The 57671-nt window shown below is 71.0% G+C and carries 49 protein-coding genes (1 of these 49 running past the window's edge); 26 read left to right on the forward strand and 23 right to left on the reverse strand.

All coding sequences use genetic code 11. From position 1 onward, the window contains the following. Positions 1-151: 151 nt before the first annotated feature. Entirely contained in the window at positions 152-1714 is a 1563-nt protein-coding gene (locus Q4A22_RS00145; RefSeq protein WP_303176490.1) for an AbgT family transporter, read from the forward strand. A 96-nt stretch (positions 1715-1810) separates the two neighbouring features. Here the strand turns inward: Q4A22_RS00145 and Q4A22_RS00150 are convergent, their stop codons facing one another. The 3 genes from Q4A22_RS00150 to Q4A22_RS00160 form a co-directional block, all read right to left on the reverse strand. Continuing rightward, the gene (locus tag Q4A22_RS00150; protein ID WP_303176492.1) at positions 1811-4684 is read right to left on the reverse strand and encodes a hypothetical protein; all 2874 of its coding nucleotides are present in this window, start codon (positions 4682-4684) and stop codon (positions 1811-1813) included. 154 nt (positions 4685-4838) lie between these two features. Next, positions 4839-6335, reverse strand: a complete 1497-nt coding sequence (locus Q4A22_RS00155; RefSeq protein WP_303176494.1) for a SulP family inorganic anion transporter — start codon at positions 6333-6335, stop codon at positions 4839-4841. A gap of 91 nt (positions 6336-6426) precedes the next feature. Then, positions 6427-7842 (reverse strand): glucose-6-phosphate dehydrogenase, encoded by a 1416-nt coding sequence (locus tag Q4A22_RS00160; protein WP_303176495.1) that lies wholly within the window; start codon positions 7840-7842, stop codon positions 6427-6429. A gap of 839 nt (positions 7843-8681) precedes the next feature. Here Q4A22_RS00160 and Q4A22_RS00165 point away from each other — a divergent pair. Next, the gene (locus Q4A22_RS00165) at positions 8682-10772 is read left to right on the forward strand and encodes a glycoside hydrolase family 15 protein (RefSeq protein ID WP_303176496.1); all 2091 of its coding nucleotides are present in this window, start codon (positions 8682-8684) and stop codon (positions 10770-10772) included. Between the two features lie 26 nt (positions 10773-10798). Here Q4A22_RS00165 and Q4A22_RS00170 read toward each other — a convergent pair whose 3' ends face one another. Beyond that, positions 10799-12043, reverse strand: a complete 1245-nt coding sequence (locus Q4A22_RS00170) for a S8 family peptidase (RefSeq protein ID WP_303176498.1) — start codon at positions 12041-12043, stop codon at positions 10799-10801. A gap of 522 nt (positions 12044-12565) precedes the next feature. On the opposite strand from Q4A22_RS00170, the gene Q4A22_RS00175 reads away from it, so the two are divergent. The 8 genes from Q4A22_RS00175 (at position 12566) to Q4A22_RS00210 (ending at position 19928) form a co-directional block, all read left to right on the forward strand. After that, positions 12566-13942, forward strand: a complete 1377-nt coding sequence (locus Q4A22_RS00175; protein ID WP_303176499.1) for an L-serine ammonia-lyase — start codon at positions 12566-12568, stop codon at positions 13940-13942. 46 nt (positions 13943-13988) lie between these two features. Further along, positions 13989-15086 carry an ACR3 family arsenite efflux transporter gene (gene arsB / locus Q4A22_RS00180; protein ID WP_303176500.1) on the forward strand — a complete coding sequence of 366 codons (1098 nt, stop codon included), beginning with the start codon at positions 13989-13991 and terminating at the stop codon, positions 15084-15086. A gap of 72 nt (positions 15087-15158) precedes the next feature. Continuing rightward, positions 15159-15665 (forward strand): metallophosphoesterase, encoded by a 507-nt coding sequence (locus tag Q4A22_RS00185; protein WP_303176502.1) that lies wholly within the window; start codon positions 15159-15161, stop codon positions 15663-15665. A 95-nt stretch (positions 15666-15760) separates the two neighbouring features. Continuing rightward, positions 15761-16357, forward strand: coding sequence for an RNA 2',3'-cyclic phosphodiesterase (gene thpR / locus Q4A22_RS00190; protein ID WP_303176503.1), 597 nt, complete (start codon positions 15761-15763; stop codon positions 16355-16357). A 197-nt stretch (positions 16358-16554) separates the two neighbouring features. After that, positions 16555-17223: a hypothetical protein gene (locus Q4A22_RS00195; RefSeq protein WP_303176504.1), complete on the forward strand. Its 669-nt coding sequence runs from the start codon at positions 16555-16557 to the stop codon at positions 17221-17223. Positions 17224-17282: 59 nt separating this feature from the next. Continuing rightward, complete coding sequence (locus Q4A22_RS00200; protein WP_303176505.1) at positions 17283-18035, forward strand: MFS transporter; 753 nt, start codon at positions 17283-17285, stop codon at positions 18033-18035. 73 nt (positions 18036-18108) lie between these two features. Beyond that, complete coding sequence (locus Q4A22_RS00205; RefSeq protein ID WP_303176507.1) at positions 18109-18645, forward strand: MFS transporter; 537 nt, start codon at positions 18109-18111, stop codon at positions 18643-18645. A 107-nt stretch (positions 18646-18752) separates the two neighbouring features. Continuing rightward, positions 18753-19928, forward strand: coding sequence for an acyl-CoA dehydrogenase family protein (locus Q4A22_RS00210; protein ID WP_303176508.1), 1176 nt, complete (start codon positions 18753-18755; stop codon positions 19926-19928). A 40-nt stretch (positions 19929-19968) separates the two neighbouring features. Here Q4A22_RS00210 and Q4A22_RS00215 read toward each other — a convergent pair whose 3' ends face one another. After that, positions 19969-20898, reverse strand: coding sequence for an N-acetylglucosamine kinase (locus Q4A22_RS00215; protein WP_303176509.1), 930 nt, complete (start codon positions 20896-20898; stop codon positions 19969-19971). A gap of 5 nt (positions 20899-20903) precedes the next feature. Continuing rightward, positions 20904-21227 carry a putative quinol monooxygenase gene (locus Q4A22_RS00220; protein WP_303176510.1) on the reverse strand — a complete coding sequence of 108 codons (324 nt, stop codon included), beginning with the start codon at positions 21225-21227 and terminating at the stop codon, positions 20904-20906. Positions 21228-21384: 157 nt separating this feature from the next. Between Q4A22_RS00220 and Q4A22_RS00225 the strand changes: the two genes are divergently transcribed. Beyond that, complete coding sequence (locus tag Q4A22_RS00225; protein WP_303176511.1) at positions 21385-22770, forward strand: MFS transporter; 1386 nt, start codon at positions 21385-21387, stop codon at positions 22768-22770. A 77-nt stretch (positions 22771-22847) separates the two neighbouring features. On the opposite strand, the gene Q4A22_RS00230 is transcribed toward Q4A22_RS00225, so the two are convergent. The 5 genes from Q4A22_RS00230 to Q4A22_RS00250 all read right to left on the reverse strand — a co-directional run bounded on the left by Q4A22_RS00230 (position 22848) and on the right by Q4A22_RS00250 (position 26450). Then, positions 22848-23039, reverse strand: coding sequence for a CsbD family protein (locus Q4A22_RS00230; protein ID WP_303176512.1), 192 nt, complete (start codon positions 23037-23039; stop codon positions 22848-22850). Between the two features lie 113 nt (positions 23040-23152). Further along, positions 23153-24115 (reverse strand): hypothetical protein, encoded by a 963-nt coding sequence (locus tag Q4A22_RS00235; RefSeq protein WP_303176513.1) that lies wholly within the window; start codon positions 24113-24115, stop codon positions 23153-23155. A gap of 277 nt (positions 24116-24392) precedes the next feature. Further along, positions 24393-24755, reverse strand: a complete 363-nt coding sequence (locus tag Q4A22_RS00240; protein WP_303176514.1) for a GNAT family N-acetyltransferase — start codon at positions 24753-24755, stop codon at positions 24393-24395. Between the two features lie 79 nt (positions 24756-24834). Beyond that, positions 24835-25965 (reverse strand): pirin family protein, encoded by a 1131-nt coding sequence (locus tag Q4A22_RS00245; RefSeq protein WP_303176515.1) that lies wholly within the window; start codon positions 25963-25965, stop codon positions 24835-24837. Then, on the reverse strand, positions 25962-26450 hold the full coding sequence (locus tag Q4A22_RS00250; protein WP_303176516.1) for a carboxymuconolactone decarboxylase family protein: 489 nt from the start codon (positions 26448-26450) through the stop codon (positions 25962-25964). Before Q4A22_RS00250 ends, Q4A22_RS00245 begins: the two co-directional genes overlap by 4 nt. 220 nt (positions 26451-26670) lie before the next feature. Here Q4A22_RS00250 and Q4A22_RS00255 point away from each other — a divergent pair, with 220 nt between their 5' ends. Together Q4A22_RS00255 and Q4A22_RS00260 are read left to right on the forward strand one after the other, a co-directional pair. Continuing rightward, positions 26671-28059 (forward strand): hypothetical protein, encoded by a 1389-nt coding sequence (locus Q4A22_RS00255; RefSeq protein WP_303176517.1) that lies wholly within the window; start codon positions 26671-26673, stop codon positions 28057-28059. Between the two features lie 230 nt (positions 28060-28289). Then, on the forward strand, positions 28290-29723 hold the full coding sequence (locus Q4A22_RS00260) for a gamma-aminobutyraldehyde dehydrogenase (RefSeq protein WP_303176518.1): 1434 nt from the start codon (positions 28290-28292) through the stop codon (positions 29721-29723). A gap of 21 nt (positions 29724-29744) precedes the next feature. Here the strand turns inward: Q4A22_RS00260 and Q4A22_RS00265 are convergent, their stop codons facing one another. Continuing rightward, a complete protein-coding gene (locus tag Q4A22_RS00265; protein WP_303176519.1) occupies positions 29745-30446 on the reverse strand; it encodes a TetR/AcrR family transcriptional regulator in 702 nt (233 codons plus the stop codon). Between the two features lie 113 nt (positions 30447-30559). Between Q4A22_RS00265 and Q4A22_RS00270 the strand changes: the two genes are divergently transcribed. Genes Q4A22_RS00270 through Q4A22_RS00285 form a run of 4 tightly spaced genes read left to right on the forward strand, consistent with a single transcriptional unit; the run spans position 30560 to position 34869 of the window. Next, entirely contained in the window at positions 30560-32020 is a 1461-nt protein-coding gene (locus tag Q4A22_RS00270) for an NAD(P)/FAD-dependent oxidoreductase (protein ID WP_303176520.1), read from the forward strand. Then, positions 32017-32949, forward strand: coding sequence for a universal stress protein (locus tag Q4A22_RS00275; protein WP_303176521.1), 933 nt, complete (start codon positions 32017-32019; stop codon positions 32947-32949). The genes Q4A22_RS00270 and Q4A22_RS00275 overlap by 4 nt, the downstream gene beginning before the upstream one ends. Beyond that, positions 32946-34463 carry an APC family permease gene (locus tag Q4A22_RS00280; RefSeq protein WP_303176522.1) on the forward strand — a complete coding sequence of 506 codons (1518 nt, stop codon included), beginning with the start codon at positions 32946-32948 and terminating at the stop codon, positions 34461-34463. The genes Q4A22_RS00275 and Q4A22_RS00280 overlap by 4 nt, the downstream gene beginning before the upstream one ends. 22 nt (positions 34464-34485) lie before the next feature. Beyond that, complete coding sequence (locus Q4A22_RS00285; RefSeq protein WP_303176523.1) at positions 34486-34869, forward strand: RNA-binding S4 domain-containing protein; 384 nt, start codon at positions 34486-34488, stop codon at positions 34867-34869. A gap of 119 nt (positions 34870-34988) precedes the next feature. On the opposite strand, the gene mptB is transcribed toward Q4A22_RS00285, so the two are convergent. Next, the gene (mptB, locus tag Q4A22_RS00290) at positions 34989-36491 is read right to left on the reverse strand and encodes a polyprenol phosphomannose-dependent alpha 1,6 mannosyltransferase MptB (protein WP_303176937.1); all 1503 of its coding nucleotides are present in this window, start codon (positions 36489-36491) and stop codon (positions 34989-34991) included. A 358-nt stretch (positions 36492-36849) separates the two neighbouring features. Here mptB and Q4A22_RS00295 point away from each other — a divergent pair, with 358 nt between their 5' ends. The 4 genes from Q4A22_RS00295 to Q4A22_RS00310 all read left to right on the forward strand — a co-directional run bounded on the left by Q4A22_RS00295 (position 36850) and on the right by Q4A22_RS00310 (position 41324). Continuing rightward, positions 36850-38157 (forward strand): glycosyltransferase family 87 protein, encoded by a 1308-nt coding sequence (locus Q4A22_RS00295; RefSeq protein ID WP_303176524.1) that lies wholly within the window; start codon positions 36850-36852, stop codon positions 38155-38157. Between the two features lie 28 nt (positions 38158-38185). After that, positions 38186-39445: a glycosyltransferase 87 family protein gene (locus Q4A22_RS00300; protein WP_303176939.1), complete on the forward strand. Its 1260-nt coding sequence runs from the start codon at positions 38186-38188 to the stop codon at positions 39443-39445. Next, a complete protein-coding gene (locus tag Q4A22_RS00305; RefSeq protein WP_303176525.1) occupies positions 39442-39909 on the forward strand; it encodes a LysE family translocator in 468 nt (155 codons plus the stop codon). Before Q4A22_RS00300 ends, Q4A22_RS00305 begins: the two co-directional genes overlap by 4 nt. Positions 39910-40001: 92 nt before the next feature. After that, a complete protein-coding gene (locus Q4A22_RS00310; RefSeq protein ID WP_303176526.1) occupies positions 40002-41324 on the forward strand; it encodes a low temperature requirement protein A in 1323 nt (440 codons plus the stop codon). Between the two features lie 158 nt (positions 41325-41482). Here Q4A22_RS00310 and Q4A22_RS00315 read toward each other — a convergent pair whose 3' ends face one another. Next, positions 41483-42730, reverse strand: coding sequence for a hypothetical protein (locus Q4A22_RS00315; protein ID WP_303176528.1), 1248 nt, complete (start codon positions 42728-42730; stop codon positions 41483-41485). Positions 42731-42928: 198 nt separating this feature from the next. Between Q4A22_RS00315 and Q4A22_RS00320 the strand changes: the two genes are divergently transcribed. The 4 genes from Q4A22_RS00320 to Q4A22_RS00335 all read left to right on the forward strand — a co-directional run bounded on the left by Q4A22_RS00320 (position 42929) and on the right by Q4A22_RS00335 (position 48009). Continuing rightward, positions 42929-44209, forward strand: a complete 1281-nt coding sequence (locus Q4A22_RS00320; protein WP_303176529.1) for an MFS transporter — start codon at positions 42929-42931, stop codon at positions 44207-44209. Positions 44210-44369: 160 nt separating this feature from the next. After that, positions 44370-45692, forward strand: coding sequence for an MATE family efflux transporter (locus Q4A22_RS00325; RefSeq protein WP_303176941.1), 1323 nt, complete (start codon positions 44370-44372; stop codon positions 45690-45692). A 249-nt stretch (positions 45693-45941) separates the two neighbouring features. Beyond that, a complete protein-coding gene (locus tag Q4A22_RS00330; protein ID WP_303176531.1) occupies positions 45942-46832 on the forward strand; it encodes a universal stress protein in 891 nt (296 codons plus the stop codon). 181 nt (positions 46833-47013) lie between these two features. Next, positions 47014-48009, forward strand: a complete 996-nt coding sequence (locus tag Q4A22_RS00335) for a YgcG family protein (protein WP_303176534.1) — start codon at positions 47014-47016, stop codon at positions 48007-48009. 21 nt (positions 48010-48030) lie between these two features. On the opposite strand, the gene Q4A22_RS00340 is transcribed toward Q4A22_RS00335, so the two are convergent. The 9 genes from Q4A22_RS00340 to pdxS form a co-directional block, all read right to left on the reverse strand. After that, positions 48031-48768, reverse strand: a complete 738-nt coding sequence (locus Q4A22_RS00340; RefSeq protein ID WP_303176536.1) for an amino acid ABC transporter ATP-binding protein — start codon at positions 48766-48768, stop codon at positions 48031-48033. Further along, positions 48761-49435: an amino acid ABC transporter permease gene (locus Q4A22_RS00345; protein ID WP_303176539.1), complete on the reverse strand. Its 675-nt coding sequence runs from the start codon at positions 49433-49435 to the stop codon at positions 48761-48763. The genes Q4A22_RS00340 and Q4A22_RS00345 overlap by 8 nt, the downstream gene beginning before the upstream one ends. Beyond that, positions 49432-50265 (reverse strand): amino acid ABC transporter substrate-binding protein, encoded by an 834-nt coding sequence (locus Q4A22_RS00350; RefSeq protein ID WP_303176541.1) that lies wholly within the window; start codon positions 50263-50265, stop codon positions 49432-49434. Before Q4A22_RS00350 ends, Q4A22_RS00345 begins: the two co-directional genes overlap by 4 nt. Positions 50266-50280: 15 nt before the next feature. Beyond that, entirely contained in the window at positions 50281-51414 is a 1134-nt protein-coding gene (locus Q4A22_RS00355; RefSeq protein ID WP_303176543.1) for a PLP-dependent aspartate aminotransferase family protein, read from the reverse strand. A gap of 80 nt (positions 51415-51494) precedes the next feature. Further along, positions 51495-52298, reverse strand: coding sequence for a carbohydrate ABC transporter permease (locus tag Q4A22_RS00360; protein ID WP_303176545.1), 804 nt, complete (start codon positions 52296-52298; stop codon positions 51495-51497). Continuing rightward, the gene (locus tag Q4A22_RS00365) at positions 52295-53377 is read right to left on the reverse strand and encodes a carbohydrate ABC transporter permease (RefSeq protein ID WP_303176548.1); all 1083 of its coding nucleotides are present in this window, start codon (positions 53375-53377) and stop codon (positions 52295-52297) included. The genes Q4A22_RS00360 and Q4A22_RS00365 overlap by 4 nt, the downstream gene beginning before the upstream one ends. 10 nt (positions 53378-53387) lie before the next feature. Continuing rightward, entirely contained in the window at positions 53388-54692 is a 1305-nt protein-coding gene (locus tag Q4A22_RS00370) for a sugar ABC transporter substrate-binding protein (RefSeq protein ID WP_303176550.1), read from the reverse strand. An 89-nt stretch (positions 54693-54781) separates the two neighbouring features. Continuing rightward, positions 54782-55402 carry a pyridoxal 5'-phosphate synthase glutaminase subunit PdxT gene (gene pdxT, locus Q4A22_RS00375; RefSeq protein ID WP_303176551.1) on the reverse strand — a complete coding sequence of 207 codons (621 nt, stop codon included), beginning with the start codon at positions 55400-55402 and terminating at the stop codon, positions 54782-54784. Beyond that, positions 55399-56328, reverse strand: a complete 930-nt coding sequence (gene pdxS / locus Q4A22_RS00380; protein WP_303176552.1) for a pyridoxal 5'-phosphate synthase lyase subunit PdxS — start codon at positions 56326-56328, stop codon at positions 55399-55401. The genes pdxT and pdxS overlap by 4 nt, the downstream gene beginning before the upstream one ends. Before the next feature lie 97 nt (positions 56329-56425). Here pdxS and Q4A22_RS00385 point away from each other — a divergent pair, with 97 nt between their 5' ends. After that, positions 56426-57671, forward strand: the 5' portion of a protein-coding gene (locus Q4A22_RS00385) for a PLP-dependent aminotransferase family protein (RefSeq protein ID WP_303176554.1). Its footprint extends 296 nt past the window's final position; the window shows 1246 of its 1542 coding nt (coding positions 1-1246); the start codon lies at positions 56426-56428; its stop codon lies beyond the right edge, outside the window.

The following is a 57671-nucleotide window of genomic DNA, read 5'->3' on the forward strand; positions in this document are numbered from 1 at the left end:
AAAGCCCTGCCCGCGACGACCGCCCCTCCCGCGGCGGGCGTCTCGTGGCGCCACATTCGCTGCCGCCCCGTGTCCTGCCCACCGGGGCCCGCGGGGTTGCGTACGTTGGGCAGATCACACGTCCGCCGCAGCCGTCAGAACGGATCCCGCCATGTCCTCTTCCGCGCCGAGCGCCCACCCGAAAGGCACCGGGACCAGGGGCACAGGTCTCCTGCTCCGGGTCCTGAACTGGATCGAGTGGGTGGGCAACAAGCTTCCCGACCCCTTCTGGCTCTTCCTGGCGCTTGCGGGCATCGTGCTGCTGCTCAGCTGGATCCTCTCCGCCGTGGGGCTCAGCGCGGTCAACCCCGCCACGGGCAAGACTGTGGAGGTCACCAACCTGCTGGCCCCGGACGGGCTGCGGAAGATGGTCGCCGAGTCCGTCACCAACTTCGTGGAGTTCCCACCCCTGGGACTGGTGGTGGTGGTCCTGCTGGGTGTGGCCGTGGCCGAGCAGTCCGGCATGCTCTCCGCCGCCCTGCGCGGCTCCGTGGCCCGGGTGGGCCCCAAGTGGCTCACGTTCGTCCTGGCGCTCACCGGGATCACCGGCTCCATCGCCTCGGACGCCATGTACGTGGTGCTCATCCCGCTGGGCGCGCTCGCCTTCAAGGCCGCCGGGCGTTCGCCGGTGGTGGGCCTGATCGTGGCGTTCACCTCCGTGGCCGCGGGCTTCAACGCCTCCCTGCTGCCCACGGCCTCCGACGCCCTGCTCGGTGGCATCACCACCGCGGCCGCCGGGCTGATCGACAAGAGTGTGCTGGTCACCCCGGTGTCCAACTACTTCTTCACGTTCGTCTCCTCCTTCGTGCTCGCCGGGATCATCACCCTGGTCACCGAGACCGTGCTCGCCCGCCGCGGCGAAGCACTCGCCGAGGACACGGACACCCGGCAGCAGGACATGGGCGACTTCAACGACATGCGGCTGAAGCCCCGCGAGAAGCGTGGGCTGCGCAACGCCGGGATCGCGTTCCTGATCATGCTGGGCATCTACCTGGCGCTGCTGCTGGTCCCCGGCTCGCCCCTGCGCGCCGAGGACGGCTCCATCCTGATGTCCCCGCTGCTGCTCAACGTGGGCATCGTCATCGCGATCGTGTTCGCCGTGGTGGGCTGGGTCTACGGCCGCGCCGCCGGGACCATGACGCAGCCCCGCGAGGTCCCCGAGGCCATGGCCAAGGGCCTGGAGGGCGTCACCCCGGTGCTGGTGCTGTTCTTCGCCGCCGCGCAGTTCACCGCCTACTTCCAGTGGTCCGGGATCGGTCCCGTACTGGCCGTGCACGGCGCCGACTTCATCGGCTCCCTGGGGTTGCCGCCCGTGCTGACCTTCACGGGGATCGTGCTCATCGTGGCCGTGATGAACCTGCTCATCACCTCCGGCTCCGCCCAGTGGACCCTGCTGGCGCCCGTGATGGTTCCCATGCTCATGCTGCTGGACGTCTCCCCGGAGATGACCCAGGCCCTGTTCCGCATCGGCGACTCCCCCACCAACGTGATCAGCCCCGTGAGTCCGTACTTCGCCCTGGTTCTGGGCTACCTGCGCCGCTACCAGAAGGAGGCCGGGGTGGGCACGCTGATCTCCCTGGTGCTCCCCGTCTCGATCGCCATGCTGGTGGGCTGGTTCCTGCTCTTCGTCGCGTGGTACCTGCTGGGTCTGCCCCTGGGTCCGCAGGACCTCTGACCCCGCCCGCCCCGCAGCACGACGACGGCGCCCCTCCCCGCACGGGGGAGGGGCGCCGTGGCCGTCGGTCACCGGCCGCTGCCGGTGGGGTCGGGGTCAGTCGTTGTCGTTCACCGTGATCTTGTCCCCGGACACGGTCACCGTGCCGGACATCATGATGCTCGACGTGGTGTCCTCGTCGGACCAGTCGGCGGGCTCGTCGTCGTCCCACTCCTCGTTGTACTGGTAGTCCAGACGCGCCTCACCGGACTTGTCCGTGCTGAAGGAGATCTGGCCGCTGTCGAACGGGGAGGAGGACACCGAGTACGTGGGGTAGCGCTCGATGCTCCACACGGGATTCCGGTAGTCCTTCTTGTTCCCGAAGATCGAGTACTCGAACGGGCAGCCCTCGGGTGCGAACTCCGCGGACTTGGCGCACGTGTCCAGCTTCGCGTTGAGCTGCTTGGTCAGGTCCTCCTCGAGCGCGGGGGTGAAGGAGCTGCTGAAGGACATGCTCGAGTCCATGGCCTGCGACCCGGCGCGCATCTGCGCCACCTGCTCGCCGCCGTAGGTCACGTACTTGCTCGCGGAGGACACCCCCACGGCGTAGTCGCCCGGGAGCACCGTGAACTGCTGGGTGTGGGACTGGTCCTGCTCGTCCACGGCGATCTTCTGGCCGTTGACGTCCAGCTCGTTCACACCGGCGGGCACCTCCACGCTGAAGGTCTGGTACAGCGGCAGCGACGAGGAGTCGTCCACGCGCCACGACTTGAACAGGCCGTTGCGGGAGTCGCTGACCATGGGCACGTCCACCGGGGTGGTCACCCCGTCCTGGGTCACGTTCGCGTGCACCGTGGCGTGGTCGCCGTCGATGTCCGTGTCCTTGACCTCGTACGAGGAGATCCGGTTCTGGGCGGCACCGTAGACGTCGTCCGTGAGCAGGCCGCGCTGGCCGGTGTTCACGTTCGGGTCCGCCGTGTCCGTCACCGCGGAGGCCTTGCCGTCCTGCACGGAGCGCAGCAGGTCCTCGGCCTGGTGGTCCGGACCGAACACGGTGCGGCTCAGGATGGAGAACACCACGGCGGCCGCCACGCCCAGCAGGACCAGCGCACCCACGATGATCGCGATCAGCCGGATCCGCTTCTTCTTCGCCGGATCCATCGGCTCGCGCGGCTCGCGGGTGCTCGCGGTGGCCGTGGGGTCGTCGTAGCGCGGCAGCACGCGAGTCTGCTCCCCAGCACTCTCGGCGGCGGGCGCCCGGTGCTGGGCGGTCACCGGCTCGTCGGCGGGGTACTGCACGGGCGACGTCGCCGGCTGCGGTTCCTGGGCCGGCGCACGGTGCGCGGTGGCCGCTGCCACCCCGGCGCCACCCATCGCGGCGGCGGAGGCCACCACGGCGGCACGGCCGCGGGCACGCTCCGGGCCCCGCAGCGCGCGGGTGAGCGTGGGCGGCAGGGAGTGCATGAACGCCGGCGCCACGAAGCGGGCCAGAAGCTCGATGACCACGCCCCACAGCAGGAACACCAGGCAGGTCCAGCCGGCCGGGCGCAGGCTGAAGGCGGCGGAGCTCGTGTCGGAGCCCTCGGTGAAGACGGTCCCGCCTACGCGCAGCAGCCACATCAGCAGTAGACCCAGCACGAAGTAGGTCACCGGCAGCACGGCCCACGAGAACGGGTTGCGTGCAACGCGCTGGTCCACCGGGCGCACGTGCGCCCAGGTGAGGGCGGCGCAGGCCACGGACACGACTGCCAGCAGGATGCACAGCACCACGGCCCACGCGGGCACCGCTGGGTTGGTCCACAGGTAAGCAGTTCCGGAGTCGCCCGTGAAGTCGGCGAAGTTGGCCGCCCTGCCCACCGCGGTCAGCGCGGACAGCAGCCCCAGTACAAACAGCCAGCCGGTGACGAGAGGCAGCCAGAGCAGGGCGGAGAACCCCGCTGCGGCACCACCCTTGATGAACACGTAGATGAGCAGGCCCAGCCCGGCCAGGATCCCGAAGACCGCGAACTGCACCGCCATGGGGCGCAGCACCTGGAGCAGGCCGGGAGCGGTGCGCTCGGCGCCGATCACCACAGGGCCCGGGGAGGTCTGGGTGGAACGGGCGTTGAACGCGGCCGCCGCGGTGAACAGACCCACCACGAACAGGAAGGGGAACAGCATGCCCCCCATGGCCGTGACGCGCAGTCGCACGTCCGTGTAGAAGATGGTGGAGTCCGACTGCAGGGCTGTCAGGACGGTCCCGATCAGAGCGAGCAGACCCCACGTGATGCCACTCAGGGCAGCCATGACCCACTGCACGGCGCGGGTCTCCACACGCATCCCGGTGGAGAGCTTGCGGGCCAGGAACCACGCCGCCGCAATGCCGCACGCGAGCGCGAAGTACTGCGGGATCGTGATGCTCCCGGAGGCCCGGCCGTCATCCGCGGTCAGGATGAGCCGCAGTGGGGTGAGCGCCGCCATGGCGGCAAGCTGGAAGGGCGCCGAGATGATCCAGCTCCATCCGGAGGCGCCGGGGTCAACGCCGCTGACGTCGTCCACCTGGTCGTTGAGCTGCTCCGTGAAGCTCTCGTTCGAGTCTCCGGAGAAGGCCAGCCCCAGCACGCTCAGCAGCAGCGCGATCGCCGCCCCGATCACCGTGCCCGCGTAGCCGCCCAGCCCGGCGACCACGGGAACCCACCAGTGGCGCCCGGTCATGCTCGCCAGCGCGGCGGGAGGGGTGTAGGCGGGGGCGCCGCCCGGTGCGCCGCCGGCGGTGGGGGCCTCGGCGCCCGTGGTTCCCGCGCCCGACGCCGCGGTGGGGGTTCCGTCCGCGCCTGAGTCTGTGCCGGTGCTTGTGCCGGGGGTCGGGAGGGTGCGGGTCTCGTCCGCTCCCCCGGGGGTGGTGCTCTGGTCCGAACGGTGCGCCGCGCCGCCCTGGCCCGGAACACCTCCTGTGTCCTGCGGGTCCGGTTCCCGGGACTCGCCCGCCGGACCGTGTGCCGAAGATGGCATGGTTGTCTCTCCCCTGATGTGCAGCCAGTGCCCAGGAAGAAACCTGGGCAATACCTGAATATCAGACATCAAAGGCTGGGAGAGGCAGGACGCCCTTCCCAGGGGACAATTCCTTGAATGTGTCTCTACTTTGACGCACGGGGGAGGGCCATCCTCACGGCAGGGAGCCCGAGAGGCGCGCTCGCAGCCGGCGGCTGTCGAGGTTGAGGTTCCTGACCTCCACCCGCGTGCCCTGCTGGCGGTACTTCTCCGTCACGGAGTCCAGCGCCGCCACGGTGGAGGCGTCCCAGATGTGCGAGTCCGCGAAGTCGACCACCACCCGCTGCGGGTCCTCTGCATACCGGAACTGGGTGTAGAGGTCGTTGGAGGAGGCGAAGAACAGCTCTCCGTGGACGCGGTAGGTGACCGACCCGCCGTCGTCGTCTAAGGAGCGTTCCACGGTGACCACGTGGGCCACACGGCGCGCGAAGGCCACCACTGCGGTGAGCACCCCGGCGGCGACCCCCACTGCCAGGTTGTGGGTGAGCACGGTGACCACGAGTGTCACCAGCATCACCAGTGTCTCGGAGGGCGGCATGCGCCGCAGGGTGGCCGGGTTGACGGAGTGCCAGTCGAACTGTGTCCCCGCCACGTAGATCATCACCGCGGCGAGCACCGCCATGGGGATGATCCCCACCGTGTCTCCCAGCAGGACCACCAGGACCAGCAGGAACGCCCCGGCCAGGAACGTGGAGATCCGGGTGCGGGCCCCGGACACGCGCACGTTGATCAGGGTCTGGCCGATCATCCCGCAGCCGCCCATGGTGCCGAAGCACCCGCTCACCACGTTGCCCACGCCCTGCCCCCACGTCTCGCGGGTCTTGGAGGAGCGTGTGTCCGTGATGTCGTCCACGAGCTTCGCGGTCATGAGCGACTCCATGATGCCCACCACCGCCATGCTGAGGGAGTAGGGCGCGATGGTCCGCAGGGTGTCCCACGTGAACGGGACGTCCGGCAGGCCCAGGTGCGGCCAGGACTGGGGGAGCGCACCCTTGTCTGCCACGGTGGGAACGTGCCACCCCAGGAGGAGCACTGCGGGGGTCAGCACCGCGATGGCCACCAGCGGGGCGGGCACGGCGGTGGTCAGTCGGGGCAGCCCGAACAGGATGAGGAGGGCGACGGCGGCCACCGGGTACACCTGCCACGGCACTCCGGTCAGCTCGCGCAGCTGGGGGACGAACTGCAGCACGGCCAGGCCGTTCACGAATCCCACCATGACCGAGCGGGGGATGAAGCGGATCACCCGGGCGAACCCCACCGCCCCCAGCAGGATCTGCATGACGCCTGCCAGGATCACGGCCGCCACCAGGTAGTGCACGCCGTGGGATGCCACCAGTGGCGCCATGACCAGCGCGGTGGCGCCCGTGGCGGCGGAGATCATGGCGGGTCTGCCTCCGGAGACCGCCACCGTCATGGCCATGAGTGCCGCCGCGAACAGTCCCGTCTGCGGGTCCACTCCGGCGATCACCGAGAACGCGATGGCCTCCGGGATGAGGGCGAGCCCCACCACGAGCGCACCGAGCACCTCGGACTTCAACCACCGCGGGGTGTGCAGGGTTCGCCACACCGACTGGCGCTCTTCGGGGGACGCGGTGGTGCTCGTGGTGGTCACGGGGCTCCTGGGTGCGGGGGTGGTGGAAGGTGGTGGGGACGGTGGAATCCCGGTCCGCCAGGGCCCGGGCGGGCCCCGGCAGACGCAGGAGTCAGGAGACCGGTCCCGCCGAACCCGCGGGGTACTCCTGCAGGGGAGCGCTCGTGTCGTAGGCGTGCTGGATGAGGTCGATGATCCGCCAGCCCTCCTCGGTGGCGTCCGCGCGCACCGTGAAGGTGGGGTCCCCGTCCAGGATCCAGCGCATCACGGAGCCGTAGGCGGTGAGACCCGGTTCGGGGACCCCGCTGGAGAGGGTGAGCCGGCTCATTCCCCGCGAGTCGAAGGGGCTTCCCACGTTCGCCTCCAGCTGCACGTGCTCCTCCTCGAAGCCCACGGTCACGGCGTTGGTGGCCAGGGGGTGGGGCCAGCCCGTGTACTCGTGCGGCGGGCGGCGGAACGTCACCCGGATGTGCTGGGCGGGGTTGCCGATCGCCTTGCCGGAGCGCAGGGTCACGGGCACACCGTTCCACCGCCAGGTGTCCACCTCCAGGGTGACCTGCACGAACGTCTCGGTCTCCCGCGCCGCGTCCACGTTCTTCTCCCGGGCGTAGTCCGGGACCTCGTGGCCGCCCACGGAGCCCGCGGTGTAGCGGCCCCGGACCACCGGGGTGATGCCGGGGTGCTCGGCGGCGTGCATGGCCGAGCAGTCGTCCCACAGCCGGGTGGCCCGCAGGATGTGCGCGGTGTTCGCGGGCACTTCCACGGCGTCGAAGCGGGAGGGCGGGTCCATCATGGTCAGCGCCATGACCTGCAGCAGGTGGGACTGCAGCATGTCCCGGGCCGCGCCCGTGGAGTCGTAGAACTCGCCGCGGCCCTCGAGCGCCAGGGTCTCGTCGAAGACGATCTCGATGGACTCGATGTGCCGCCGGTCCCACACGGGCTCGAACAGCCGGTTCGCGAAGCGCAGCCCCACCACGTCCTGCACTCCCGGCATGCCCAGGAAGTGGTCCACGCGGAACGTGTGCTGCTCGTCCACGAGCTTGCCGACCTGCGCGTTCAGCGCGCGGGCGGAGTCCAGGTCCGTCCCCACGGGCTTCTCCAGGGCCAGGTACAGGTCCTCCGGCAGCGAGTCCAGGGAGGCGAGCGCCTCGCACGCCTTCTTGGTGATGGCGGGCGCCAGGGCGAAGTACAGGCACACCGGCCCGACGACGTCGCCCAGCAGCTTCTCGAAGTCCGCCGCCTCGGTGACGTCGCACGCCGCCCACCGCGTGTTCTCGCGGGCGAAGTCCACGGAGGGGCCTGCGGCACCCACGGAGTCGAACGCCTTGGCGACGGTCTCCTCCCAGGTGGCCGCGCGCACGTCGTCGTCCGGGCCCAGGGGCCCCGGGAAGGCGTCGCGGGCGGAGCCGATGACAGTGATCTCCCGGTCCGGATCCTGGTGGAGCAGGGAACCCAGCCCGGGCAGGAGGAGGCGCGCGGTGAGGTCGCCGGAGGCGCCGAGAATCACAAGGGTCCTGATGTTGTCCATGGGACCAGGGTAGGCGGTGGGGTGGATGCGGGGTGGGGCCCTGCTGAGGCTCAGCAGTCCTGCAGCTGCGGCTCTGCCCGTCTCAGCCCCCCGATCTCTCGGAAACTGTAGGCGAAAAAAATGAAATGGGAAACTTTGACCACACATCAGTTTGGACGTGAAAAAAGTCGAGATCCTATACCACCGAGGAGCAGGCTATGCGCTTGACGGCGGCAGGTTGGGAATACACCCTCCCTATCTGTGGTAATAGTTCAACGGGATTAACCAGACAGGGGGGACCATGACCTGCGGCAAGAACAGCGCAAGTCTCCTCTCCGGAGTCTCATTCCTGGTGGCAGCGTCGATGACGTTGGCTTCGTCTCCGGCCAGCGCGGTCGGGGCACCTTCCCCTGCAACGGTGTCATCAGCGGCTGTTTCAGTGACTAGTTGAAGAACTCATGGCAGGAGTCGATCTTGAGTAGAACTCGCGAGGAAACCCCTAGCAACTGGATCTTTTTCCTGGGCATTCTTTTTCTGGTGGTGGGAAGCGGCGTGGTGGCCGTGCTTCACGGATCGGCGCAACTTCTTGCCATAATTCTTTTCGCGGTTAGCGCCGTGTGCGCCTACGTGTATTTCAAGTCTGTCGTCAAATGGACCCTGGAGTCCCGGCAGTAGCAGATGGCGCGAGAGATGTAGGGCTTACGTCACCTTCGAACTACAGGAGACTCACAGCTCGCCCCCGGCGTTGAAGTGGTCTGCGGGTCCCCCGCCTGCGGGAGGGCACGACGTTGCTGGGGCGTGGAGTCGGCAAGAGCAGGACGTGCCCTGCGCCGCCGGGCCGCGGTGCTTGAATAGCCCCCATGAGCATCCCCTTGGAGGACTACGCGCTCCTCGCCGACCTGCACACCGGCCCCCTGGTCTCGCGGGAGGGCAGCATCGACTGGCTGTGCTTCCCGCGCTTCGACTCCCCGGCGGTGTTCTGCGCGCTGCTGGGGGACGAGGAGAACGGCCGGTGGAAGCTCAGCGCGGTGGACGGCCGGGTGGTCTCCCGCCGCTACGTGCCGGGCACGTTCATCCTGGAGACGGAGTGGAAGACCCCCACGGGCCGGGTGCTCGTCACGGACTTCCTGCCGCCCAGCGACGACCACGCGGACCTGGTGCGGCGCGTGAAGTGCCTGGAGGGCACGGTGGAGGTGGAGCACGACCTCCGCATCCGCTTCGACTACGGACGCATCACCCCGTGGGTGCGGCGGGTGGACCTCACGGAGCACTCCAACGCGGACGGCTGCGCGCAGATGGAGGACGTGGTCTCCGAGCCCCACGCGATGGGTCGGGCCCAGACCCCGCGCGGGGATGGTGCCGAGGGGGACGGGGTGCGCGGAACCCCGTCGGAGCCCACGCACGACAGCCGGTGGTACCGGGAGTTCCGCACGCGCGTGCACACCGCGGCCCACGACTCGGAGTCCCGCGAGACCTCCGGGGAGGGTCTCCTCGCGGTGGCCGGCCCGGACGCCCTGCTGCTCACGGGCCCGGCGCTGGAGCCGTACCAGCTGCACGAGGACGGCAGGGCGGCGTCGAACACCCGGGACGACTCCCAGGGGCCGGGCGCGGACATCTGCGCCGGGGAGAAGCTGCGCCGGGGGCACCGGGGCACGTTCTCCCTCTCCGAGGGGGAGGGGCTGGACTGGGTGCTCACGTGGAGCGAGTCCTACCGCCAGCTGCTGGTGCCCGCGGACCCGGACCGCGCCCAGCGGGCCACGCACGAGTTCTGGTCCGACTGGGTCTCCGCGGTGGAGTGCGTGGGCGAGCACGACGAGATCGTCACCCGGTCCCTGCTGGTGCTGCGCGCCCTGACCCACTCGGAGACGGGCGGGATCGTGGCCGCCCCCACCGCGGGTCTGCCCGAGGACTTCGGCGGGGAGCGCAACTGGGACTACCGCTACACCTGGCTGCGGGACGCCTCCCTCACCATCGAGGTGCTCGTGCACCACGGCCACCAGGACGGCGCCCGGCTGTGGCGCGACTGGCTGCTGCGGGCCGTGGCCGGGGACCCGGGGGACCTCAACATCATGTACGGCGTGGACGGGCGCCGGAACCTCACGGAGCACGAGCTGGAGCACCTGAGCGGGTACGAGAACTCCCGGCCCGTGCGCGTGGGCAACGGCGCCGAGAACCAGTACCAGGCGGACGTGGCCGGCGAGGTGATGATCGCCCTGGCCACCCTGCGGGACGCCGGGGTGCAGGAGAACAGCTACTCCTGGGGGCTGCAGTGCAACCTGCTCGCGTTCTGCGAGCTGCACATGGACGTCCCGGACAACGGCATCTGGGAGATGCGCGGGGACCCGCACTTCTTCACCCACGGCCGGGTGATGATGTGGGCCGCGTTCAACGAGGGGCTGCGCGCCGTGGAGACCTACGGGCTGGACGGCAACGCGCAGCGCTGGACGGAGCTGCGGGACGCGCTCCACAAGGAGATCTGGGAGAAGGGCTACGACGAGGAGCAGGGGATCTTCACCCAGACCTACGACAACAAGGAGGTGGACGCCTCGCTTCTGCAGCTGCCGCAGACGGGTTTCATCGCCGCGGACCACCCCGCCATGCTGCGCACCGTGGAGCGCATCGAACGGGACCTGCAGGGTGAGCACGGCCAGGTGTGGCGCTACCGCACCCCGGACTCCGGCGAGTCCATGGACGGGCTCTCCGGCCAGGAGTACCCGTTCGTGATCTGCACCTTCTGGCTCGTGGAGCAGTACGCGCGCTGCGGTCGCCTGGAGGATGCCGAGGAGCTGCTGCGCACCACGGCGGGCTTCGCCTCGGACCTCGGTCTGCTCGCCGAGGAGTACGACGTCGCCCAGCACAGGATGGCGGGCAACTACCCCCAGGCGTTCAGTCACCTGGGTCTGATCCGTGCCGCGGATGCGGTGAACGCCCACGGTCGCCCGGCGTCCTGAGACCGGGCGACCGTGGGCGTCCGGTCTCAGCGGCTCGCGGTGAGGGCCGTGGTGTTCAGCATCAGGTTCGGGGAACCGTTGACGTAGTCGATGGTGTTGCGGGTGGCCGTGCTCTTGAGAGCGCGCTCCACCTCGGCCACCGAGGCGTTGGGGTGCTGCTGCAGGTACAGGGCGGCGGCGCCCGCCACGTGCGGGGTGGCCATGGAGGTGCCGGAGATGGTGTTGGTGGCGTTGTCGCTGGAGGGCCAGGACGAGGTGATGTCCGTGCCCGGGGCCAGGATGTCCACGCACGAACCCCAGTTGGAGAACTCCGAGAGCTGGTCCCAGCGGTCCGTGGCGCCCACCGTGATGGCGGAGGATGCGCGGGCGGGGGAGTAGTTGCAGGCGTTGGCGTAGTCGTTGCCCGCGGCCACCAGGGGGACCACGCCCGCGCGGGTCATCCGCGTGATCGCGCTGTCCATGGCGGAGGAGATGTCCCCGCCCAGGCTCATGTTGGCCACGGACGGGCCGCTCGCGTTGGAGGAGACCCAGTCCATGCCCGCCACGATGCCGGCGGTGGACCCGGTGCCGTCGCAGCCCAGGACGCGCACCGGCATGATGTTCGCACCCTTGGCCACGCCGTAGGTGGAACCGGCCACAGTGCCGGCCACGTGGGTGCCGTGTCCGGCGCAGTCGCCGCTGCCCCAGCCGTCGTCGATCGCGGTGACCCCGGAGGCCACGCGGCCGCGGAACTGCGAGTGGCTGGCCCGCACGCCCGTGTCGATGACGTAGGCCGTGACCCCGGCGCCCGTGGCGTTGTAGGTGTAGGAGCCGTTGAGGGGCAGGTCCTGCTGGTCGGCACGGTCCAGGCCCCACGTGGCGTTGCTCTGGGTGGCGGTGGCCTTGACGGTCTTGTTCTTCTCCACGACCGCCACGTCCGGATCGGCATCCAGGGCCTTCACCTGGGCGGGGGTCAGGTCAGCGGTGAAGCCGCCGATGCTCTTGAACTGCTGCTTGACCTTCACGCCCTTGGACTGCCACTTGTCCACCTGCTTCTGGGTGGTCCCGGCCACGGCACTCTTGGCGGCCGCGCTCTTGGGTGCGCTCGTGGCCGAGGCCGGCAGCTGGAGCATCACCACGTACTCGCCGCCGGTGACGTCCAGGACCTTGGCCTGCTGGTTGACCGGGTCCTTCGCGGGTGCCGCGGAGGGAGCCGCCACGGACGGGGACACGGTCCCCAGGACCACCGCCGCCGCGGCAGCGGTGGCGAAAATCGCGTTCTTCTTGCTCATGGGGAAATCCTTCGATCAGGGCTCGGTTGAAAACCCGGGGTGATTCACCGCGGGTTTCCACACATGACAGGGAGGTGCTGCCCCCGCCGTTCCCGGAGGGAATTGCCAGGGGTACGACGACGCACTCGTCCACCGCGCGAACGCCCGTCACTGCACGTCAGAGGCGGTTCAACCAGTGCCGTTTCACCGTAATCGGGTCGTTATCACCGGGACAATGGCCGAACGGCCAGTGTTGAACAGGCCGATTGGCCACTCTGCGCCACGGTGCCCGTGGACATTTCTGCACGGCCACGCTGCCGGGGAGGTATTTCTTGTGAACTGCTGCGGCACCGGCAGGGCGAGTCCGCCCCCTCACCCCCGTGTGCTCCCGGCCTGTCACGCACACCCCTTCGGAGGTTGCCCGCCATATGAGACCCACGTACCGTGGGCCTGTTCCGCGCGGCCTCATCGTGCCGTGCGATCGCACGACCCTGCACAGCTCATCCGCAATGATGCGGGGTCCGACAGTGGGGAGATGTGCACATGGCGCTCAGTGTTCTGGATCTGTTCTCGGTGGGTATCGGACCGTCGTCCTCCCACACGGTGGGGCCCATGCGGGCCGCGCGGCTGTTCGTGGCGGGGCTCGCCGACGACGGTCTGCTCGGCTCCGTGACCCGCGTCCACTCCCAGCTCTTCGGCTCCCTGGGGGCCACCGGGTGGGGCCACGGCTCGGACAAGGCCGTGATCCTGGGTCTCATGGGTGAGGACCCGGAGACCGTGGACACCGATCTGGCGGACGAGAAGGTGGCGCTCGCCGGGGAGAAGGGCGAGCTGACCCTGGACGGCACCCACCCGATCGCCTTCGACCGCGCCCGTGACGTGATCATGCACCGCCGCAAGTCCCTGCCCACGCACCCCAACGGCATGAGCTTCACCGCGTACGACGCCGCCGGCGAGGTGATCCGCGACAGCATCTACTACTCCGTGGGCGGCGGTTTCGTGGTGGACGACTCCAAGAGCAGCGCGGACAAGATCGTGGAGGACACCACCCCGGTGAAGTACCCGTTCAGCACGGGGGACGAGCTGCTGGCCATCTGCGAGGGGGAGAACCTCTCCATCGCGGAGGTCATGGCGGCCAACGAGCTCTCGTGGCGCCCCGCGCAGGAGACCAGGGAGCAGCTGCTGCACATCTGGTCCGTCATGCAGGAGTGCGTGGAGAACGGCTGCACCCGCGAGGAGAAGACCCTTCCCGGGGGACTGAAGGTGCGGCGTCGTGCGCCGGAGATGCGGAAACGGTTGCTGGCCAAGGAGCCCGGCAACGACCCGCTGTACGGCATGGACTGGGTGAACCTGTACGCGCTGGCCGTGAACGAGGAGAACGCGTCCGGCGGGCGCATCGTCACCGCCCCCACCAACGGGGCGGCGGGCATCATCCCCGCGGTGCTGCACTTCTACACCCGCTTCATGGTGGACGCCTGCGACGACAAGATCGTGGACTTCCTGCTCACCGCGGCGGCCATCGGCATCGTGATCAAGGAGAACGCCTCCATCTCCGGTGCGGAGGTGGGCTGCCAGGGCGAGGTGGGCTCGGCCTGCTCCATGGCCGCGGCCGCACTGTGCGCGGTCCTCGGCGGCAGCCCCCGCCAGGTGGAGTGCGCCGCGGAGATGGGCATCGAGCACAACCTGGGGCTCACGTGCGACCCGGTGGGTGGTCTGGTGCAGATTCCGTGCATCGAGCGCAACGCGATCGCCAGCGTGAAGGCCATCAACTCGGCGCGGCTGTCCATGCAGGGGGACGGGTTCCACAAGGTGTCCCTGGACCAGGTGGTCAAGACCATGCGGGAGACCGGCGCGGACATGAAGATCAAGTACAAGGAGACCTCGCGCGGGGGCCTGGCCGTGAACGTCATCGAGTGCTGACCGTCCTGCTCCGGGAACGGGGCCGCACAGTAAGGACCATCTCCGCATGAGGGGGGCAACCGGCACGCCAGCGCCGGAGTCCTCGACCGTCCTGCGGGAGATGTCCTTCCTGGACCGCTGGCTCCCCGTGTGGATCCTTGTGGCCATGGCCGCGGGACTGCTGCTGGGACGCCTGGTCCCCGGACTGGACACCGCGCTGGAGTCCGTGAGGATTGGGGACGTCTCCCTGCCCATCGCCCTGGGCCTGCTGGTGATGATGTACCCGGTGCTCGCCAAGGTCCGCTACGGGGAGACCGCCCGGGTCACCGGAGACAGGCGCCTGCTGGCCCTCTCCCTGCTGCTCAACTGGGTGGTGGGACCGGCGGTCATGTTCGCGCTCGCCTGGCTGCTGCTGCCGGACCTGCCCGAGTACCGCACGGGTCTGGTCGTCGTGGGGCTGGCCCGCTGCATCGCCATGGTGCTGATCTGGAACGACCTCGCGTGCGGTGACCGGGAGGCCGCCGCCGTGCTGGTGGCCGTCAACTCCCTGTTCCAGCTGCTCGCGTTCGGCCTCCTGGGCTGGTTCTACCTGCAGGTCCTGCCCGGGTGGCTGGGGCTGCCCGTGACGTCCGCCGAGTTCTCGGTGGGGGCGATCGTGGTCTCCGTGCTCGTCTTCCTGGGCGTCCCCCTGCTCGCCGGGTTCCTCACCCGGGTGCTGGGGGAGCGGGCCAAGGGGCGGCAGTGGTACGAGGAGCGGTTCCTGCCGAGGATCGGTCCGTGGGCGCTCTACGGGCTGCTGTTCACCATCGTGGTGCTCTTCGCGCTGCAGGGGGACGCCATCACCTCCCAGCCCTGGGACGTGGTCCGCATCGCCCTGCCCCTGCTGTGCTACTTCGCCCTCATGTTCGGCCTGGGGCTGCTCGGCTCCCGCGCGGCCGGGCTGGACTACGCCAGGTCCACCACCGTGGCGTTCACCGCCGCGGGCAACAACTTCGAGCTCGCGATCGCCGTGGCCGTGGGCACCTTCGGGGTGTCCTCGGGCCAGGCGCTCGCCGGGGTGGTGGGTCCGCTGATCGAGGTCCCGGTGCTCGTGGCCCTGGTGTACGTCTGCGTGTGGCTGGGCCCGCGGCTCTTCCCGGGGGACCGCACCGTTCCCACCCGCTGAGCGGCCCCTCGGACGACGCCGCCGCGGCCGGTGCTCTCGCGCGCCACCCCGCCCGCGGGGGAGGATGGGTCCATGACCACCTCCCTGCTGCTGCTCGCGGACACCCACCTGCCCAAGAGGGCGAAGGACCTGCCCGCCCGGGTGTGGGACGAGGTCGAGGCCGCGGACGTCGTCGTCCACGCCGGTGACTGGGTGGACCTGGCCACGTACGAGGCCCTGCGGGAGCGCTCCCGGCGGCTGGTCTGCGTGTGGGGCAACAACGACGGCCCCGAGCTGCGCGCCGAGATGCCCGAGACCGCACGGTGGGAGCTGGAGGGCCTGCGGTGGGCCATGACCCACGAGACCGGCGCCAAGCAGGGCCGCGAGAAGCGCATGGACGCCGCGTTCCCGGACACGGACGTGCTGGTGTTCGGCCACAGCCACATCCCGTGGGACACCGTGGCCCCCTCCGGGATGCGGCTGCTGAACCCGGGCTCGCCCACGGACAGGCGCCGTCAGCCGCACTGCACGTACATGCGGGTCACCGCGGACGCGGGCGCCCTCACGGGCGTGGAGCTGGTGGAGCTGCCCCGGCGCTGAGGCGGCCGCGCGTGGCTTTCCGTGCAGGCGATGAGAAGAGCCACCGTCGTCCCGGAGGGGTCGTCTCGTGGTGGGCGTGCTCCTACAGTGGGCGCATGAGGCTTTTCGCCGCCGCGTACCCTCCCCGCGTCGCCCGCGAGCACCTGGCGCACGCCCTGGCCGAGGTGCGCGCCATGACCGGCACCTCCCTTCGCTGGGGTGATCCCGAGCAGTGGCACGTGACCCTCGGGTTCTACGGCGACCAGCCGGAGGGAGCGGTGCCCGACCTCGCGGAGCACCTGGGGGAGGTCGCTCGTGGCCATCCCCCGCTGCGGGTGAGCCTGCGCGGAGCCGGATCGTTCTCGGGCACCACGCTGTGGATGGGTCTGGGCGGGGAGACCGCGGCGCTCGCGGACCTGATGCACGCGTGCTCCCTGGACCCGGACGAGCGCTCCCGGCAGCGCGCCCACCTCACGGTGGCCCGCACCTCGCGCACGGAGCGCACGCGCCAGGCGAAGGAACGACGCCGCGGCTCACGCGTCCGCGCGCACAGCGGGCCCGAACTCTCCCACGTGGTGCACGCGCTCTCCGTGTACCACGGCCCCGAGTGGGGCGTGGACGAGATCCACCTGGTGTCCTCGGAGCTGGGAGAGGGGCGCTCCGGGTCCGCCCGGCACACCACGGTGGTGCGGCCCCCGCTGCTGGGGTGCTGAACAGCTGAACGACGGCTCGGCGCCGTGGCTGGAGCCGCGCGGGGTTGGGCTGCCCTTTTTCGGGGGTACGCAGTTCCCTCCCCCTCCCCGACGTCATGCTGCGTGCCCGGTGGTGTGTCCCATGGCATACTCGGCACGTCACCGCGCCAGACACGGCGTGGCCGGTGACCGGCCGTTTCCCCCCCCGAGAGGTCAGCATGAACTCCCCCCACCACGACACTGCACGCGCGCTCATCGAGGGCTCCCCTGCGCCCGGCGGTGACGACTTCCAGAACACCGCGGTTCGCGGATCCTCGCGGCGCACCCTCCTCAAGGGCGCCGCGTGGTCCGTTCCCGTGATTGCCATGGCGGCGGACGCCCCCGCGTACGCGGCATCCAACGAGGCGCAGCTGGGGGCAGTGTTCGACGGCGGCAGCGGCGCGAACGGATACTTGAACAGCACCTACCTGAACATCGGGCTGGCCAGGGATGGGAATCTGACGTCCTATACGCTCGTGACGGACATCACGGTGTACGTGAGCGTGGTGGGACTGCTGGGGGCCACACGGGATGAGCGCTCCTTTGGGGCAAGTACCAGCAACGGTACGCTCACTCGTGGGACCTACAACGCGGATACGCGCACCACCCCGTTCGTATGGGTGATCCCGGCGGGAACCGCCTTGGTGAAGGCCAGTGACGCCAGTAGCCTTCCCGACATCTTTTTCCGATTCCAGGATGGCCTCACCGGGGCAGGCCGCCTGACGAACAAGATTGTGATTACAGGCATTCTGAACGGGCGCCTATCTGATCCCTCTACCCCTCCGGTCGACTCGTCCGTAGTCAAGGACTACAAGTCCGGCAACGCCAGCCCGGACGGGATCTACTGACCCGACCCACCCGGCTTCCACGGGGACCGCTGGCACGCCGAACCTCTAGGGTGGGTTCCATGACCCAGACCACCCGCACCTCCCGGCCCAGCGCGTGGCTGTGGGTCCTCGTGGCGTCTGCGGTGCTCACCCAGTCCGGGCTGAACCTCTTCCGCCCCATCACCTCCTACAAGCTCCTGGCGCTGCACGCGGACCCGGTGGTCATCGGTCTCACGACCGCCGCGTACGCGCTGCTGCCCCTGGTGAGCGCGGTGTGGTTGGGGCGGGTCTCGGACCGCATCCCTCAGCTGCGGGTGCTCATCCTCGCCGGGGTGGGGCTGCTGGGTCTCGCCGGGGTGGGGCTCGCGCTGGCCGGTTCCGTGTGGCTCGTCTTCGTGGCCAGCGCCGTGCTGGGCATGGGACACCTGTGCTTCACCATCGGTGGGCAGACGGCGATCGCCCGCTACGCCGTGGACCGTGACCTGGACAAGGGCTTCGGGTGGTTCACCGCCGCGTTCTCCGCCGGTCAGATGATCGGCCCGGCGCTTGGCGGGTGGATCGTGGGCCACGGCTCGGACGTCGCCTCCCCCGAACGCCTCGGAGCGGTGAATGAGAGCCTGTGGATCGGCGTGCTCGTCACGGTGCTCGCCGCGCCCCTGCTGGCCGTCAGGTTCGGTCCGACCCCCGCCCGGCGCGCGGACCTCGGAGCCGCGACCTCCCCTGACAACGACAACGACAACGACGCCGCCGACGCCGCGACCGCCGACCACCACTGCACCCGACCCAGCCACCGCCGACGCCTCGACAGCTTCCGGTGCTCCTGCCCGCGGTGACGACACCGATCCCGGCGCGCCCCGGGCGGACGAGCGCCCCGACGTGCTGCGCATCCTCCGGGTTCCAGGGGTCATGTCCAACATGGTGGCGTCCCTGTCCCTGCTGGCCATGCTGGACATCCTCACGGCCTTCCTGCCCCTGGTGGGGGAGGCCACCGGGGTGGCCCCGTCCGTGGTGGGACTCCTCCTGGGTGCGCGTGGGCTGGCATCCATCGCCTCCCGTCTGCTGCTGCCGTGGCTGTCCGAGCGGTTCTCGCGCCGGGCGCTGCTCATCGCGAGCCTGCTGGCCTCCGGTCTGGCGCTGGTCTTCCCACCCTTGTTCCTGGACAGGTTCTGGTGCTCCGCCGCGTTCCTGGTGGTGGGCGGCTTCTTCCTGGGGCTCGGCCAGCCGCTGACCATGACCCTCATCACCACCGCCGTGCCCGGGACGTGGCGCGGATCCGCCCTGGCCGTGCGGCTCATGGGCAACCGGTTGGGGCAGGTGATCCTCCCCGTGGTCGCGGGTGCGGTGGCCGCTCCCGCCGGTCCCGGGGGAGCCATCTGGCTCACGTGTGCCCTGCTGGTCGCCAGTGGGGTGGAGAAGGCGGTGCGGGGCCCGCGGAGAAGGTAGGGCGGCGTCGTCGTCCGAAGTGGCTGAGAATGAGGTCGCGACCCGGTTGCTGAGAATCCTCGTCAGCCTCCCTGGGCGGAGTGTGGCGGCGGTCATACAGTGGACGCATGAGTGAACTGAACCCCGTGGACGTCATGGACCTGGTGAGCTTCGACGCCCTGCTGTCCGAGGAGGAGATCGCGCTGCGCGCCACCGTGCGCGAGTTCGTGGACACCGCCATCAAGCCGAACATCGCCGAGTGGTACGACAAGGCCGTGTTCCCCCTGGAGATCGTCCCCGGGATGGCCAAGCTCGGTCTGCTGGGGATGCACCTGAAGGGCTACGGCTGCGCGGGGCGCTCCGCCGTGGAGTACGGTCTGGCCGCCGCCGAGCTGGAGGCCGGTGACTCCGGCCTGCGCACGTTCGTGTCCGTGCAGGGCTCGCTGGCCATGAGCGCCATCCACAAGTGGGGCTCCGAAGAGCAGAAGCAGGAGTGGTTGCCCCGGATGGCCGCGGGCGAGGCCATCGGCTGCTTCGGCCTCACCGAGCCCACCGCGGGTTCGGACCCCTCCTCCATGCAGACCTTCGCCCGCAGGGACGGCGAGGACTGGGTGCTCAACGGAGCCAAGCGCTGGATCGGGCTGGCCAGCGTGGCTCAGGTGGCTGTGATCTGGGCGCAGACCGAGGACGGCATCCGCGGCTTCGTGGTCCCCACGGACACCGCGGGCTTCCAGGCCACGCCCATCACGGGCAAGCTGTCCATGCGCGCGTCCATCCAGTGCGACATCGAGCTCACGGACGTCCGCCTGCCCGCCTCCGCCATGCTGCCCGAGGCCAAGGGCCTGCGCGGTCCATTCTCCTGCCTCAACGAGGCCCGCTACGGCATCATCTGGGGTGCCATGGGTGCCGCCCGCGACTCTTTCGAGGCGGCTCTGGCATATTCCCAGGAACGCATGCAGTTCGACCGTCCGCTCTCCGGATACCAGCTCACGCAGCAGAAGCTCGTGAACATGGCCCTGGAGATCGACAAGGGGTTCCTGCTGGCCCTGCAGCTCGGCCGCCTCAAGGACGCCGGAAAGCTGCAGAACCACCAGATCTCCGTGGGCAAGCTCAACAACTGCCGCGAGGCCATCGCCATTGCCCGCGAGGCCCGCACCATCCTGGGCGGCAACGGCGTGACCCTCGACTACTCGCCCCTGCGCCACGCCAGCAACCTGGAGTCCGTGCGCACCTACGAGGGCACCGACGAGGTCCACTCCCTGATCCTGGGCCAGCAGCTCACGGGCGTGGGCGCCTTCCGCTGAGTCCGCGCTCCTCGGCGGATGGGGTGTCTCGCGGGCCGTGTCAGGCCGGTGCCGAACGCGCCAGCAGCGGCGCCCCCAGCACCGGTTCGTGGTCCAGGAGAGTCACGGCCAGTCCGTGGTGCTCCAGCAGCTCCGCCAGCTTCCCGCCCACCGTGGTGGCGGTGAGCCCTCCGTCCACCACCACCGGCAGGTCCTGCCCGAGCGCGCCCGCCACCGCGAGGGCAAGCCTGGCCAGCTGCTCCGCGGCCGCGGCCACCAGTTCCCCGGCCTGGGCGTCACCCGTGGCGGCGAGCTCGCACACGGGCCGCGCCAGCCCGGCCCAGTGGGTCCTGTCCGGGCGGTCGTGGAAGGCACCGATCAGGTCGGTGGGCTCGGCCACTCCGGCGTGCTCCAGCACGGCGCGGGTGAGCTCGTTCCCCTCGCGCCCGGCGGACGACGCCGCTCGGTCCCGCCCCGGAGCGACGGCACCGGCCTCCTGGGACAGCCGCAGCACCCGCCGCACGGCTTCCCGTCCGATCCACCACCCGCTGCCCTCGTCCCCCAGCAGGTGACCCCACCCGCCGGCGCGGGCCTCCCGGGCGGAGGCGTCCACGCCCCAGGCCACCGACCCGGTTCCCGCAATGAGAGCGATCCCGATGGTGTGCCCACCGGCCGCGAGGATCAGGCGGGTGTCGTGCACCACCGTCACCCGGGTGGAGGCGGCCAGGGAGCCGGCGGAACGGACGAGACCGGCCAGCCGGGCGGCGTCGTGCGGGGTGTCCACGCCCCCGGAGCCCACCACCACCGGCGTGGTCGGCGGGGCGCCCAGGTCCGAGAGGACGGCGTGCAGGCACGCGTGCGCCTGCTCCGCGGGGACGTTCTGCACGTTCGCGGACCCGGAGCGGGCCGAGCGCACGGGGGTGCCGTCCCGGAACAGGACACCGCGCGTGTGGGACCCGCCGATGTCCAGGCCCACCAGCTCCGCACTCACCGGGGCTACTCCGCGACCTGGACCTCGCCCATCTTCTCCCAGCCGTCGCCCTCGATCTGGCGGGAGATGATGCGCGGGGTGCGCACGAGGTACTGGGGGAACTTCTCGGTCATCCTGGTGAAGTGCGCGGAGTTCACGTGGGCCTCCGCGGCGTCCTCCTCGAAGGCCTCCACCAGCACGTACTCGTTCGGGTTCTCCAGGCTGCGGGACCACTCGAACCACTTGTTCCCGGGCTCCTGCCGGGTGGCCTCGGTGAACTCGGCCACGAGCTCCGGCCAGCGCTCCGCGTACTCGTCCTTGGCCTCGAACTTGACCACAATGAAGATCATCTGCGGGTTCCTCCTGCTGCAGCGGCTGTGCGGGTTTCCGCGTTCCAGCATAGGACGGCGGCCCCGCCGCACGGGGGTCAGCACACGGCTGGCACCGAGGGGTCACGGGGCGTCACGGGCCCCGCGGCCGGGGGGAGGGGTGGGCTAGCGTGCAGGCATGACCAGCGCGCCCGCCAGCACCCCCGTGAGCCACGACCAGCGCGTCACCGCACGCCGTGCGGTGGTGGCATCCTCCATCGGCAACGCCCTCGAGTGGTTCGACATCATCGTCTACTCGTCCCTGGCCGTGGTGATCTCCACTCTCTTCTTCGAGCACGACGGCGTGGACCGCGTGACCGGCACCCTGCTCACCTTCGGCACGTTCGCGGTCTCCTACCTGATCCGCCCGCTCGGCGCCCTCGTCCTGGGTTCCTACGCGGACCGCCACGGCCGCCGTCCCGCCCTGACCATCACCATCGTGCTCATGATGGTGGGTACGCTCATCATGATCGTGGCGCCCACGGCAGCGGTGATCGGCCCCGGCGCCGCGCTGCTCATCCTGCTGGCACGGCTGGTGCAGGGTTTCTCCGCGGGCGGCGAGTTCGGCACGGCCACCGCGTTCCTCATCGAGAACGCCCCGGACAGGCGCGCGTTCTACGGCTCGTGGCAGGTGGCCACCCAGGGGCTCGCGATCTTCCTGGCCTCCGGCTTCGGGTTCGCGCTCAACACCCTGCTGAGCCACGAGGCCCTCTACTCGTGGGGCTGGCGCGTGCCCTACGTCTTCGGCCTGCTCATCGGCCCGGTGGGACTGTTCATCCGGCTGCGCATGGACGAGACTCCTGACTTCGAGGCGCTGCAGCAGGAGCGGGAGCGGGCGGCGTCGGCCTCCGTGACCGGCGGGCGCCCGGGTGCCGGGGAGAATGCCGCCGCGGGAACGACGACGCCGCGCGCCTCCCTCTGGCGCGGCCCCCTCGCCCAGACGATCGTCCACTCCGCGGGCCGGTGGCTCACCGCCTCCGGGGTGGTGGGGCTGGCCTCGATGTCCGTGTACACCATCCTGTTCATGCCCACCTTCTCCATCCAGAACCTGGACCTGCCCTCGTGGGCCGCGTACCTGGGTGGTGTGGTGGCCGGGCTCGTGACCCTGGTGGGTTCGCCGTTCGTGGGCCACCTCGCGGACCGCGTGGGCCCCGGGAAGGTGATGCTGGTGGCCGCCGTGGTGGGTCTCGTGGTGGTGTACCCGCTGTTCCTGTGGCTGGTGGCGGTGCCCACGGTGGCCACCCTCACCGTGGTGCAGGCGGTGCTGGGCGTGGTCATGGCCCTGTACTTCGGCCCCATGCCCGCGCTGCTCACCGAGATGTTCCCCACCGAGATCCGCACCACCGGCATGTCCGTGGCCTACAACCTGGGGGTCACGGTGTTCGGCGGCTTCGCGCCCCTGGTGCTGGCGTGGCTCATCTCCGTCACGGGCTCCCTCACCGCGCCCAGCATCTACTACGCCGCGGTGGCGCTGCTGTCCCTGGTGAGCCTGCTGGTCGCACGGCGCCGGTACGCGGTGCGCTGACACGGGCCCGGACACGCGAAAGGCCCCCGTCGCACTGCGACGGGGGCCTTCCGGCTAGAAGGTTGCGGGTGCAGAGCTCAGCTCAGCCCGTCCTTGAGGTTCTTGCCGGCGTCCTTGACGTTCTCCACGGACTGCTTGGCGCCACCGGACATCTTGTCCGCAGCGCCTTCAGCCTGCAGATCCTTGTTGTCCGTGGCGTCGCCCAGCTTCTCCTTGGCGGAACCAGAGGCCTTCTCCGCAGCATTGCTGATCTTGTCACCGAGTCCCATAAGCGTGTCCTTCCGTGGGGCGAACAGGTCGCTCCCAATCTAACCCCGCGGTGGGGCGAGCGGAAGATGTGGACCCCGAGATTGTTCCCGCGGTGGAATCCCGCGGGAGGGACTCACTGGTAGGACACGAACCACGGCTTGGGCTTGAGGGCGAAGGTCTGCTCGGGCGTGTACATGGGCGTGTCCTCGTCGTAGAAGTTCTTCCACGCCATGCGGATTCCCTGGGGCAGGCCCTCCTGCAGTGCGTTCCACGTGCCCGTCTTCAGGTCCGGGGTGCCGTGGCCGTCCGCGTGCAGGACGAACGCCAGCTCCGGGTGGTTGGTGTTGATGGCCTCGCGGTTCTGGATCATGGACGCGGAGAACTGGTGCAGGATCAGCGCCTTCTGCGGCAGCTGGTTGTCCCGGGTGAGCCCGGCCAGCCACGCGGTGGTCTCGTTGATCTCCCCGGCGCCCACGGAGCCGATCTGCTGCAGGGGCAGCTGGCCCGGGGCCAGGCGCCACTCGGGGTCCAGCGCCAGGCCCACGTTCGGGCGCTTGAGCAGCTCCTCGTACTGCTTGGCCTGGGAGAGGAAGTCCGCCTGTCCGGGCTGCAGGTCCAGGACCACGTACACGTCGTTCTTCTCCGCGGCCTCGATGTACGGCATGAGCTGCTCCACGGTGGACTCGGTGGAGTAGTTGCCGTCCGGGCCCGGTTCCGAGGACGCCGTGGTGGCGATCACCTCGAACGCCGGGACCACCTTCTCCTGGCTGTACGGCTCGTAGCTCCTGGCGAGCTCCTTGGCCCGGGTCACGGACTCCTCCGGCCCCTGCTCGCCCAGCGCACCCAGTCCGGGGGTGCCGGGATGGCCGTACAGCGCCACGAACCGGCGGTCCGGGAACAGGGTGGTGCCACCGCCGACCAGCTCGGCGGGCTTCGCGGGCGAGGGGCTCGCGCTCGCCTCCTGGGACTGCGAGGTCTCCTCGGACTGCGACGACGCCGCTGCACCGTCCGTGGCGGCGTCGCCCCCGGAACCGCAGCCCGTGAGCAGCACGGACGCGCAGAGGACGGACAGGACGGCGGGGGGAAGGGAGCGCACGGCGCGAGCCTCTCGAGGTGGGGGACGAGTGGTCTGGGGGTCGCACCCGCCCGCTGGCGGGGTTGCGAAAGCAACCTCACTCTATGCCCCGCGAGGGCCTGAAAGCGGGAGGACCACGCCGCTGTGGGGGTGGGGCGGACCGGCGCCGCGAAAGGGGTGCCGCGATGTATTCCCCATCCAGCATCAGTCGCAGAGCAGCACCCGGCGCCCTGCCGTCGACCGCCCCTGCTCGTGGGTGAGAGCCTCTCGGACCGCTGCGGCCGCGGGCTGCCTCGGATCAGCCGCGCAGCGCCGCCAGGTGGTCCGTGGTGGGCTTGACCGTGTACTGCTCGTACTCGGGGTGCTTCTTGATCCAGGTCTTGATGTACGGGCAGAAGACCACCAGTTCGTAGCCGTCCGCGATGCTCGCGTCCAGTGCCTCGCGCACGAGCGTGGAGGCCAGCCCGTGGCCGCCGAAGGCATCATCCACCTCCGTGTGGGGGAAGATCCGCTGCTTCTTGTCACCGGCCTGGTGCTCGATCGCCACGGTGAAGCCCACGGGGTCCGCGGGGTCGCCCACGCGGATCTCGAATCGCTGGGTGCCCTGCTCGTCGGCACCCAGGGAGACCTGGGGGTTCTCGATGGTGGGGTTGTCGCTCACGGGGCCCTCCTCGGGCGGTCGGTTGGTGGCTGGTTCGTGGCGTGCGGTGGGGGTGGGTGCGGGTGGCGCCGCCTCCCGCTCACCCCCGCGCGCGCAGCGTGGTGTTCGGCAGCTCGGGGGCCGGCAGGGGAGCGGGCTGACCCGGCGGGAAGGTGCCGAACTGCGGGAAGGGGCGGCCGTCCTCGTAGGAGGTGCCGAGCAGCTCGTCGATCTCGATGCCGCCGGTGGCCACGGCCCCGTCCGCTCGTACCGGGGGCAGCGGCGAGTCCGCCGAGGGATCCGCGAATCCCATCTCCTCCATGTAGGCACGCCGCCATGTGGCGATCTCCTCGTGGGAGCGGCCCACGAAGTTCCACCACATCACGATCTGCTCGTTGAGCGGCTGCCCGCCGATCAGCACGGCCAGGGCGGGCTCCTCGCCGGCGGTGATCCGCAGTGTGGTGCGCCCGGGCGCGGTGTAGGCGATGCCGTGCCGGGGGATGTCCACGCCGTCCAGCGTGAGGGGACCGGTGACGCGCAGCAGTCCGTGCTCGTGGTCCGCGGGGACGTTGACCTCCAGCGAGGCCCCTGGCTCCAGGTGCAGCTCCACCCCGGTCAGCGGCAGGCGGGTGGCCACCGGGGATGTCGTCCCGAGGAGCGAGCCCAGGAAGACGCGCGCGGAGAACCTCTCTCCGGTGACGGGCTCCGGCCGGTGGCTGTCGAGGCCGGGCTCCCCGAAGCGGTCCGCGTCGGGGAACGCGTACCAGAGCTGCACGCCGTGCAGCACGGTGGTGTCCTGCGTGGAGAACTCGGAGTGCGTGATGCCGCGCCCGGCGTTCATGAGATCCACCTCGCCGGGCCGGACCGTGGCCCAGTTCCCGGCGGAGTCGATGTGGTCGATGTGCCCCTCGAACAGCCACGACACCGTGGCCAGGCCCGTGTGCGGGTGGCGGGCGACCTTCATGCCGCCGGTCACGGCGACGTCGTCCGGGCCGTAGGCGTCCAGGAAGCACCACGCGCCGATCAGCGAACGGGCCTTCTGCGGCAGGGTGCGCTGGACCGTCATGCCGCGCGGCCCGCCCAGCGGGACGGCACGGGGTTCCAGGATCTCCACGGGCCCGTTCGCACCGTCCACCACCGTGACCCCGTTGCTCAGTCCGGTCCCGGACGTGGAACGGTCCGGGTGGTTCGTGCACACCGTGGGCTGCGGGTTCTTCTCCGGGTTCGTCATGACCTGTCCTTCTCTCGGCGGACCGGATGGTGGGACATGATGGAGATGCGGTTCGTCGTGTTGATGGTGATGGCGAGCCACTGTACCGCGGAGTACTGCTCGTCCGTCAGCGCCCCGTGGCTCACCACCTGGCACGCGTCGCGGTCCTCCGGACCGGGTAGGCGGGTGACGGTCTCTGCCAGGGCGAGGGCCGCCTTCTCCTGCTCCGAGTACACGGCGGCGTCCTCCCACGTGGGGAGCAGGCCGCGGCGCTGGTCGCTCACTCCCGCCTTGACGGCCCGCTTGGTGTGCACGTCCAGGCAGTACGAGCAGCCGTTGATCTGGGACACGCGCAGCATCACGAGCTCCACGAGCTGGGGGTCGAGACCGGCCTGCTGCGCCTGCTCCCTGGCGGCGTTGGACAGCGCCCCGATGGCCTTCCAGGCCGCGGGGTTGGACTTGTCCAGGTAGAAGTGCAGCGGGTCCTGCGGAGTGTCGGTGCTCATACCCGGCATGATGTCAGATCCGCGGGACCTCCCGGGCTCGGGCGATCACCCCGCGCAGCCTCGCGTCCCCGGCCATGTCGTCGCGCGTCGCAGGGGCTTCGTGCTGGCCCGGCCAGCACGAAGCCCCTGCCTGCGGCGTGGGCGGCATCGAGGTGCGCGGCGGCAGCAGTTCTTAGCACGCCTAGATGAAAATGAGTCTTATTACGTTTAACCTGCCGTCATGCGCAGACCAGCCAATGCCCCTCTGTCCCCCGAGCGCCCCTCCACAGCGCGGAGACCTGCCGTCCGCACAACCCGCATCCCCCTCTCCCTGGCCTCCCTGGGGGTGGCCGCCCTGGTGCTGAGCGGGTGCGCGCAGGGCGACGGTGCGGCGTCGCCCTCCGCGTCCGTGAACGGGACCACGAGTGCGCGCGCCAAGGGCACCGAGGTCCAGGGCCTCGCCCCGCGCGCCGTGCTCTCCTACGACGGCGGTCTGCTCACCGTGGACACCAAGACCGGGGAGGTGGTGGAGGACGTCAAGCAGGACGGCTTCCTGCGCCTGAACAACGCCGGTGACGGCCGGCACGTGATGGTCTCGGACGGGGACCGGTTCCGGGTCTTCGACACGGGCCTGGAGGCCGTGCCCCACGGGGACCACCACCACTACTACGAGTCCGACCCGGCACTCACCCAGCGCACCTTTGACGCTCCCCACGCGGGGCACGTGGTGCTCCACGACGGGAAGACCACGCTGTTCGGCGACGGGGACGGGTCCATCCAGACCTTCGCCTCGGACGCGCTGAAGAAGGAGGGTGAGCCGGAGGTGGCGAGGAAGAAGACCGAGGCCCCGCACCACGGCGTGGCGCTGGAGCTCTCCGACGGCACCCTTCTCACCACCCAGGGCACCGAGGACGAGCGGCACACCGTGCAGGTGCTGCACGGGGACGGCTCCGTGAAGGCCGAGACGACCGACTGCCCGGGCGTCCACGGGGAGGCCGCCGCGGCCCCGGGCCGGCACACGGACACCGTGGTGGTGGGCTGCGAGAACGGGCCCGTGGTCTACCGGGACGGGGCGTTCCACAAGATCCCGGTCAAGGACGCCTACGCGCGCTCCGGAAACCTGGCGGGCTCCGAGACGTCCCCGGTGGTGCTGGGGGACTACAAGGTGGACAAGGACGCCGAGCAGGAGCGCCCCACCCGTGTGGCCCTGTTCGACACCGCCCACGGCACCCACAAGCTCGTGGAGCTGGGCTCCTCCTACTGGTTCCGCTCCCTGGCCCGCGGTCCCCGTGGGGAGGGGCTGGTGCTGACCTACGACGGGAAGCTGAACGTGGTGGACCAGGACACCGGTGCGGTCACCCGTCGGATCGACGTGATCGAGCCGTGGCGGGAGAAGGCGGACTGGCAGCAGCCGGGTCCCGCCGTGAAGGTGGCCGGCGGCAACGCCTACGTCACGGACGCGGAGAACAGGAAGCTGCACGTGGTGGACCTCGCCAAGGGCCAGGTGGTCCGCAGCATCGACCTGCCGCAGACCCCGGTGGAGCTCGCGGTGACCACGGGCAGATCGGAGACGCGGGAGCGCGGTGCGGGGGCGACGTCGTCCGCGTCCCCCCACGGGGGCGGCCACTGAGCGCGCACGGCCGTGGAGCGGGCGTGACCTGCCGCCCGGCGCGCCGCGGGACCGGCGCTGCCGGGCGGCGCGCCGGACTGCTGCGGGCTGCGACGGGGTGTCACGGGGTTCATAAATGAACGAGGGTCATTTACAGTGATCGGTACGACATTCCGGCCGGTGGACCGGGCCCGCGATCCGGGGTCCGCGACCCGGCCCGGAGACCCGCCGCCCCGGCAAGGAGATTCCCCATGGCCGACACACTCCAGAACTACATCAACGGGCAGTTCGTCCCGGCGCACGGACAGAGGACCATCGAGATCGTGAACCCCTCGGACGGGTCCGTGGTGGCCGTGTCCCCCGTCTCGGACGAGCAGGACGTGGACGCCGCATTCGAGGCCGCCTCCGCCGCCGCGAAGACCTGGCGCAGGAGCACCCCGGGAGAGCGCCAGGCGGCCCTGCTGAAGCTGGCCGACGCCATGGAGGCCCACTCGGACGAGCTCGTGGAGGCGCAGCACCGCAACACCGGCCAGCCCCGTGCACAGATCGCGGGCGAGGAGGTGGCCGCCGGCGCCGACAACCTGCGGTTCTTCGCCGGTGCGGCGCGCACCCTGGAGGGCAAGGCCGCGATGGAGTACATGTCCGAGCACACCTCGTACATCCGCCGGGAGCCGGTGGGCGTGGTGGCCCAGGTGTCCCCGTGGAACTACCCCCTGCTGATGGGCATCTGGAAGATCGGCCCCGCGCTGGCGGCGGGCAACACCATCGTGCTCAAGCCCAGCGACACCACCCCCGAGTCCACCCTGGTGCTCGCGCGCCTGGCCGGGGAGATCCTCCCCGCGGGTGTGCTGAACGTGGTCCTGGGGGACGGCGGCACGGGCGGTCTCATGACCGGGCACCGCACCCCCGCCATGGTCTCCATCACCGGGTCCGTGCGGGCGGGCCGCGCCGTGGCGAAGAACGCCGCGGAGGGCCTCAAGCGCGCGCACCTGGAGCTGGGCGGCAAGGCCCCGGCCGTGGTCTTCGCGGACGCGGACCTGGAGCGCACCGCCCAGCAGCTCGTGGAGTTCGGCACGTTCAACGCCGGCCAGGACTGCACGGCGATCACCCGCGTCCTGGTGGAGGACTCCGTCCACGACGAGCTCGTGCGGCTGCTCGTGAAGAACGCCGAGGCCACCGTCACTGGGGATGCGGACGAGTCCAAGAACGCGTACGGCCCGCTGAACAACGTGCGCCACTACCAGGACGTGTGCTCCAAGCTGGAGAACGTCCCCGCCCACGCCACCGTGGAGACCGGCGGCAGGCCCGTGCCCGGCACCGAGGGCTTCTTCATCGAGCCCACCATCATCACCGGCGTCCACCAGGACGACGATCTGGTGCAGGAGGAGACCTTCGGCCCGGTGCTCACGGTCCAGAAGTTCTCCACCGAGGAGGAGGCCGTGGAGCTCGCCAACGACGTCCCCTACGCCCTGGCCTCCAGCGTGTGGACCTCCGACCACGGGACCGCCATGCGCGTGAGCCGTGACCTGGACTTCGGGTGCGTGTGGGTCAACACCCACGTGATGCTCGTGTCCGAGATGCCGCACGGCGGCTTCAAGGACTCCGGCTACGGCAAGGACCTCTCGCTGTACTCCGTGGAGGAGTACACGCGGGTGAAGCACGTGATGCACGCCCTGGACGTCTGAGCCGGGGGGGGGGGCGCTGTGTCAGGGCTGCTCGCCCCGGTGCAGCGCCTCCAGCCGCAGGCGGAAGCCGGCCAGCAGGCTGCGCAGCCCCGCGTGGAAGGCGGCGTCCGCGCCGGAACCGACCTCCGGGGCGGCGTCGCCGTCCTGCAGCAGCAGGTCTCGGTGGGCCACCGCGGCGGAGAAGACGGGGGCGAGCTCGTGAAGCTCGCCGGGGTCGAAGATGGTCTCCGGGGCCGTGGCGTCGTACGCGGCGCCGAAGACCAGCGACTCCACCGCGACCACCGCGTTCACCACCCACGACACGGGCCACCCGGCCCGGGCCAGTCCGGCGGCCACGCTCTCGTACATGGTCAGCGTGTGCGGGGAGTCGGCCACCGGCAGCACCGTCATCACCGGGATCAGCGGGATGTGGCGGGAGTAGACCTCCCGGTAGGAGCGGGCCCACCGCTCCAGCGCCACCTCCCAGTCCTCGGTCTCGAAGGCGGAGCAGTCGATCTCCCTGTTCACCCGGTCCTGGACCAGGATCATGATGTCCCGTTTGGAGCCCACGTGGTTGTACAGCGCAGACGCCGAGACCCCGAGCCGCCGGGCCAGGGCGGCCATGGTCAGCTCGCGGTGGCCCCGCTCCTGGATCATGGCCACGGCCGCCGTGGCGATCTTGCGCTGCGTGAGCACCGGGCTGCGCGGTCTCCCACGGCGGCGCACGGGGGGTTCCTGCTCCACCGGTCCTCCTCCTCGTTCGCGGATCCCGCGGGCTGACGCCCCGACGGGAGTGCCCGATCTCGGCGCACCCGCCGAAAATGAACACCCTTCATATTTACCCGAAAGGAACTGAGATGTCCGAACAGCGAACCGTAGGATCCCCCGAGGCGATCGAGCGCGACGTGGTGGTGGTGGGCGCCGGGCCCGCCGGTCTCATGGCCGCCCGCCGGCTCTCCCAGGCCGGGAAGTCCGTGGCCGTGCTGGAAGCACGTGACCGCGTGGGCGGGCGCACCTGGTCCAACGTGGTGGACGGCGCCTTCCTGGAGATCGGCGGCCAGTGGATCTCCCCGGACCAGACCGAGCTGCTGTCCCTGGTGGACGAGCTGGGGCTGCAGAGCTTCCCCCGCTACCGCGAGGGCAAGGCCGTGTACATCGCCCCGGACGGCACCCGCCACCTCTACGACGGGCACATGTTCCCAGCCGGGGAGAGCACCCAGAACGAGATGGACCGCCTGATCCACCTCATGGACGAGCTCGCGCATGAGATCGGTGCCAAAGAGCCGTGGGCGCACCCCAGGGCCCGCGAGCTGGACACCGTCTCCTTCCGCGACTGGCTGCGCCAGAACTCGGACGACGAGGAGGCCTGCAACAACATCGGCATCTTCATCGCCGGGGGCATGCTCACCAAGCCCTCCCACGCGTTCTCCGCGCTGCAGGCTGTGCTCATGGCCGCCTCCGCCGGGTCCTTCTCCAACCTGGTGGACGAGGACTTCATCCTGGACCGCCGCGTGGTGGGCGGCATGCAGTCCGTGTCCGTGACCATGGCCGAGCAGCTGGGCGTGGACGCCGGAACGGACGTGGTCACCGCGGACCCGGGCGCCACCGTGTTCCTCAACTCCCCGGTGCGCACCATCCAGTGGGCCGGTGAGGGCGAGACCTACGAGGAGCACGACCCGGACTTCCAGGTCCGCGTGTTCTCGGACCGGGTGACTGTCAAGGCCAAGGACGTGGTGGTGGCCGTGCCGCCGAACCTCTACTCCCGGATCTCCTTCGAGCCGCCGCTGCCCCGGGCCCAGCACCAGATGCACCAGCACCAGTCGCTGGGCATCGTGATCAAGATCCACGCGGTGTACGAGACCCCGTTCTGGCGGGAGAAGGGCCTGTCCGGCACCGGCTTCGGCGCGCGCGAGCTGTCGCAGGAGGTCTACGACAACACCAACCACGAGGACGAGCGCGGCACGCTGGTGGGCTTCGTCTCGGACGAGAAGGCGGACGAGGTCTTCCGCCTGCCGGCCGAGGAGCGCAAGCGGCTCGTCCTGGAGTCCCTCTCGCACTACCTGGGGGAGGAAGCCCTGAACCCGGTGGTCTACTACGAGTCCGACTTCGGGTCCGAGGAGTGGACCCGCGGCGCGTACGCGGCCTCCTACGACCTGGGTGGTCTGCACCGCTACGGCGCCCTCCAGTCCGAGCCCGTGGGCCCCATCCGCTGGGCCTGCTCCGACCTCGCGGCGGAGGGCTACCAGCACGTGGACGGCGCACTGCGCCAGGGCGCGCTGGCCGCCTCCCAGATCCTGGACGAGAGGAACGCGGGATGACCCCCGGGACCTCGCAGGGGCGGGCATCCGGGGCCGGTGCGTCCCGGCTGCCCGCGGCCGGGCCCGCGATGCGCTACGTGGTGGGCTACGGCGCGGACAAGCGCAGCAGGGATGCGGTGCGCCTGGGCGTGGCCCTGGCCCGGGCGTTCCACGCGGAGCTGGAGATCGTGTGCGTCCTGCGCACCGACGACCCCTTCAGCACCACCTACCCGCCGGTCGGTGACATCACGCCCATGATGCGCACGCAGGCCTCGTCCTGGCTGCGCGACGCCGCCGCACTCGTTCCGGAGGACGTCACCGCCCGCACCCACATCCGCCGCTCGCCGTCCGTGGCCGAAGGGCTCACGGACGCCGTGCAGGAGTTCCACGCCGGGATGCTGGTGGTGGGGGCCGCAGCGGGCAAGTACACCGCACAGTTCTCCGTGGGCCCCGTGGCCGACACCCTGCTCCACCGCGCACCCGTGCCCGTGGCGCTGGCACCCCGCGGCTACAAGGGGGAGCAGCCCATCACCCGGCTCTACACCGGTGTGGGCGCCCGCCCCGGGGCTCAGCAGGTCCTCCGGGAGTCCCAGGAGGCCGTGCGCCGCGGGGGCCAGGAGCTGGTGCTGCTCAGCTTCCTGCCGCTGGACCAGGTGGCGGACGAGCCCCACTCCGCCATCGCGGCCACGGAGACCATGCTCCGGGAGACGGCGCGTACCGTGTCCCCCGAGCACCCCGTGAGCGTGCACGTGGCCACCGGCAAGAACCTCAAGCGCACCGTCACGGACATGGACTGGGCCCCCGGCTCCGTCCTGTTCGTGGGCTCCTCCCGGCTCGCCCAGAACCGGCAGCTCTTCCTGGGCACCACCGCGGCACGCGTGCTGCGGCACCTGCCCGTGCCCATGATCGTGCTGCCCCCTGCGGCAGACCCTGCCAAGGAGGACGCATGAGCAGCGTCGCCACAAAGAACGAGCCCTCGGGGGACGGCAAGGGGCTGAACTCCGGCTCCGTGGGACTTCTCGGCGCGGTGGTGATCGGGATGTCCTGCATCGCCCCCGCGTACACGCTCTCCGGGGCGCTCGGCCCCACCGCGGCCGCCGTGGGCACCCACCTGCCGGCCATCTTCCTGGTGGGGTTCCTGCCCATGCTGCTCGTGGCCGTGGGGTACCGGCAGCTCAACCGCGCCATGCCGGACTCCGGGACCACGTTCACCTGGACCTCCAAGGCATTCGGGCCGTGGGTGGGGTGGATGGGCGGGTGGGGACTGCTGGCCGCCACCATCCTGGTGCTCTCCAACCTGGCAGGGATCGCCGTGGAGTTCTTCTACCTGCTGCTCGCGCAGCTCACGGGGCGGCCCGAGCTCGCGGACCTGGCGGACAACACGCTCGTGAACGTGGGGACCTGTCTGGTCTTCATGGCGCTCGCCTGCTGGATCTCCTACCGCGGGATGGAGACCACCAAGAAGGTGCAGTACGTCCTGGTGGCCTTCCAGGTGGTCATCCTGGTGTGGTTCTCCGTGGCGGCCCTGGTCCACGTGGCCAACGGCACCGCCGCGGGCGGACTGCACCTCGACCCCGAGTGGTTCAACCCGCTGGGCGTGGGGTCCTTCTCCGCCTTTGCCGCCGGAGTCTCCCTGTCGGTGTTCATCTACTGGGGCTGGGACGTGGTGCTCACCATCAACGAGGAGACCGAGGGATCCGCCACCACCCCCGGCCGGGCGGCGCTGGCCACCATCTTCTCCATCGTGGTGCTGTACCTGCTGATCGGCGTCTCCGTGCTCAGCTTCGCCGGCCTCGGGGACACCGGGACGGGCCTCAACAACCCGGACATCCAGGAGAACGTGTTCGCGGCCCTCGCCGGACCGGTCATGGGCCCCGCGGCCGTCCTGCTGTCCCTCGCGGTGCTCTCCTCCTCCGCGGCGTCCCTGCAGTCCACGTTCGTCTCCCCGGCCCGCACCCTGCTGGCCATGGGGTACTACGGTGCCCTGCCCGGGCAGTTCGCCCGGATCACCCCGCGGTTCCAGTCCCCGGGCTTCGCCACGGTGGCCGCCGCCGTGATCTCCTCGGTGTTCTACGCGTTCATGCGCGTGGTCAGCGAGGACGTGCTGTGGGACACCATCACCGCCCTGGGCATGATGGTGTGCTTCTACTACGGCATCACCGCCCTCGCCTGCGTGTGGTACTTCCGCCGGTCGTGGTTCCGCTCCGTGAAGAGCTGCCTGGTGAACTTCGCGGCCCCGCTGATCGGCGGGCTGCTGCTCCTGGTGTTCTTCGTCCGGACCTCCGTGGACTCCATGGACCCCTCCTACGGTTCCGGGTCGCAGATCGGGGGAGTGGGGCTTGTGTTCGTCCTCGGCGCCGGGATCCTGCTGCTGGGCGTCGTGGTGATGGTGACCCAGTACTTCCGCAACCGGTCCTTCTTCCGGGAGAGCTTCGAGACCACGGAGCTGCCGGTGCTGGACTGAGGCCGCGAGTACGGTGGGGGTCATGTCGACACCCACCAGCGCCCCCTCCAGTGTCCGCCTGGACGTGTGGCTGTGGTCCGTCCGTCTGTTCAAGACGCGGTCCGCAGCCACACAGGGGTGCCGCGCCGGCCACGTGCGGCTCAACGGCGCCCCTGTGAAGGCCGCGCAGCCGGTGCGCGTGGGGGACCGCGTGAGCGTGAAGCGCCCGGGGTGGCAGCAGGAGTTCGAGGTCGCGCAGCTGATCGTCAAGCGCGTGGGCGCCCCCGTGGCCGCGAAGTGCTACATCGACCACTCCCCGCCGCGCCCCACCGAGCTCAGCGTGCCCGTGGCCCGCCGCGACCGCGGCGCGGGCCGACCCACCAAGAAGGACCGCCGAGAGCTGGAGCGGCTGCGCGGGGACCGCTGACCCCCCCCATCCGGCCGGAAGCAGTGCCCGCCGCCCGGTCCCGCACCATCCGCGCCAGCCGAGGCACCTGGACCCCACACCCAAGGCGACGCCGCCCGCGAACCCGCCGCGCGGCGTCGTCAGCCCTGCGGTGGGCGCGGTTCCGCCGAGTCCTGCGCGGTCCCGGGCCCGAACCAGCCCCGCCACCCGCCGTGCGTCAGGAGAGTGCGGGTGCGCGGGTCCACGAGCGCGAGGTAGAGGGTGAAGGCCACGGCGAGCACGAAGGCCACCTGGGACACGCTCACGCTGAGGTCCACGAACGGCCACACGGACAGCTGGTCCTGGGCGCCGAAGACCACGAAGAACGTGACCACGATGTAGATGATGCGGATCTGCCAGTTGTTCCGGATGCCTGTGGCGGCGAGGAACGGGATGAGCCACAGGATGTACCAGGGCTGGATGATGGGTGAGAGCAGGACCACGGCGGAGAATCCGACTGCCATCCGCCGCACGATCTTCCGGTCCCCGCCCACGAACATGAGCACGAGCACCAGCAGCACGGCGGCGGCCTGCAGGATCTTGCGCAGCAGGTGGGCCCAGGCGTCCCCGTGCTTGCCCAGGGAGTTGCCGAAGCGTTCGAGCTGCTGGCCCAGGAACCCGGAGGGCGAGTAGCCGGTGTAGCCGGGGGTGGGGTCCAGGAAAGCCCACGCCCAGCCCACGCCCAGCCCGTCCACCCAGCCGCTGAGCACCAGCAGCCCGAAGCTCAGAGCGGCGGTGGCGGCCCAGGTCAGGAAGCGGCGGGTCCAGGAGGCGCCCCTGCCGGCCCAGAGCAGGCCCACGAACGGCAGCAGCAGCACGGTGATGGGCTTGATGCCGATGGACCCCGTGACCAGGAGTATGCCCAGGAGGGGATGCTTGGACGCGGCGAAGTACACGCCGGCCACGGCGAGACCCACCATGAGGGCGTCGTTGTGCGCGCTGGCCACGAAGCTGATGAGGAACAGCGGGTTGGCCACCGAGATCCACAGGGCCCGGGCGCCGTTCACGCCGTGCAGCCGGGCGAGCTTGGGCACGTAGACCAGGCACAGCACCACCCCCGCGTACGCGGCGAGGCGGAACAGCAGCACGGACAGGTCCGGCTGGGCACTGGTCAGCCGGACCACGGCGGCCGCGATCCACAGGAAGTAGGGACCGTAGGGGGTGCGGGCCTCGGCCCACTCGGGATCGGCGCCGAGCATGAACCAGTTGTCGAGGGTGGAGATGCCCTCCACGTACGGATCCTTGCCCGCGAGCATGAGCCTGCCCTGGCCGATGTACGCGTACACGTCCCGGGAGTAGATGGGCACGGCGAACAGCAGCGGCAGCGACCACGCCACCACGGCGGTCACCACGGTGCGCAGGGATCCCGGCGGCCACCCCCGCAGCCGCTGGCCCAGCCGCAACCAGGACCGGATGAGGAGCATGGCGCCCAGGGTGAGCAGCGCGGTGCAGGTGTAGACGCCCCACACGTTCACGCGGAGCTCGATCACCAGGGGGTGGCGCATCATGGGGGAGCCGTTGGCGATCCACCCGGTGCCCAGGGACCCCACGAACATCATCAGGGAGCCGACCACGCCCTGGACCACGGCCAGGCGCGCGCGCATCCCCACCACCGCGGTGGACCCGGTGTGGGGGCCCAGGGCGGGGAGGGCAGAACCCGGTGCGGTCATGGACTCCAGCCCCCTCAACCAACCAGTGGTGGGCGAGCCGAGGTGATCGCGGCTCCGGGCCACGACTTTACAGGACCGCCCCCGGACGGCACCGGCCTGCCCCGGCGCGGTTCCCAGGGTGCGGACCGGAGCGCACCCGTAGAATCGGGGGCGTGGAACGGCGCTCCCCGAGCGCGGGACGCGTCCCCCGGCGTTCCAGGACCGCCCGGCGGTCCGCCCCTCACCGCAAGCCCCGCGCCGGAGCACCCGTGCCAGACCGGAACCCCGCGCGCACTCGGACAAGGACCTTCCCGTGCCCACTGACAGCCCCTTCGCGACTCTCACCCGGGCACGCGACGCCGTGATCCCCGCGCGCTGGCGGCAGCGCCTGATGACCCCGCGGGGTCTGCTGGTGGGGTTCCTGGTGGTGCACCTGGGGTTCCTGGTGTTCGCGCTGATCGTCTCCGCCCAGGGCAACGCGTTCAGCGACACCAACATCTACCGCGCGTGGACGGTCGCCGGGTTCGACGACGCCAACCTTCCCTCCGGCCCCAGCCCCTGGGTGTACCCCGCGCTGGCGCAGCTTCCCATGGCGTTCGCGGGGATCCTCGGCCCGGGGCCGTTCTTCTTCCTGTGGGTGCTGCTGATCTCGGCGCTCAACGCGCTCGCCATGGGCAAGCTCACCGACTGGGGCCGCAACCGCGCCGCGCTGCCCGCCGGCTGGTGGTGGCTCGGCTTCATCCTGCTGATGGGCTGGCTGGGCTTCGCCCGGGTGGACGGTTTCACGGCACCCCTGGTGCTGATCGGCCTGGTCTACGGCGTGTCCCACCCGTTCGTGGCGTCCCTGATCCTCAGCGCCGCCACCTGGGTGAAGGTGTGGCCCGCCGCGGTGGTGCTCGCGCTGCTCAGCGCCGCACGACGCCGCGGCGCGGTCCTGCTCGCCGGTGTCCTGGCCACGCTGGGCGCTGTGGGTGTGGCGGCGGCGTCGGGCTCGGTGCACAGGATCGCGGACTTCCTCACCCAGCAGGGGGACCGCGGGATGCAGCTCGAGGCCACCTTCACCACCCCGTGGCTGTGGCTGTCCGTGCTGGGCATCGGCGACTCGCACATGTACATGAACACGGACATCAACTCCATGCAGGTGGACGGCCCCGGCTCGGACGTGATGTCCAAGCTCATGCAGCCGCTGTTCGTGGTGGCGGCCGTGGTGGTGGTGGCGCTGATCGTGCGCGGTCTGCGCCGCGGCGTCCGGGCTGGGAGCCTGGACCGCACCGCGCTGTTCCTGGCGGGCTCGCTCACCATGGTCACCGCGTTCATCGTGTTCAACAAGGTGGGCTCGCCCCAGTTCATGGTGTGGCTCGGCCCCGTGATCGCCGTGGGGCTGGTGCACGACTGGCGGGCGTGGCGCACCCCCGCGCTGCTCGCCGTGCTGATCGGGCTGGCCACCTTCCTGATCTACCCGCTCTTCTACACCGCGCTGAGCCACGACAACCCCGTGATGGCGCTGGTGCTCACCGTGCGCAACGCCCTGCTCGTGGTGCTCATGTGGTGGTCCGCCCGCGGGCTGCACCGCCTCGGTTCCGCCCCGAAGGAGGCCCAGGTTGCCGCGCCCCGGGCATGACGACGACGCCGCTGGCGCCCCCTCCCGCGTGAGCCCGCGCCTGCTGCGCCCCGCCGCCGTGTGGTGCGGCTTCGCGGTGGTGCACGTGTACTTCCTGGGATGGATGGCCTCGTTCTTCCTGCACGGCTGGGCCTTCAGCGACACCGAGCAGTACCGCGAGTGGGCCATGGCCGGGTACAACGCGCCCGTGAGCGACGCAGTGAGTCCGTGGGTCTACCCGGTTCTGGCGCAGGTGCCCATCATGCTGCCGCGCCTCGCGGGTCACGACCTCTACCTGCTGGCGTGGACCCTGGTGATCACCGCGCTGAACGCCGTGGCCATGTGGTTCCTGCTGCACCGGGCGCCGGACCGGCAGCGCGCTGCCGTGGTGGCCGGCTGGTGGTGGGTGGTATTCACCGCGTTCACGGGGTACCTGAGCTTCGCCCGGGTGGAGGGCGTGGCCGCGCCCATCGTGTTCGTGGGGCTGCTGTACGCGGTGCGCCGGCCCGTGGTCGGTGCCGCGTTGCTGAGCGTGGCCACCTGGATCAAGGTGTGGCCGGCCGCCGCGCTGCTAGCCATGGTGATCGCGCTGCGCGAGCGGGTGCGGATCGTGGTGACCGGCCTGGTGGTCTCCGCACTGGTGGTCGGCGGGGTGCTGGTGCTGGGCGGGATCGAGCACATCGCGGACTTCCTGCTCAACCAGGGCTCCCGCGGGATGCAGCTCGAGGCCACGTTCTCCGTCCCCTGGGTGTGGGCCGCCGTGCTGGGCGTCGGCGGATCGCGGATCGCGGACAACACCGCCATCAACTCCACCGAGGTCTACGGACCCGGTGTGCAGACCATGGCCGGGCTCATGCAGCCCCTGCTGCTCGTGGCCGTGGCGGTCGCGGCCGCGCTGCTGGTCAGGGCGCTGCGGCGCGGCGCGGACCGCGGGCGGCTGGTCTACGCGGGCACCCTGCTGCTGACCACTGTGCTGATCGTGTTCAACAAGGTGGGCTCACCCCAGTTCATGGTGTGGCTCGCTCCCGTGGTCATGGTGGGGCTGCTCCACGACCGCGTGCGCTGGCGCACCCCAGCGTGGCTGGTCCTGGGGATCGCCGCCACCACGTTCGTGATCTACCCGCTGTTCTACACGCCCCTGATCCACGCGAACCCGGTGATGGCCGCCGTGCTGACGGTGCGCAACGTGCTCCTCGTGGCCCTGCTGGTGTGGACCGCGCGGCGGATCTGGCAGCTGGGCAGCCGCGCTGCGGTCGACGCGGAGGCGAGCGGACGGCGTCGTCCCGCGGGGCGTGGCCTGGCCGCATGACCGTCCTCGACGCCGTCCTCGCGTTCGCCCTCGTGGCGGGTCTGCTGACCCTGGTCCCGGGTCTGGACACCGCGCTGGTGCTGCGCTCGACCCTCACCCGTACGCGGAGCTACGCATGGGCCACGGCGCTGGGCGTGGCCACCGGCGCGGGGACCAACCTGCTCAACCCCAAGGTGGGGGTCTTCTACATCGCCACCATCCCGCAGTTCCTCCCCGGGGGCGTCTCGCCGCTGCTCATGGGCGCGCTGCTCGCGGGGGTCCACGGGCTCCTCACCATGGTGTGGTTCGGCGTGATCATCCTGGGTGGCGGCTACGCCCGGCGCTGGCTCTCGGACCCACGGGCACTGCGCGTCGTGGACCGCGTCACCGGAGTGGTGCTCATCGGCTTCGGTGTGAAGCTCGTGGTGGATGCCATCCCGTCCGGGGCCGTGGCCCTCGGCCGCACGCTGCCGCGCCTGGCGTAGCCGCCTGCCGGCAGCGTCCGTTCGTCGTCCTGGTCCTGCTGCCGGCCCGACCCCGGTAGGTCCGCTCGCGCTCATGGCTGAGAATGGGCGGCATGAGCCTTTCCTCCTCCGGGGCGGTAGCCCCCGACGATCTGCGTGCTCGGCTGCGGTCCATGACCGGGCGGGACCCCCGTGAGCGCGAGAGGGCGGCCAGCACGCTCGAGCTGCTCTTCGACCTCACCTTCGTGGTGGCCGTGGCGCAGGGTGCGTCCCAGCTGGCCGAAGCCCTGGGGGAGGGGCACGTGGGGTCGGGGGTCGCCTCCTTCTGCCTCACGAGCTTCGGGATCATCTGGGCGTGGATCAACTACTCGTGGTTCGCGAGCGCCTACGACACGGACGACTGGCTGTACCGGCTGCTCACCCTGCTGCAGATGATCGGGGTGGTGGTGCTGACGCTGGGCATCCCGGACATCTTCCACGGGGCGGCCCACGGCGAGCTGGACAACACCGTGGCGGTGGCGGGCTACGTGATCATGCGCGTGGCCATGCTCGTGCAGTGGGGCCGGGCCTACCGGGCCGACGCCGCCCACCGCCCCGCCGTCCGGCTCTACATCGTGACCCTGGTGATCGCGCAGGCCCTGTGGATCGGAACGGTCTTCCTCCAGCGCACCCCGCTGCCGCTGGGGGTGGTCCTCGCCCTGACGACCGTGGTGGTCCTCGTGGAGCTCGCCGGACCGTTCCTCGCCGAACGGCGCTCCGGCACGGGAACGCCCTGGCACGCCGGGCACATCACGGAGCGCCACGGGCTGCTCACCATCATCACCATCGGGGAGGTGGTCACCGGCACCGTGATCACCCTGCAGAACATCCTGGGCTCGGACGAGCAGCACATCGACTGGAGCGACACGGTCCTCGTGGCCGTGTGCGGCACCGCGATCGCGTTCGGCTTCTGGTGGGCCTACTTCCTGCCCCGTTTCGGGGAGGTGCTGCACCACCATCGGCGCCGCTCGTTCGGCTTCGGCTACAGCCACTTCCTGATCTGGCCCGCGCTCGCCGCTGTGGGTGCAGGACTGCACCTCATGGCGCTGTCCTTCGAGCGCAACGAGCACCTGCACGTGGACCACGAGGTGGCGGCGTGCGCACTCGCCATCCCCGTGGGAATCTTCACCGTGGGGCTGTTCACCGCGCACTACCTCACCACACGCTTCTGGGCCCACCTGCACACCGCGATCCTTGCGGGCAGCCTGGTGGTGCTGCTGCTCGCGGTGGTCCTGGCCGTGGTGCATGTGCCCCTGACCGTGGTGCTCGCGCTGTGCACGCTCGTCCCGTGGATCACGGTGCTCGCCTTCGAGCTGAGCGCGGGAGCGGAGCACGAGGCCCAGGTGCTGGCGGCGCTGCCGGGCTGCGAAGAGGACGACGACGTCCCCGCGCCCTGAGCGCCACGCCACCCTGAGCCCCGTGTCACCCTGAGTGCTGTGCTACCCGTGGGCGCCACGCGGCCGTGGGCGCCGGCCCATGGTGGCATCCGGGCTCGCGGTGACATCTGCACCCCCCCCCCCCCCGAGCAGGCCGACGCCGCGTGCGCCCCCTGCCCTCAGGAACCGTCCCCGCGGCGTCGCAGCCGGTTCACCGCGTAGCCGAACAGGGAGGGCGCCTCTTCGGCCTCGCGCGCCTCGGCATCCCGCAGCCGGTCCTTCCGCTTCTGCTGGTGGCGCCGCAGGTGCTCGTCGTAGCGCTCGCGGTCCAGGCGCTGCTGCCGCTGCTCCACCGCCTCCGGCAGCGGGGTGGTGTCCAGCGCGGCGGTCCGGCCCTCGGCGGACTCGCCGGTGAGCCCCGCGGTGGTTCCGGTGTCTGCGCGCTCGGCCTCCACCATCCGCGGCAGCCTGCGGCGGACCGCCTCCCGCTCGGCGCGTTCGGCCAGCCGCCGCTGGGCGGCACTCTGCTTCCTGGGGGCGGCGTACCGGTCGCGGATCTGCTCGATCACGGGCAGCTCGTCCGTGGTCTCGTACGGCTCCTCTTCCCACCCCGCATGCGCACGGGGGGACGACGCCGCCCGCTCCCGTGCGCGCGGAGCCGGCCCCGCGGCGTCGTCGTCCGGGTAGGGGGAGACGCGCTGGGCGGGATCGTGCGCCGTGTCCTCCGCGGGGAGCGGGGTGACCCGCGGGACGGGACCGGTGTCCACCACGACCTCCGCGGGGGTCTCCCAGTGGGCGGCCGTGAAGGCCCGGTGGCTGCGCCAGCCGCGGAAGAGTTTCCACCCCAGGTACACCGCGCCGAGCAGCAGCACGAGGGCGGGCTCGGCGTAGCCGCCGGCGTAGTAGAGAGAGGCCACGAGCAGCGCCAGGACGCCTGCGGCCAGCGGGACGAGGGCCACCCGGGACTGCACCGGGAGCAGTCCCAGCAGCTCGCGGGTGTACCGGCTCTCGTGGCGGGGCCCGTGCAGGGCGTGGGCCCGGATCCTCACGCCCGGCGGAGTGTGCCCGGTGAGCTTGCGCACGGTCACGGGCGGCTCGTCCGGGTCCTCGGCGGCGAGCGCCACGGTGCGGGCCCGGCCGGCGCCCAGGGCCGCGCGCTGGGAGGCGGTGACGCCCGCGAGGAGCAGGTGCAGGCCCATGGCCAGCAGCACGTAGGGCAACAGGACGGCCAGGGCGAGGGTGACTGCACGCCAGAACCAGGCGACCTCCCCGGCGGGGAAGTTCTGGAAGCGCAGCGGCCCGCGGGTGAACCACAGCAGTGCGGCGCCGGCTAGCAGCGCGGCGGTGCCGTTGAGCACGGCGTGCAGGCGCAGCCGCGGCCAGCCGCGTGCCGAGCGGGCGGCCCGGCGCTGTTCACGGGTGCGCATGGGTGCTCCTGGGGGTCCCGGGGACGTGGGGTGGTCTCAGGGTATGCGGTCCGGCGGACACGCACAGGCCGCGTTCCGGGCCTCCACCGGCGCACCCTCGCGCAGCCAGTCGTGCGCGGAGGCGGCGCGTGCCCGTCACGGGAGTGCGCGGGCGGTCCGGGGATCCCGTTCCGGCGGGCGGGACCCTAGGATCGAGCCGTGCCCCGTTTCCTCCTCGACATCTCCCCGGTCCGGGAGATCCCCGACTTCCGCAGGCTCTGGATGGGTTCCACGCTGTCCATGCTGGGCAGCCAGTTCACGGTGATCGCCATCAGCCTGGAGGTATTCGAGCTCACCCGGTCCACGTTCGCCGTGGGACTCGTGGGGGTCTTCGCGCTCGTGCCGCTGATCGTGGCCGGTCTCTACGGGGGATCCATCGGGGACGCCGCGGACCGCCGGCTGGCCGGGCTGTGGACCACCGTGGGGCTGTTCGCCATGACCGTGGCACTGGCCGCCCACGCGTGGCTGGACGTGCGCAGCGTGGGCGTGCTCTACACGATCGTGGCGCTGCACTCTTTTGCCCAAGGCCTGAACCAGCCCGTGCGCGGGGCGATCGTCCCCCGCCTGGTGCCCGCCCGTCAGCTTCCCGCGGCGAACGCCCTGTTCCAGCTGACCATGGGCTCGTGCCTCATGGTGGGCCCGCTGCTCGGGGCGTTCACGGTGGCCGGGCTGGGGTTCGCATGGGCGTACACGCTGGACGCGCTGAGCTTCGCCGTGAGCCTGTGGGCCATGTACAGGCTCCCGCCCCTGCCGCCCGAACCGGGTGAGGGCGGCGCCACGAGGGCCGGGTTCCGCTCCGTGGTGGAGGGCTTCCGGTTCCTGGCCACGCGGCCGAACCTGCGCATGACCTTCATGCTGGACATCGCAGCCATGGTCTTCGCCATGCCGCGCGTGCTGTTCCCCGTGCTCGGGGCCTCCGTGCTGGGCGGCGGCCAGGTGACCGTGGGGGTTCTCACCGCCTCCCTGGCGGCCGGTTCCGTGATCGCGGGCCTCTTCTCGGGAACATTCATACGCATCAACCACCACGGCCGCGCGTGCGCCACCGCGGTGGCCGCGTGGTCCGTGTGCATCATGGCGTTCGGCGCGGTGGTGCTGGCCGCCTCGCACGGCCTCGGCGCCGAGACCGCGTGGCCCCTGATTCTGTCCTGCGCGACCCTCCTGGCCGCAGGGGTCACGGACTCCGTGTCCATGCTCTTCCGCACCACCATCCTGCAGGCCGCCACCCCGGACTCGCTCCGCAGCCGCCTGCAGGGCATCTTCATCGTGGTGGTGGCCGGCGGACCCCGCCTGGGCGACGCCGTCCTGGGCACCGGCGGCCAGCTGCTCGGCCCCGGCTGGGCGGCCCTCACCGGCGCGGCCGTCTGCCTGGTGCTCGTGCTCGTCCTGGTACGGGTCTTCCCGGGCTTCCTGCGCTACGACGCGCGCGACCCGCAGCCCTGAACCGCGCCCACGGGACGCCTCCCACCCGGCCACCGCAGCGGCCCCGCCCGCCTACCCTGGAGCGGTGCCCTCCACACCCGCGAACCACTCCCGCCCCTCGCCCGACGACGCCGCCGCGCCGGTTCCCGCCGACGCTCCGTCCCCCGGCCGCGCGCCGCGCCTGAACCGGCAGATTCTGGCGCTCGCGGTGCCCGCATTCGGTGCGCTGGTCGCTGAGCCGCTGTTCCTGCTCGCGGACTCCGCGATCATCGGGCACCTGGGCACCGCGCAGCTCGCGGGTGTGGGCATCGCGTCCACCCTGGTGCAGACCGTGGTGGGACTCATGGTGTTCTTGGCATACAGCACCACTCCCGCGGTGGCACGCCACCTCGGAGCCGGCCGCCTGGCAGACGCCCTGCGCGTGGGCCGCGACGGGCTGTGGACCGCCGCGGGGCTCGGTGTGGTCCTGGCCGCGGTGGGCGCGGTGGTCATGCGCCCGCTGCTCGCCGCGATGGGTGCGCGCGGCGAGGTCCTGGACCACGCGGCGTCGTACGCGCTGTGGTCCCTGCCCGGGCTCGTGGCCATGCTGGTGGTGCTGGCCGCGGTGGGTGTGCTGCGCGGGCTGCAGGACACCACCACCCCGCTGCTCGTGGCCGGAGCGGGAGCGGTGCTGAACGCCGGACTGAACGTGGCGCTCGTCTACGGGGCGCACCTGGGGGTGGCCGGAGCCGCCATCGGCACGAGTCTCACCCAGTGGGCCATGGCGGTGGCGTACCTGGTGATGCTGGGCCGCCGGTTCCGCGCCGAGGGCGTGGCGGTGGGGACATCCTGGACGGGGATCCGCGGGCACCTGACCGTGGGCTCCTGGCTCATGCTGCGCACCCTGTCCCTGCGCGTGGCGATCCTCTCGACCGTGGTGGTGGCCACCGCCCAGGGGGCCGAGAACCTGGCCGCGTACCAGCTGACCATGACCCTCTTCAACTTCCTGGCCTTCGCCCTGGACGCGCTCGCGATCGCCGCGCAGGCGCTGCTCGGCAAGGAGCTGGGGGCGCGGGACCTGCGGCGGGACGAGGACCGGGAGGCCGTGCGGCTGCTCATGCGCCGGCTGCTGCGCTGGGGGCTCGGCTTCGGGGTGGTCACCGGGCTGGTGGTAGGCGTTCTGGGGCCCCGGCTGGGGTTCCTGTTCACCGGGTCGCAGGACGTCCAGGCCCTCTTCGGGGTGTCGCTGCTCGTGGTGGCGGTGGGTCAGCCGCTCGCGGCGTTCGTGTTCGTGCTGGACGGGGTGCTGATCGGCGCCGGGGACGCCCGCTACCTCGCCCTGGCCGGGGTGGTGAACCTGGTGGTGTACCTCCCGCTGCTGTGGGCCGTCGGGCAGTGGGGCGGTGCCGGTGCCGCGGGAGCTCTGTGGCTGTGGCTCGCGTACGCGATCGGCTACACGGGTGCGCGCGCCGCCACGCTGGGGTGGCGGATCCGCGGACCGCGGTGGATGTTCGCCATGTCCTGAGCGCCCTGCTCCCGGCCACCACCCGGCCACCACCCAGCCTCCTCCGTGGCCCGCCGGGAGGCGTGGTGGACCACCCGGTGGAAACCCCGCGGGCGTATTCTGGAGGCATGAACACAGGCGTTCCGAGCACCGTCACCGGCGCCCCCGCAGGGCGGCCGCGTCCGGTGCCGTGAGCCCGGAAACCCGCGTCCAGAGACACCCGAGCACACCCTCCGAACCCAACCGGACACAGACAAGCAGGTGCACGAGATGACACAGAACATCGTGGTGGCGTACGACGGCTCCGAGCACAGCGAGCGCGCCCTGGACTGGGCGATCTCCGAGGCGCAGCAGCGGAAGCTGGCGCTGAAGGTCGTGCTGTCCACGGGCCGGCCGAGCGGCCTGGACCCGACCGTCTACGGTGCGTTCGCGGACGCGCTGGAGGAGGAGTCGCAGCGGCTGACCACCCAGGCGGTGGAGAAGGCCAGGGCGGCGGGCGTCGAGGCCCAGGGCGTCATCGAGCGCGGGGACGCCGCGGCCGTGGTGGTGCACGAGGCGAAGGACGCCGCCCTGGTGGTCATGGGCAAGCGCGGGCACCACGGCGTGCGCGGTCGCGTGGGTTCCGTCTCCGCTGCGGTGGCCTCCCACTCCACGGTCCCGGTGGTGGTCCTGCCCGAGTCCTGGGACCCGCAGCGGCGCGAGACCCCCGCGGACGGCACGGGCTTCGCGGGCAGCGTGGTGGTGGGCGTGGACAAGCTGGGCGTGGACAACCCCGCCGTGCCCCTGGCCGCCCGGTACGCCGCGGACCACGGGCTCACGCTCGCGGTGGTCACCGTGGTCCCCACCACCAGCTACCTGCCCATGAACACCCCCGAGCTGGAGCAGGCCGTCCAGGAGCAGCTGAAGGCTCCGGCGCAGGAGCTCGCGGAGGCCGTGGCCGGCACACTGCGGGACCAGTTCCCGGGCCTGGAGGTCTCCACCCGGGTGCTGGAGGGCCGCCCGGCCGACGCCCTGGTGGAGGCCTCCCGCTCCGCGGACCTGCTGGTCATGGGCACGCGCGGCTACGGCGGGTTCCGTGGGCTGCTGATGGGCTCCGTCTCCCAGGCGGTCCTCGCGGACACGGAGTCCCCGGTCATGGTGGTCCCCGCCGCCCGGCACTGACGCTCCCCGTCCCCCGACGACGACGCCGCACGGCGGCCTCACACGGGCCGGTTCCCCTCCCCGGGGAGCCGGCCCGCGGCACGCCCCCCCACCCCGGGGTTGTGGTCCATGCCACGGGCGGCACGTAGCCTGGACGGCAGGAACGGGGCACGCGCCCGCCGTCGAGAACAGGGAGGACCACGTGAGGACCACTCGGACAGCGACACCCGGCCTGCTCCCCCGGCTGCTGCTCACCGGAGCACTGGGGGCGGTGCTCGTGACCGGGACGGCGGCGCCCGCCCACGCCCTGGACGTGCCGCCGCGGCCCCCCGAGGGAGCGGTGCAGGACCAGGCGGACCTGCTGAGCACGCAGCAGGAGGCGGAGCTGAACCGGCTGATCGGGGAGAAGAACAGGGACAACGAGTACATCCGCGCCGCGGTGCTCACCGTGAATGACACCCAGGGGGAGAGCATCGAGGACTTCTCCCGAGAGGTCGCCACGGACTGGGGTGTGGGGGAGGACGGCCGGAACAACGGTGTGCTCGTGGTCGCGGACATGGGCGAGCGGAAGCTGCGCGTGGAGGTGGCGGACGGCGCCCGGGAGGTGCTCTCCGACGACGACGCGCAGGACATCATGCACGACGAGCTCGAGCCCGGCTTCAAGGACGAGCGCTACGCCGAGGCGTTCTCGGACACCCTCACTGAGGTCTACGACCAGGCCAACCCGCAGGCCGCCGCGGACCGGGCGGCCGCGCAGCGCACGATGGCCTGGGTGATCGGCTCCCTGGTGGCGCTGGGCGCCGCGGTGGCGGCCCTGCTCGGGTGGCGGCACACGCGGCGTCGGAAGAGGCTGCGGGAACAGGCGGACCGGGAGATCGAGCAGTTCCAGCGTGAGCACCCGGACGAGGAGGTCACCGAGGGCATGCGCCGCGCCTACTACCGCTACCGCGAGCAGAACCCCACGGCCCCGGGCGTCAACGACGCACCCCGCAAGGGCAAGGACAAGGACGGGATCGAGCACGAGATCCAGTACGCGCCGTCGTTCCAGTCGTGGCTGCCGCTGTACGTGATGTACCCGTCCGTCTACAGCGGGGTGTCCCACTCCTCGAGCTCGTCCTCCTCCTACGGGGGAGGGGCGGGCACGTCCTTCGGCGGTGGTGGCGGCTTCAGCGGCGGCGGGGCGTCCGGGAGCTTCTGAGCTCCCGGGCCCCGGATCGGCTCAGACGGTGTCGAAGACGTTCAGGTAGCGCCGGATCCGCTCGTTGTCCGAGGCGAAGAAGTCCTCCGGGGTGCCGTCGAAACCGATGGCGCCGTCCGCGAGGAACACGATGCGGTCCGCGACCCTGCGCGCGAAGCCGATGTTGTGGGTCACCACCACCAGGGAACGGTGCTCCTGGGCGAGCTCCTCCATGACCCGGATGACCTCGGCCTCCAGCTCGGGGTCCAGGGCGGAGGTGGGCTCGTCGAAGAGCAGGTAGTCCGGCTCCACGGCCAGTGCGCGGGCGATCGCCACGCGCTGCTGCTGCCCGCCGGAGAGGTTGTCCGGGTACTCCTCGAGCCGGTGGCCCATTCCCACCTTTCCCAGCAGCTCCACCGCGCGGGAGCGGGCCGTGGTGCGGTCCGCCTTGCCGTTGAGCACGGGGGGCATGGCCACGTTGTCCAGCACGGTCTCGTGGGGGAACAGGTTGTAGCCCTGGAACACCATCGCGGAGCGGCGTCGAATGGCGGAGATCTCCCGGCGCGTGAGCTTTCCGCCGAAGGTCACGGAGTCGCCGTTGACGCGAAGGCTGCCGGACTCGGGGATCTCCAGCAGGTTCATGGTGCGCAGCAGGGTGGACTTGCCGGAGCCGGAGGGGCCCAGCACCACGCTGGTCTCGCCGTCGCGCAGGGCCAGGGAGACGTCCGCGAGGACCGGCGTGCCGCCGAAGCTCTTGGAGACATCGTGCAGCTCAAGCATGGGAGCTCCTGATGTAGCGGTTGGACACCCGCTCGAGGCGGGACTGCAGGAAGGACAGGACGGTGAAGATCACCAGGTAGATCACGGCCACCTCCGCGTACAGCGCCAGGGGCTGGAAGTTGGTCGCGGCGATCTGGCGCCCCACCTGGAACACGTCCGCCAGGGTGATCACCATGACCAGGGACGTGCCCTTGACCAGGTCGATCAGGTCGTTGCCCAGCGGGGGCAGGGCGATCCGCAGGGCCTGGGGAGCGATCACGTGGCGGACGGTCTGCCACCGGGTGAAGTTCAGGGTCCGGGCGGCCTCGAGCTGGCCCCGCGGGATGGACTGCACGGAGGCGCGCAGGGTCTCCGCGGCGTAGGCACCCGTGTTCAGGCTGAACGCGATGATCGCGGAGGTCCACGCGGAGAGCGTGATCCCCGCGGCGGGCAGGCCGTAGAAGATGATGAACAGCTGCACCAGGATCGGGGTGCCGCGGAACAGCCACACGTAGAAGCGGGACAGCCACTGCAGGGGCCGGACGCCGCTGAGGCGCATGGCCGTGGCGAGCACCGCCACCACGAGCGCCAGGACGAAGGCGATGATGCTGAGCGGGATGGTCACCTTGACGGTGGCCGCCAGCAGCTGCGGAAGGGAATCGGCCCATAGGCTCAGGAAATCGCTCATGACTCCGGGGTGAGGTCGGTGGACACGTACTTCTCGTAGATCTTCTTGAGATCTCCGTTGTCCATGTGGCGGGTCAGGGACTTGTCCACGGCCGCGCGCAGCCGTGGCTGGTTGCGGGCCATGAGGACGGCGGACTCGGAGGGGTCCCCGAGCTGGCCCTCCAGCAGGCGGATGCCGGCGTCCGGGCGCTGCTCGAAGAAGGACTGGAAGGTCACGAAGTCGTTGCCGGTCATGTCCACCCGCCCGAAGGCCACGAGCATGACCGCCTCGTCGAAACCGGTGGAGGGGACCAGCTGCGCGCCGGCCTTCGCCATGCTCTGTCCGAAGTTGGAGGTCTCGGTCTGGGCCGCCGAGTGCCCGGCGATCTCGTCCACGCTCCGCAGCGGTGAGTCCTTCGCCACGCCCACGCGCCCCTGGGAGACGGCGTAGGGGATGGAGAAGTCGAAGCTCTTCTTCCGCTCGGCGGTGGGGGCGATGTTGTTCATCACCAGGTCGTAGCGGCCCGCGCCCACACCCGCGATCAGCGAGTCCCACTGGGTCTCCACGTACGTGGCCCGCACCCCAAGGTCCCGGGCCACGAGGTCCCCGATCTCCTTCTCGAAGCCCACCAGGGCGCCGGAGGAGTCGTGGTAGCCGTAGGGCCGGAAGGTGCCCTCCATGCCGATGCGCACCTCACCGGCTCGCTGGATCTTCTCCAGCAGGTCCTCGGCGGGCGCGTTCCCTGAGGCGTCCGAGGAGCCTCCGGAGGAGCAGGCGCTCAGCAGCGCGCCCAGTGAGACCAGGCCGGTGGCGCCCAGGACGGTCCGTCGGCTGGGTCGGTGCGGTTCCACGGGATCCACCGGTGCTCAGGCGGCGTCGAGGGCCTGGGCGAGGTCCGCGAGGAGGTCCTCGACGTCCTCGATGCCCACGGCCACGCGCAGCAGGTTCTCGGGAAGGTGGGCCAGCTCGCGGTCCTCGGGGGAGTACGCCCCGTGGGTCATGGAGGTGGGCAGGCAGATCAGGGACTCGATCCCGCCCAGGCTCACGGCGAAGCCGAAGATCTCCAGGGCGCCCAGGAACGCCCGGACGTCCTTGCCCGGGACCAGCTCGAAGGAGAACAGGGCGCCGGGCCCGTCCGCCTGCTCGGCCTGGATCCGGGCCTCGTCCTCGCTGTGGGAGCCGGGGACGAGCACACGCGCCACCTCCTCGCGCCCGCGCAGGAACTCCACGATGCGCCGGGCGTTCTCCTGCTGGCGGTCCAGGCGGATCCCGAGGGTCTTCACGGACTGGATGAGCCGGTAGGAGTCGATGGGGGAGAGCACCCCGCCCGAGACCATCTGGGCCAGGTGCACCTGCTCGGCCAGGGCGTCGTCGTTCGTGCTCACCACGCCACCCAGCAGGTCCCCGTGACCGCCCAGGTACTTGGTGGCGGACTGCACGGCCACATCCGCGCCGAGGTCCAGGGGCCGCTGCAGGTACGGGGTGAGGAACGTGTTGTCCACGACCACCAGGGCGTCGTGGCGGTGGGCCAGCTCCACGATGCGGCGGACGTCCGTCACGCGCAGGGTGGGGTTGGTGGGGGTCTCCAGGAACACCATGCGGGTGCTCTCGTCGAAGTCCTCGTCCGTGAGCTCGTTGAGGTCGTCGTGGAACCGGGTGCTCACGCCGCGCTTGGGCAGCTCGATGGTGGCCCACCGGTAGTTGCCGCCGTAGACGGGCAGACCCATGATCACGGAGTCCCCCGTGCGCAGGGTGCCCAGGACGGCTCCGGTGGCGGCCATGCCGGTGGCGAACGCGAACGCGTGCTCGGCGCCCTCCAGCGTGGCCAGGGTGGTCTCGGCGTCCGTGCGGGTGGGGTTCGAGCCGCGCTGGTACTCGAACGGGCCCTCGCCGCCCTCCGTGGGCTGCAGGAACGTGGAGGCGGTGTGGATCGGGGGAACCACGGCGCCCAGGGCGACGTCGTGCAGCGCGTGGATGGTGCGGGTGGTGAAGCCGGGCAAGGAGACCTCCGTCGAAGCAGTCGGGACAGACAGGTCTACACCGTCCCCGCCCGCGGAGGCGAGCAATGTTGCGCCGGAAGTCAGCGGATGCCGGTGCGGGCGATGCCCTGCACGAACCATTTCTGCAGCACCAGGAACAGCACCACCAGCGGCAGGCAGCTGATCAGCCCGGCGGCCATCAGCCCTCCGTAGTCGTTGCTGAACTCGCCCTGCAGGAAGCGCAGGGACACCGGCAGGGTGTAGAACTCCGGGTCCTTGAGCACGATCAGCGGCCACAGGAAGTCGTTCCAGGAGTTCATGAACGCCAGCAGCACCATCACCGCGATCAGTGGGCGGGCCAGGGGCAGCACCACGGACCAGAAGATCCGCAGCTGCCCGGCGCCGTCCAGCCGGGCGGCCTCGAGGAGCTCGTCCGGGATGCTCAGGAAGAACTGCCGGGCCAGGAAGATGCCCAGGGCCGTGGCCGCGGACGGCAGGATGACGCCCCAGAACGTGCCGTAGATGCCCAGCTCGGAGACGATCCGGAACTGCGGGATCATGATCGCCTGCGCGGGGATCATCAGCGTGCTCAGCACCAGCAGGAACAGGACGGGCCGGCCGCGGAACGGGAGCTTGGCGAACGCGTACCCGGCCAGCAGGTTGATGCTCACGGACACCACCACGGTGACGAGACTCACGGCCAGGGAGTTGAGCACCCACGTGCCCACCGGGTACTTCTCGAACAGGTTCTGGAAGTTCGCGAGCGTCCAGGAGTCGGGCAGCAGGATTCCCCCGGCGAAGAGCTCCTCCCGGGTGGAGAACGCCATGCGCACCATGGCGTACAGCGGGAACAGCATGACCACCGTGATGACGGTGCACAGGACCACGCGCAGTCCGGTTCTCATGAGGGGTCCTCCGTGGAGCGGGAAGCGGGGCGGGTGCGTGCCGCCGCGCGGGAACCGCCCCGGCGGCGTCGTGCGCGGAGCTCGCGGCGGGAGGGGCCGGTGGCGCCGGAGCCGGGGGAGCGCAGCTGGAAGGCCGTGAGCCCGAGTGTGAGCAGGAAGAGCACCACGCCGATGGCGGAGCCGTAGCCGAAGTCGCGGGCCGGCCCGAAGCCCTGGTCGTAGGCGTAGGTGACCAGCATGGAGGTGGAGTTCCCTGGGCCTCCCCCGGTCATCACGTAGACGATGTCGAAGATCTGGAAGGACCAGATCACGTTCATCACCAGCAGGAACAGCGTGGCTGGGCCCAGCAGCGGGCGGGTGATGTGCCAGAACAGCTGCCACGGGGTGGCGCCGTCCAGGCGCCCGGCCTCGTGCAGCTCGCCGGGAACGTCCTGCAGCGCCGCGAGGTAGATGACCATGGCGAACCCCACCCGGGTCCAGACGGTCATCAGCACCACGGAGAGCATGGCCAGCGCTCCGTTGGACTGCCACGGCAGACCGTCCAGGCCCAGCCCGCGCAGCAGGCCGTTGACCACGCCCACGCCCTCGTTGAACAGCAGCAGCCCCATCAGGGACGTCACCAGGTTGCTCAGCACGATGGGCAGGTAGATGGCGGTGCGGAAGAGTCCACGGGCGGGCATGGCCTTGTCCAGGAGCACCGCGAAGGCGAGCCCCAGACCCATGCTCACGGGCACGGTGAGCACCGTGAAGACCACCGAGTTGAGCAGCACGCGCCAGAAGACGGGGTCCTCCGCCAGGCGGACGTAGTTCTGCAGGCCCACCCACCCACGGCTGCCCAGGGGCGTGGCGGCCTGGAAGGAGACCACCCACGTGAGGACCAGGGGCAGGAACAGGAAGAGGAGCAGGACCACCATGTTGGGCGTGACGAACGCCCAACCGGCGGCATCCGCGCCGGAGCGGCTCCGGGAACGGCGCGCGAAAGTGCGTGCGCCTCCGGGGGTTCCTTCGTCCGCCTGGGGTGCGGAGCCCGCGGAGCCCGCGGCGCGGGGTGCGGCGGCGTCAGTGGCCGGGTGACTCATGCGTGCTCTCCTACACCGAGACGATCTGGTCCACGCGGTGCGCCAGGCGGGACAGGGTGTCCGCCACGCTGCGACCGCCCACGAAGCACTGCTCCAGCTGCTCCTGCAGCTCCACATTGATTTGGTTGAACCCCGGGACGGTGACCTGGGCGGCGTCCTGCGGGGCGATGGTGGTGGCCTGGTCCGTGAACACCGGCGCCAGGTCCGGGCGGACGGCGAACTCCAGCGGGTGCTGCGTGAGGGAGCGGCGCGTGGGCAGCTCCACGGTCTGCTCGCAGAACGCTCTCTGGTTCTCGGCGGCCATCATGAACCGCAGGAAGTCTCCGGCCTTGTCCGCCTTCGCCGTGGCCCCGTTGACCACCAGGGCGTTGCCGCCGAGGTCCGACGCCGCCCGGACGTCCCGCGGGTGGTAGGTGGCCTTCCACTCGAAGCGGGAGCCGATGGCGGTGTTCAGCTCCGGGAGCACGAAGTTGCCCAGTGCGGCCATGGCGGTGGTGCCTCCCACGAACGCGTCGCTGGAGTAGACCCCGCTCTTGGGGGAGGTGTTGGCGGGAACGAGCTGCTCCTCGAACAGGGTCCGGGTGGCCTCCAGTGCCCGGCGCGCGGTGTCCGAGTTGATCGCCGCGCTCTTCAGATCCGGGGCGAGCAGCCGGCCGTCCGCCTGGAACACCCAGTTCAGCCAGCGGTACGCGCCGGCCTTCTGCCAGGGGTAGGAGTACGCGGAGACGTCCTCCCCGAGCGAGCCCTTCAACCGGGTGAGGACGTCGTGGAACTCGTCCCAGCTCCAGGCGTCCGCGAGCTTCTCGGGAACGGAGGTGATCCCCGCCTGCCGCAGGAGGTCCGGGCGGTAGACCGTGGCGGTGGTGTCCGTCTGGTGCGGCACCCCGTACGGGGTGCCCTCCAGGGACACGGCCTCCACGAACGCCGGGATGAGGTCGTCCCGCAGCTCGTCGTCCAGGTGGCCGGTGAGGTCCAGGAGGTGTCCCACGCTGCTGTAGGAGGCCAGGGAAGTATAGTCCACGCGGAATACGTCCGGGGCGGAGCCGTCCTGCAGCTGGGCGTCGATCGTCTTGAACATCTCGGAGTAGGGCACGAACCGCAGGTCCACCGTGAGCCCGGAGCTCTCCTGGTACTTCTGCACGAGCTTCCTGAACGCGCTCTGCTCCGAGTCCTGCCCCCACGCGACCATGGTGATGGTGTCCGGGTCCTCCGAGCGGCTGCCACCCCGGCCCGTGAACCCGGCGCACCCGCTCAGCGCCGCCGCACCGGAGAGGCCGGCCGCGCCGCGCAAGAGGGACCTGCGTGAGATGGTCATCCGTGGCTCTCCGATCCGGGTACGAACCGCCTCTGCCCGGCGAGCCGCTCAACTGATAAGCACCATGATGACACCGGACGTGCCGCGCGTCACCCCACCCGTTCCAGCAGCAGCCGGTGCAGGGTGGTGTCCCCCATGAGCTCGGGGTGGAAGCTGATGCCCAGCACGCTGCCCTGACGCACCGCCACCACGGATCCGCGGTGGCGCGCCAGGACCTCCACGCCGTCACCGGTGCGGGTGACCTCGGGCGCGCGGATGAAGGCCGCGCGCAGCACGTCCCCGGGCCCCACGACGTCGCCCGCAGGCCCCAGCCACTCCAGGTCCACCTCCGCGGAGGCCACCTGCGAGCCGAACGCGTTGCGGTTCACGCTCACGTCCAGCACGCCCAGCGACTGCTGGCCGGGCGCGGGGTCCTCGATCTCCCGGGACAGCATGATGAGCCCCGCGCACGTTCCCAGCGTGGGGAGGCCGCCGCGGATCGCGTCCTGCAACGGCTCGAACAGCCCGAACGTGCGGCACAGCCGGTCCACCGTGGAGGACTCGCCGCCGGGCAGGATCAGGGCGTCGACGCCCGCCAGGTCCTCCGGGGCACGCACCTTCACGGCGCGGGCCCCCAGGGACTCCACCGCGCGCATGTGCTCCACCACACCGCCCTGCAGGGCCAGGACCCCGACCGTGGGCGGGGTCCTGGCCGCGTGGGCGTCGGTCACCAGCCGCGCTCCGCCAGGCGGTGCGGGGCGGGCAGGTCCGCCACGTTGATGCCCACCATGGCCTCGCCCAGCCCGCGGGAGGCGTCCGCGATGCGGGCGGGGTCGTCGTAGTAGGCGGTCGCGGCCACGATGGCGCGGGCACGCTCGGCGGGGTTGCCGGACTTGAAGATGCCCGAGCCCACGAACACGCCGTCCGCGCCCAGCTGCATCATCATCGCGGCGTCCGCGGGGGTGGCCACGCCGCCTGCGGTGAACAGCACCACCGGCAGAGAGCCGGTGCGGGCCACCTCGGCCACGAGGTCGTAGGGCGCCTGGAGCTCCTTGGCCTTCACGTACAGGGTGTCCGGGGCGGCGGCGTAGAGGGCCTGCAGCTCCGCGATCTGCGCGCGGATGGTGCGGATGTGCTTGGTGGCCTCGGAGACGTCCCCGGTGCCGGCCTCGCCCTTGGAGCGGATCATGGCCGCGCCCTCGGTGATCCGGCGCAGGGCCTCACCCAGGTTGGTGGCGCCGCACACGAACGGGACGTCGAAGCGGTGCTTGTCGATGTGGTTGACGTAGTCCGCGGGGGAGAGCACCTCGGACTCGTCGATGTAGTCCACCTTCAGGTGCTGCAGCACCTGCGCCTCCACGAAGTGCCCGATCCGCGCCTTGGCCATCACGGGGATGGAGACGGTGTCGATGATCTGCTCGATCAGGTCCGGGTCGCTCATGCGCGCCACGCCGCCCTGGGAGCGGATGTCAGCGGGCACGCGCTCGAGCGCCATCACGGCCACGGCCCCGGCGTCCTCGGCGATCCGCGCCTGCTCGGCGGTGACCACGTCCATGATCACGCCGCCCTTGAGCATGTCCGCGAGCCCGCGCTTCACCAGGGGCGAGCCGGTCACGGGGGTGGGGTTCTGGTCGGAGGTCTGGGTGGTGTCAGTCATGGAATCCATCTTCTGGCGCGTGAGTGGTCCAGCGACAGAGCCATAATCGGGGAGTTCGACTGGTCCAGATGGGCCGCACCGACGTCAGGAGAGCATCGTGAGGCACCCCCGGGACATCGACCTGCCGCTCGCCGTGCACCGCGCCTCCGGAGCACCCCTGGGCGAGCAGCTCGTGCGCCAGGTCCGTGACCTCGTGGCGCGCGGGGTGCTGCGCCCCGGCGACCCGCTGCCGTCCTCCCGGGCGCTCGCCGCGCGCCTGGGAGTCTCCCGCGGCACCGTGACCGCGGCGTGGGACGTCCTCGCGGGGGAGGGCTACCTGGTGGCGGACCGCGGGGCCACCCGGATCACACCTTCTCTCCAGCTGGACGGACCAGCAGCACGGGCGGCGCCCACCCCGCGGACGACGCCGCCCGCCCCACCGGGTGCCCCGCGGCAGGTTCCCCGCCGCGCACCGGTGGGCCGGGCGGCTGCCCCGCGGACCCCGGCAGCGCCCGGTGGAGAGGGGGTCCTCGACCTCCGGCCGGGAGCGAGTCCCATCACCGCGCTGGACACTCCCGCCTGGCGCGGTGCGTGGCGGGACGCCGCCGGTGCCACGGCGCACGGCGGGGGAACGGAGACATCCCTCGCGGAGCATCTTTCGGACCACCTGCGGGTGAGCCGGGGCATCGTGCGGACCCCGCGGGAGATCATCATCACAGCGGGCGTGCGGGACGGGCTGCAACTGGTGCTGCGGGTCCTGGGGCGGGAGCGGCGTCGTGCGCTGCGGGTGGCCGTGGAGAACCCGGGCTACCCCGCGCTGCGGAGGGTCGTGGCGGCCGCCGGGCACACCCCGCTGCCCATCCCCGTGGACGCCCACGGGCTGGACCCGGCGGTGCTGCCCGCCGGAACGTGGGCGGGCGCGGGGCGCTGGGACGTGGTGGCGCCCCCGGACGCGCTGGTGCTCACCCCCGGGCACCAGTACCCGCTGGGCGGGACCATGCCCGTGAGCCGCCGGGTGGAGCTGCTGTCCTGGGCGCGCGAGCATGGTGCCGTGGTGATCGAGGACGACTACGACTCCGAGCTGCGCCACACCGGCCAGCCCCTGCCCGCCCTCGGGGCCCTGGACACCGCCGCGGACACCGTGGTGACGCTGGGCAGCTTCGCCAAGGTGCTCGGCTCCTCGGTGGGCGTGGGCCACCTGGTGGCACCCGCACCCCTGCTCCCGGGGCTGCTGGAGGCGCGGGCTGACCTGGGCTCGCCCGTGTCCCGCGTGGCCCAGGACGCCATCGCCCGGTTCATGGGCGCCGGGGAGTTCCAGCGCCACACCGCCCGGATGCGCCGCTCCTTCCGGCGACGCCGCTCAC

The sequence above is a fragment of the Kocuria sp. genome, assembly GCF_030530945.1.
GTDB lineage: Bacteria > Actinomycetota > Actinomycetes > Actinomycetales > Micrococcaceae > Kocuria.

Coding starts and splice junctions, on each gene's coding strand:
- Q4A22_RS00145 (WP_303176490.1), top strand. CDS start 152: ATGTCCTCTTCCGCGCCGAGCGCCCACCCGAAAGGCACCGGGACCAGG.
- Q4A22_RS00150 (WP_303176492.1), bottom strand. CDS start 4,684: ATGCCATCTTCGGCACACGGTCCGGCGGGCGAGTCCCGGGAACCGGAC.
- Q4A22_RS00160 (WP_303176495.1), bottom strand. CDS start 7,842: ATGGACAACATCAGGACCCTTGTGATTCTCGGCGCCTCCGGCGACCTC.
- Q4A22_RS00165 (WP_303176496.1), top strand. CDS start 8,682: ATGAGCATCCCCTTGGAGGACTACGCGCTCCTCGCCGACCTGCACACC.
- Q4A22_RS00170 (WP_303176498.1), bottom strand. CDS start 12,043: ATGAGCAAGAAGAACGCGATTTTCGCCACCGCTGCCGCGGCGGCGGTG.
- Q4A22_RS00175 (WP_303176499.1), top strand. CDS start 12,566: ATGGCGCTCAGTGTTCTGGATCTGTTCTCGGTGGGTATCGGACCGTCG.
- arsB (WP_303176500.1), top strand. CDS start 13,989: ATGAGGGGGGCAACCGGCACGCCAGCGCCGGAGTCCTCGACCGTCCTG.
- Q4A22_RS00185 (WP_303176502.1), top strand. CDS start 15,159: ATGACCACCTCCCTGCTGCTGCTCGCGGACACCCACCTGCCCAAGAGG.
- thpR (WP_303176503.1), top strand. CDS start 15,761: ATGAGGCTTTTCGCCGCCGCGTACCCTCCCCGCGTCGCCCGCGAGCAC.
- Q4A22_RS00195 (WP_303176504.1), top strand. CDS start 16,555: ATGAACTCCCCCCACCACGACACTGCACGCGCGCTCATCGAGGGCTCC.
- Q4A22_RS00200 (WP_303176505.1), top strand. CDS start 17,283: ATGACCCAGACCACCCGCACCTCCCGGCCCAGCGCGTGGCTGTGGGTC.
- Q4A22_RS00205 (WP_303176507.1), top strand. CDS start 18,109: ATGTCCAACATGGTGGCGTCCCTGTCCCTGCTGGCCATGCTGGACATC.
- Q4A22_RS00210 (WP_303176508.1), top strand. CDS start 18,753: ATGAGTGAACTGAACCCCGTGGACGTCATGGACCTGGTGAGCTTCGAC.
- Q4A22_RS00220 (WP_303176510.1), bottom strand. CDS start 21,227: ATGATCTTCATTGTGGTCAAGTTCGAGGCCAAGGACGAGTACGCGGAG.
- Q4A22_RS00225 (WP_303176511.1), top strand. CDS start 21,385: ATGACCAGCGCGCCCGCCAGCACCCCCGTGAGCCACGACCAGCGCGTC.
- Q4A22_RS00230 (WP_303176512.1), bottom strand. CDS start 23,039: ATGGGACTCGGTGACAAGATCAGCAATGCTGCGGAGAAGGCCTCTGGT.
- Q4A22_RS00245 (WP_303176515.1), bottom strand. CDS start 25,965: ATGACGAACCCGGAGAAGAACCCGCAGCCCACGGTGTGCACGAACCAC.
- Q4A22_RS00250 (WP_303176516.1), bottom strand. CDS start 26,450: ATGAGCACCGACACTCCGCAGGACCCGCTGCACTTCTACCTGGACAAG.
- Q4A22_RS00255 (WP_303176517.1), top strand. CDS start 26,671: ATGCGCAGACCAGCCAATGCCCCTCTGTCCCCCGAGCGCCCCTCCACA.
- Q4A22_RS00260 (WP_303176518.1), top strand. CDS start 28,290: ATGGCCGACACACTCCAGAACTACATCAACGGGCAGTTCGTCCCGGCG.
- Q4A22_RS00270 (WP_303176520.1), top strand. CDS start 30,560: ATGTCCGAACAGCGAACCGTAGGATCCCCCGAGGCGATCGAGCGCGAC.
- Q4A22_RS00275 (WP_303176521.1), top strand. CDS start 32,017: ATGACCCCCGGGACCTCGCAGGGGCGGGCATCCGGGGCCGGTGCGTCC.
- Q4A22_RS00280 (WP_303176522.1), top strand. CDS start 32,946: ATGAGCAGCGTCGCCACAAAGAACGAGCCCTCGGGGGACGGCAAGGGG.
- Q4A22_RS00285 (WP_303176523.1), top strand. CDS start 34,486: ATGTCGACACCCACCAGCGCCCCCTCCAGTGTCCGCCTGGACGTGTGG.
- mptB (WP_303176937.1), bottom strand. CDS start 36,491: ATGCGCGCGCGCCTGGCCGTGGTCCAGGGCGTGGTCGGCTCCCTGATG.
- Q4A22_RS00305 (WP_303176525.1), top strand. CDS start 39,442: ATGACCGTCCTCGACGCCGTCCTCGCGTTCGCCCTCGTGGCGGGTCTG.
- Q4A22_RS00310 (WP_303176526.1), top strand. CDS start 40,002: ATGAGCCTTTCCTCCTCCGGGGCGGTAGCCCCCGACGATCTGCGTGCT.
- Q4A22_RS00315 (WP_303176528.1), bottom strand. CDS start 42,730: ATGCGCACCCGTGAACAGCGCCGGGCCGCCCGCTCGGCACGCGGCTGG.
- Q4A22_RS00330 (WP_303176531.1), top strand. CDS start 45,942: ATGACACAGAACATCGTGGTGGCGTACGACGGCTCCGAGCACAGCGAG.
- Q4A22_RS00340 (WP_303176536.1), bottom strand. CDS start 48,768: ATGCTTGAGCTGCACGATGTCTCCAAGAGCTTCGGCGGCACGCCGGTC.
- Q4A22_RS00345 (WP_303176539.1), bottom strand. CDS start 49,435: ATGAGCGATTTCCTGAGCCTATGGGCCGATTCCCTTCCGCAGCTGCTG.
- Q4A22_RS00360 (WP_303176545.1), bottom strand. CDS start 52,298: ATGAGAACCGGACTGCGCGTGGTCCTGTGCACCGTCATCACGGTGGTC.
- Q4A22_RS00365 (WP_303176548.1), bottom strand. CDS start 53,377: ATGAGTCACCCGGCCACTGACGCCGCCGCACCCCGCGCCGCGGGCTCC.
- Q4A22_RS00370 (WP_303176550.1), bottom strand. CDS start 54,692: ATGACCATCTCACGCAGGTCCCTCTTGCGCGGCGCGGCCGGCCTCTCC.
- pdxS (WP_303176552.1), bottom strand. CDS start 56,328: ATGACTGACACCACCCAGACCTCCGACCAGAACCCCACCCCCGTGACC.